General features: G+C 42.2%; 61 protein-coding genes (1 of these 61 only partly in view). 29 read left to right on the top strand and 32 right to left on the bottom strand.

All coding sequences use genetic code 11. The features are described from left to right. On the bottom strand, window positions 1-395 hold the beginning of the coding sequence (locus ACA086_RS06475) for a peptidyl-prolyl cis-trans isomerase (protein WP_371002536.1). 433 nt of this gene lie to the left of the window's left edge; only the first 395 of its 828 coding nucleotides appear in the window; it begins with the start codon at window positions 393-395; its stop codon lies beyond the left edge, outside the window. A 182-nt stretch (window positions 396-577) separates the two neighbouring features. On the opposite strand from ACA086_RS06475, the gene ACA086_RS06470 reads away from it, so the two are divergent. The 10 genes from ACA086_RS06470 to ACA086_RS06425 are packed head-to-tail and all read left to right on the top strand — an operon-like array spanning window position 578 to window position 7,758. Continuing rightward, on the top strand, window positions 578-1,021 hold the full coding sequence (locus tag ACA086_RS06470; RefSeq protein WP_371002535.1) for an SRPBCC family protein: 444 nt from the start codon (window positions 578-580) through the stop codon (window positions 1,019-1,021). Window positions 1,022-1,038: 17 nt separating this feature from the next. Then, window positions 1,039-1,287, top strand: coding sequence for a hypothetical protein (locus ACA086_RS06465; RefSeq protein WP_371002534.1), 249 nt, complete (start codon window positions 1,039-1,041; stop codon window positions 1,285-1,287). A gap of 26 nt (window positions 1,288-1,313) precedes the next feature. Next, window positions 1,314-2,471: a serine hydrolase gene (locus tag ACA086_RS06460; RefSeq protein WP_371002533.1), complete on the top strand. Its 1,158-nt coding sequence runs from the start codon at window positions 1,314-1,316 to the stop codon at window positions 2,469-2,471. Between the two features lie 2 nt (window positions 2,472-2,473). Further along, window positions 2,474-2,989, top strand: coding sequence for an SRPBCC domain-containing protein (locus tag ACA086_RS06455; RefSeq protein WP_371002532.1), 516 nt, complete (start codon window positions 2,474-2,476; stop codon window positions 2,987-2,989). A 46-nt stretch (window positions 2,990-3,035) separates the two neighbouring features. Further along, window positions 3,036-3,821 (top strand): molybdate ABC transporter substrate-binding protein, encoded by a 786-nt coding sequence (gene modA / locus ACA086_RS06450; protein WP_371002531.1) that lies wholly within the window; start codon window positions 3,036-3,038, stop codon window positions 3,819-3,821. Continuing rightward, complete coding sequence (locus tag ACA086_RS06445; RefSeq protein WP_371002530.1) at window positions 3,814-4,218, top strand: molybdopterin-binding protein; 405 nt, start codon at window positions 3,814-3,816, stop codon at window positions 4,216-4,218. Before modA ends, ACA086_RS06445 begins: the two co-directional genes overlap by 8 nt. After that, complete coding sequence (gene modB / locus ACA086_RS06440; protein ID WP_371002529.1) at window positions 4,215-4,889, top strand: molybdate ABC transporter permease subunit; 675 nt, start codon at window positions 4,215-4,217, stop codon at window positions 4,887-4,889. Before ACA086_RS06445 ends, modB begins: the two co-directional genes overlap by 4 nt. Continuing rightward, window positions 4,883-5,776 (top strand): ABC transporter ATP-binding protein, encoded by an 894-nt coding sequence (locus ACA086_RS06435; protein WP_371002528.1) that lies wholly within the window; start codon window positions 4,883-4,885, stop codon window positions 5,774-5,776. The genes modB and ACA086_RS06435 overlap by 7 nt, the downstream gene beginning before the upstream one ends. Window positions 5,777-5,782: 6 nt before the next feature. After that, window positions 5,783-6,364, top strand: a complete 582-nt coding sequence (locus ACA086_RS06430; RefSeq protein ID WP_371002527.1) for a cysteine hydrolase family protein — start codon at window positions 5,783-5,785, stop codon at window positions 6,362-6,364. Next, a complete protein-coding gene (locus ACA086_RS06425; RefSeq protein ID WP_371002526.1) occupies window positions 6,361-7,758 on the top strand; it encodes a short-chain fatty acid transporter in 1,398 nt (465 codons plus the stop codon). The genes ACA086_RS06430 and ACA086_RS06425 overlap by 4 nt, the downstream gene beginning before the upstream one ends. Before the next feature lie 65 nt (window positions 7,759-7,823). Here the strand turns inward: ACA086_RS06425 and ACA086_RS06420 are convergent, their stop codons facing one another. After that, window positions 7,824-8,342, bottom strand: a complete 519-nt coding sequence (locus ACA086_RS06420; RefSeq protein WP_371002525.1) for a fasciclin domain-containing protein — start codon at window positions 8,340-8,342, stop codon at window positions 7,824-7,826. 118 nt (window positions 8,343-8,460) lie between these two features. Between ACA086_RS06420 and ACA086_RS06415 the strand changes: the two genes are divergently transcribed. Beyond that, window positions 8,461-9,018, top strand: coding sequence for an RNA polymerase sigma factor (locus tag ACA086_RS06415; protein ID WP_371002524.1), 558 nt, complete (start codon window positions 8,461-8,463; stop codon window positions 9,016-9,018). Further along, the gene (locus tag ACA086_RS06410; protein ID WP_371002523.1) at window positions 9,011-9,793 is read left to right on the top strand and encodes an anti-sigma factor domain-containing protein; all 783 of its coding nucleotides are present in this window, start codon (window positions 9,011-9,013) and stop codon (window positions 9,791-9,793) included. Before ACA086_RS06415 ends, ACA086_RS06410 begins: the two co-directional genes overlap by 8 nt. Before the next feature lie 24 nt (window positions 9,794-9,817). On the opposite strand, the gene rimO is transcribed toward ACA086_RS06410, so the two are convergent. The 13 genes from rimO to recR form a co-directional block, all read right to left on the bottom strand. Next, window positions 9,818-11,125, bottom strand: a complete 1,308-nt coding sequence (gene rimO / locus ACA086_RS06405) for a 30S ribosomal protein S12 methylthiotransferase RimO (protein ID WP_371002522.1) — start codon at window positions 11,123-11,125, stop codon at window positions 9,818-9,820. Between the two features lie 61 nt (window positions 11,126-11,186). Further along, the gene (locus tag ACA086_RS06400; protein WP_371002521.1) at window positions 11,187-12,878 is read right to left on the bottom strand and encodes an amidase family protein; all 1,692 of its coding nucleotides are present in this window, start codon (window positions 12,876-12,878) and stop codon (window positions 11,187-11,189) included. Continuing rightward, window positions 12,854-13,717, bottom strand: coding sequence for a DUF2911 domain-containing protein (locus tag ACA086_RS06395; RefSeq protein ID WP_371002520.1), 864 nt, complete (start codon window positions 13,715-13,717; stop codon window positions 12,854-12,856). The genes ACA086_RS06400 and ACA086_RS06395 overlap by 25 nt, the downstream gene beginning before the upstream one ends. Beyond that, window positions 13,714-14,667, bottom strand: a complete 954-nt coding sequence (gene ftsY / locus ACA086_RS06390; RefSeq protein WP_371002519.1) for a signal recognition particle-docking protein FtsY — start codon at window positions 14,665-14,667, stop codon at window positions 13,714-13,716. Before ftsY ends, ACA086_RS06395 begins: the two co-directional genes overlap by 4 nt. A 91-nt stretch (window positions 14,668-14,758) precedes the next feature. Beyond that, window positions 14,759-14,908, bottom strand: a complete 150-nt coding sequence (locus tag ACA086_RS06385; RefSeq protein WP_369747276.1) for a DUF4295 domain-containing protein — start codon at window positions 14,906-14,908, stop codon at window positions 14,759-14,761. Between the two features lie 6 nt (window positions 14,909-14,914). Further along, on the bottom strand, window positions 14,915-15,097 hold the full coding sequence (rpmG, locus tag ACA086_RS06380) for a 50S ribosomal protein L33 (RefSeq protein WP_129602758.1): 183 nt from the start codon (window positions 15,095-15,097) through the stop codon (window positions 14,915-14,917). A gap of 19 nt (window positions 15,098-15,116) precedes the next feature. After that, window positions 15,117-15,353: a 50S ribosomal protein L28 gene (rpmB, locus tag ACA086_RS06375; protein WP_129602756.1), complete on the bottom strand. Its 237-nt coding sequence runs from the start codon at window positions 15,351-15,353 to the stop codon at window positions 15,117-15,119. A 72-nt stretch (window positions 15,354-15,425) separates the two neighbouring features. After that, on the bottom strand, window positions 15,426-16,673 hold the full coding sequence (locus ACA086_RS06370; protein ID WP_371002518.1) for a competence/damage-inducible protein A: 1,248 nt from the start codon (window positions 16,671-16,673) through the stop codon (window positions 15,426-15,428). Further along, window positions 16,673-17,011 carry an Hpt domain-containing protein gene (locus ACA086_RS06365; protein ID WP_371002517.1) on the bottom strand — a complete coding sequence of 113 codons (339 nt, stop codon included), beginning with the start codon at window positions 17,009-17,011 and terminating at the stop codon, window positions 16,673-16,675. Before ACA086_RS06365 ends, ACA086_RS06370 begins: the two co-directional genes overlap by 1 nt. Then, window positions 17,012-17,623 (bottom strand): fumarylacetoacetate hydrolase family protein, encoded by a 612-nt coding sequence (locus tag ACA086_RS06360; protein ID WP_371002516.1) that lies wholly within the window; start codon window positions 17,621-17,623, stop codon window positions 17,012-17,014. 11 nt (window positions 17,624-17,634) lie between these two features. Beyond that, on the bottom strand, window positions 17,635-18,408 hold the full coding sequence (locus tag ACA086_RS06355) for an exonuclease domain-containing protein (protein ID WP_371002515.1): 774 nt from the start codon (window positions 18,406-18,408) through the stop codon (window positions 17,635-17,637). Between the two features lie 48 nt (window positions 18,409-18,456). Then, window positions 18,457-19,815, bottom strand: a complete 1,359-nt coding sequence (locus ACA086_RS06350; protein WP_371002514.1) for a dihydrolipoamide acetyltransferase family protein — start codon at window positions 19,813-19,815, stop codon at window positions 18,457-18,459. A gap of 83 nt (window positions 19,816-19,898) precedes the next feature. Then, window positions 19,899-20,522, bottom strand: a complete 624-nt coding sequence (gene recR / locus ACA086_RS06345) for a recombination mediator RecR (protein WP_371002513.1) — start codon at window positions 20,520-20,522, stop codon at window positions 19,899-19,901. 58 nt (window positions 20,523-20,580) lie between these two features. Here recR and ACA086_RS06340 point away from each other — a divergent pair, with 58 nt between their 5' ends. Next, the gene (locus tag ACA086_RS06340) at window positions 20,581-22,041 is read left to right on the top strand and encodes a sodium:solute symporter (protein ID WP_371002512.1); all 1,461 of its coding nucleotides are present in this window, start codon (window positions 20,581-20,583) and stop codon (window positions 22,039-22,041) included. Window positions 22,042-22,043: 2 nt separating this feature from the next. On the opposite strand, the gene ACA086_RS06335 is transcribed toward ACA086_RS06340, so the two are convergent. Beyond that, window positions 22,044-22,406 carry a CoA-binding protein gene (locus ACA086_RS06335; RefSeq protein WP_371002511.1) on the bottom strand — a complete coding sequence of 121 codons (363 nt, stop codon included), beginning with the start codon at window positions 22,404-22,406 and terminating at the stop codon, window positions 22,044-22,046. Window positions 22,407-22,728: 322 nt separating this feature from the next. Between ACA086_RS06335 and ACA086_RS06330 the strand changes: the two genes are divergently transcribed. Next, the gene (locus ACA086_RS06330; protein ID WP_371002510.1) at window positions 22,729-25,176 is read left to right on the top strand and encodes a TonB-dependent receptor domain-containing protein; all 2,448 of its coding nucleotides are present in this window, start codon (window positions 22,729-22,731) and stop codon (window positions 25,174-25,176) included. Between the two features lie 90 nt (window positions 25,177-25,266). Here the strand turns inward: ACA086_RS06330 and ACA086_RS06325 are convergent, their stop codons facing one another. Both ACA086_RS06325 and ACA086_RS06320 read right to left on the bottom strand, forming a co-directional pair. Continuing rightward, window positions 25,267-25,815: a pyridoxamine 5'-phosphate oxidase family protein gene (locus tag ACA086_RS06325; RefSeq protein WP_371002509.1), complete on the bottom strand. Its 549-nt coding sequence runs from the start codon at window positions 25,813-25,815 to the stop codon at window positions 25,267-25,269. 19 nt (window positions 25,816-25,834) lie between these two features. Continuing rightward, window positions 25,835-26,842: a 3-oxoacyl-ACP synthase III family protein gene (locus ACA086_RS06320; protein ID WP_371002508.1), complete on the bottom strand. Its 1,008-nt coding sequence runs from the start codon at window positions 26,840-26,842 to the stop codon at window positions 25,835-25,837. 205 nt (window positions 26,843-27,047) lie between these two features. Between ACA086_RS06320 and ACA086_RS06315 the strand changes: the two genes are divergently transcribed. Then, entirely contained in the window at window positions 27,048-29,507 is a 2,460-nt protein-coding gene (locus ACA086_RS06315) for an alpha/beta hydrolase family protein (protein ID WP_371002507.1), read from the top strand. Between the two features lie 9 nt (window positions 29,508-29,516). Here the strand turns inward: ACA086_RS06315 and ACA086_RS06310 are convergent, their stop codons facing one another. Further along, on the bottom strand, window positions 29,517-30,824 hold the full coding sequence (locus ACA086_RS06310) for an ABC1 kinase family protein (protein ID WP_371002506.1): 1,308 nt from the start codon (window positions 30,822-30,824) through the stop codon (window positions 29,517-29,519). A gap of 24 nt (window positions 30,825-30,848) precedes the next feature. Further along, entirely contained in the window at window positions 30,849-31,511 is a 663-nt protein-coding gene (locus ACA086_RS06305) for a TetR family transcriptional regulator C-terminal domain-containing protein (protein ID WP_371002505.1), read from the bottom strand. Window positions 31,512-31,871: 360 nt separating this feature from the next. On the opposite strand from ACA086_RS06305, the gene htpG reads away from it, so the two are divergent. Next, window positions 31,872-33,755: a molecular chaperone HtpG gene (gene htpG, locus ACA086_RS06300; RefSeq protein WP_371002504.1), complete on the top strand. Its 1,884-nt coding sequence runs from the start codon at window positions 31,872-31,874 to the stop codon at window positions 33,753-33,755. Between the two features lie 58 nt (window positions 33,756-33,813). Next, window positions 33,814-34,167 carry a DoxX family protein gene (locus ACA086_RS06295; protein ID WP_371002503.1) on the top strand — a complete coding sequence of 118 codons (354 nt, stop codon included), beginning with the start codon at window positions 33,814-33,816 and terminating at the stop codon, window positions 34,165-34,167. Between the two features lie 28 nt (window positions 34,168-34,195). On the opposite strand, the gene ACA086_RS06290 is transcribed toward ACA086_RS06295, so the two are convergent. Both ACA086_RS06290 and ACA086_RS06285 read right to left on the bottom strand, forming a co-directional pair. After that, window positions 34,196-34,609 (bottom strand): hypothetical protein, encoded by a 414-nt coding sequence (locus ACA086_RS06290; protein WP_371002502.1) that lies wholly within the window; start codon window positions 34,607-34,609, stop codon window positions 34,196-34,198. A 1-nt stretch (window position 34,610) separates the two neighbouring features. Continuing rightward, entirely contained in the window at window positions 34,611-35,189 is a 579-nt protein-coding gene (locus ACA086_RS06285; RefSeq protein ID WP_371002501.1) for an RNA polymerase sigma factor, read from the bottom strand. A 118-nt stretch (window positions 35,190-35,307) separates the two neighbouring features. Here ACA086_RS06285 and ACA086_RS06280 point away from each other — a divergent pair, with 118 nt between their 5' ends. The 6 genes from ACA086_RS06280 to ACA086_RS06255 all read left to right on the top strand — a co-directional run bounded on the left by ACA086_RS06280 (window position 35,308) and on the right by ACA086_RS06255 (window position 40,094). After that, entirely contained in the window at window positions 35,308-35,658 is a 351-nt protein-coding gene (locus tag ACA086_RS06280) for a DUF6249 domain-containing protein (protein WP_371002500.1), read from the top strand. A 119-nt stretch (window positions 35,659-35,777) separates the two neighbouring features. Next, window positions 35,778-36,902 (top strand): helix-turn-helix domain-containing protein, encoded by a 1,125-nt coding sequence (locus ACA086_RS06275; RefSeq protein ID WP_371002499.1) that lies wholly within the window; start codon window positions 35,778-35,780, stop codon window positions 36,900-36,902. Window positions 36,903-37,069: 167 nt separating this feature from the next. Beyond that, window positions 37,070-37,303 (top strand): hypothetical protein, encoded by a 234-nt coding sequence (locus tag ACA086_RS06270; RefSeq protein ID WP_371002498.1) that lies wholly within the window; start codon window positions 37,070-37,072, stop codon window positions 37,301-37,303. 351 nt (window positions 37,304-37,654) lie between these two features. Next, a complete protein-coding gene (locus ACA086_RS06265) occupies window positions 37,655-38,632 on the top strand; it encodes a helix-turn-helix domain-containing protein (protein WP_371002497.1) in 978 nt (325 codons plus the stop codon). Window positions 38,633-38,889: 257 nt separating this feature from the next. After that, window positions 38,890-39,363 carry a hypothetical protein gene (locus tag ACA086_RS06260; RefSeq protein ID WP_371002496.1) on the top strand — a complete coding sequence of 158 codons (474 nt, stop codon included), beginning with the start codon at window positions 38,890-38,892 and terminating at the stop codon, window positions 39,361-39,363. A gap of 83 nt (window positions 39,364-39,446) precedes the next feature. Further along, window positions 39,447-40,094, top strand: a complete 648-nt coding sequence (locus ACA086_RS06255; protein ID WP_371002495.1) for an MOSC domain-containing protein — start codon at window positions 39,447-39,449, stop codon at window positions 40,092-40,094. Window positions 40,095-40,122: 28 nt separating this feature from the next. On the opposite strand, the gene ACA086_RS06250 is transcribed toward ACA086_RS06255, so the two are convergent. Next, entirely contained in the window at window positions 40,123-40,488 is a 366-nt protein-coding gene (locus ACA086_RS06250; RefSeq protein WP_371002494.1) for a hypothetical protein, read from the bottom strand. Between the two features lie 210 nt (window positions 40,489-40,698). Between ACA086_RS06250 and ACA086_RS06245 the strand changes: the two genes are divergently transcribed. From ACA086_RS06245 to ACA086_RS06235, 3 genes are read left to right on the top strand one after another with little or no spacing between them, the layout of a single operon-like run. Then, complete coding sequence (locus ACA086_RS06245) at window positions 40,699-41,571, top strand: AraC family transcriptional regulator (protein WP_371002493.1); 873 nt, start codon at window positions 40,699-40,701, stop codon at window positions 41,569-41,571. Between the two features lie 3 nt (window positions 41,572-41,574). Further along, window positions 41,575-42,171 carry an alpha-ketoglutarate-dependent dioxygenase AlkB gene (locus tag ACA086_RS06240; RefSeq protein ID WP_371002492.1) on the top strand — a complete coding sequence of 199 codons (597 nt, stop codon included), beginning with the start codon at window positions 41,575-41,577 and terminating at the stop codon, window positions 42,169-42,171. 31 nt (window positions 42,172-42,202) lie between these two features. Next, entirely contained in the window at window positions 42,203-42,481 is a 279-nt protein-coding gene (locus ACA086_RS06235) for a TIGR03643 family protein (RefSeq protein ID WP_371002491.1), read from the top strand. On the opposite strand, the gene ACA086_RS06230 is transcribed toward ACA086_RS06235, so the two are convergent. Next, window positions 42,478-43,251 carry a S1/P1 nuclease gene (locus tag ACA086_RS06230; RefSeq protein WP_371002490.1) on the bottom strand — a complete coding sequence of 258 codons (774 nt, stop codon included), beginning with the start codon at window positions 43,249-43,251 and terminating at the stop codon, window positions 42,478-42,480. The two genes, ACA086_RS06235 and ACA086_RS06230, sit on opposite strands and share 4 nt — an antisense overlap. Before the next feature lie 199 nt (window positions 43,252-43,450). On the opposite strand from ACA086_RS06230, the gene ACA086_RS06225 reads away from it, so the two are divergent. The 3 genes from ACA086_RS06225 (at window position 43,451) to ACA086_RS06215 (ending at window position 47,770) form a co-directional block, all read left to right on the top strand. Further along, window positions 43,451-45,685 (top strand): DUF5916 domain-containing protein, encoded by a 2,235-nt coding sequence (locus tag ACA086_RS06225; protein ID WP_371002489.1) that lies wholly within the window; start codon window positions 43,451-43,453, stop codon window positions 45,683-45,685. Between the two features lie 74 nt (window positions 45,686-45,759). Beyond that, entirely contained in the window at window positions 45,760-47,022 is a 1,263-nt protein-coding gene (locus tag ACA086_RS06220) for a DUF819 domain-containing protein (RefSeq protein WP_371002488.1), read from the top strand. 43 nt (window positions 47,023-47,065) lie between these two features. Continuing rightward, complete coding sequence (locus ACA086_RS06215) at window positions 47,066-47,770, top strand: DUF4369 domain-containing protein (protein ID WP_371002487.1); 705 nt, start codon at window positions 47,066-47,068, stop codon at window positions 47,768-47,770. A 6-nt stretch (window positions 47,771-47,776) separates the two neighbouring features. Here the strand turns inward: ACA086_RS06215 and ACA086_RS06210 are convergent, their stop codons facing one another. The 8 genes from ACA086_RS06210 to ACA086_RS06175 form a co-directional block, all read right to left on the bottom strand. Further along, window positions 47,777-48,046 carry a hypothetical protein gene (locus ACA086_RS06210; RefSeq protein ID WP_371002486.1) on the bottom strand — a complete coding sequence of 90 codons (270 nt, stop codon included), beginning with the start codon at window positions 48,044-48,046 and terminating at the stop codon, window positions 47,777-47,779. A gap of 65 nt (window positions 48,047-48,111) precedes the next feature. Beyond that, window positions 48,112-49,074, bottom strand: coding sequence for a type I phosphomannose isomerase catalytic subunit (locus ACA086_RS06205; RefSeq protein ID WP_371002722.1), 963 nt, complete (start codon window positions 49,072-49,074; stop codon window positions 48,112-48,114). A gap of 5 nt (window positions 49,075-49,079) precedes the next feature. After that, window positions 49,080-49,535 (bottom strand): peroxiredoxin, encoded by a 456-nt coding sequence (locus tag ACA086_RS06200; RefSeq protein WP_371002485.1) that lies wholly within the window; start codon window positions 49,533-49,535, stop codon window positions 49,080-49,082. Continuing rightward, entirely contained in the window at window positions 49,536-49,946 is a 411-nt protein-coding gene (locus ACA086_RS06195) for a 6-pyruvoyl tetrahydropterin synthase family protein (protein ID WP_371002484.1), read from the bottom strand. Continuing rightward, window positions 49,943-50,476, bottom strand: a complete 534-nt coding sequence (gene idi / locus ACA086_RS06190) for an isopentenyl-diphosphate Delta-isomerase (RefSeq protein ID WP_371002483.1) — start codon at window positions 50,474-50,476, stop codon at window positions 49,943-49,945. The genes ACA086_RS06195 and idi overlap by 4 nt, the downstream gene beginning before the upstream one ends. An 80-nt stretch (window positions 50,477-50,556) precedes the next feature. Next, a complete protein-coding gene (locus ACA086_RS06185) occupies window positions 50,557-51,525 on the bottom strand; it encodes a type IX secretion system membrane protein PorP/SprF (RefSeq protein WP_371002481.1) in 969 nt (322 codons plus the stop codon). A 3-nt stretch (window positions 51,526-51,528) separates the two neighbouring features. Continuing rightward, window positions 51,529-53,544: a gliding motility-associated C-terminal domain-containing protein gene (locus ACA086_RS06180; RefSeq protein ID WP_371002721.1), complete on the bottom strand. Its 2,016-nt coding sequence runs from the start codon at window positions 53,542-53,544 to the stop codon at window positions 51,529-51,531. Window positions 53,545-53,565: 21 nt separating this feature from the next. Then, the coding region (locus tag ACA086_RS06175; RefSeq protein ID WP_371002479.1) for a beta strand repeat-containing protein at window positions 53,566-57,333 on the bottom strand (3,768 nt) is incomplete at its 5' end.

Genomic DNA, 57,333 nt, shown 5'->3' with positions numbered 1-57,333 from the left:
AATCGAAGTTGAAGGATTTTCTCCTTCAGGATAAAATTCTCTTTTTCCTGTTCATAAAATTGCCTTAGCTGTCCATCGGTGACGGTAGTATCCTCACCGCGGAGAACGAGGGCTTCCTTATAGGCTCTTGTAAACAGGTCGATGCGGTAATTGGACACAAGTCGCTCAAAAGAGGCTATCTGTTCTTCGGTAAGGTTGATCTGAGCCTTGGAGAAGAGCAATTGTTTCACCGCCCAGTTATTGATATAATTGGTAACAAGAGAGGTACTATCCTGCTCGTTTAACTGAGAGTTTAGTAAAGATTCGATGTCTTCCCTGTAGAGGTATTCATCTCCTACTCTGGCAAGGGGAGTGCTTTCCGGTTCCGATTTAAATATGCCTTCACATGAGCTCATTAAAAATATCAAACAAAGAGGTACCAGGATCAGAACTCTACAAATATCGTTTCTCAGGGTAAAATGCATTCCGCAAAATTAAGCATTCGATTTTCCTGAACAAGTATAAGGCCTCTCATTAACAGATTTTTATTTCCTACTTCTCATAATTTATTACCTTAGGGTTTAAAGTTTCACCACCCATGAAATATATTACCGAAATCGTAATCAATGTTCCCCTGTCTGAATTTATACGAAAATTCGACAATCCGGAAAATATGAAATTCTGGCAAAAAGACCTTATTTCATATAAGGTACTGGGTGGGATACCTGGGAAAGAAGGAGCACAAATGGAACTTACCTACAAAATGGGTAAAAGAGAGATCGTGATGGTAGAGACCATCTTAAAACGCAATCTCCCCCACGAATTTCATGCTACATATGATGCCAAAGGTGTTCACAATGTGCAGAAAAACTACTTTAAAGCCGTTGATGAAAATAAAACCAAATGGATCTCAGAAACTGAATTTCAATTCAATGGCGTATTTATGAAGGCAATGGGCTTTCTCATGCCAGGAGCCTTCAAGAAGCAGTCATTAAAATATTTGAAGGACTTTAAAGCCTTTGCGGAGAAAAGCGCCACCTGAAATTAAAATATGTCAAGTTGAACAGAAAAATAAAATTGCTGTGGGATTTTCGGGGACCAGACTCCGGTGAGACAGCCAGGCATCACGCCCTGCATTTGAGTGAGTTTATCAAAAGGGAGAAATTACCTCTGCTACTAAGCGGACATCAAACAATTAATGAGATGCATGCTGTTGCCTATATGGTAGTTGAAGAATCTATGATGATCCAAATTCGCGATGCCCTCCTTCCTCACCGCGGAGAAGTCTACGAAGAGAATCCAGGCTAATTAAAACCAGAAATCATTCCGATCTGATGAGAACCCACTTTAAAAAAGTCATAAATCCCCTTCTATTCTCTTTTATTTTGACGGGTTTGTTGTCGGGATGTGCCAGTACCACTTCGGAAACGGATCCCATAAAAAAAGTGCTCTCATCCAATGACATTCGTATCCGCACAGTTATGGACAATCCCTCGCTCTATGAAGTTCAGATCCGCTTTACACGAATTATCAGGGATAATGATTCTGTCCGTTTCGAGGATTTCGATTTCGGAGTTGATTCCCAGCAATACTTCTATCCGGCAAGCACAGTGAAATTTCCAATCGCCGTATTGGCCATGGAAAAAATCAACCGCAATAAGTATTTAAATTTAGACACCCGCTTTTACGTAGAAGGGGATTCAGTGGAAACGACTTTCGGGAGGGAAATCATCAAAATTTTTGCCGTCAGTGACAATGACGCCAATAATCGCTTAGTGGAATTTCTCGGGCAGGATGCTATTAATGCGGGTTTCAGAGAGAAAAACATTGGCCCGGCCAGGATCTCACATCGACTCTCCGTCCCGGAAGCAGATGAAATAACTACCCGTCCTCTTGTTATCTATCTAAATGACAGTACTACTACCCTTTTACCGAATAGCGTAAATAGTTCACCCAAGCCCCTGAATTTGGAAGGAATAAAGAAAGGGAGGGGATACTATGAGGGAGATTCGCTGATCCAAGGAAGTTTTGATTTCAGCAAAAAAAATTATTATCCCGTAACTACCCAGCACGGAGTTCTTAAACGAATTATTTTTCCTGAAATGTATGCCGAAGGAGAGCGCTTTGATCTGAGTCCGGCACAGCGCAGCTTTCTGTTAAATGCCATGAAAGTGGTTCCCCGGGAGGCAGGATATTCAGCTGAAGATTATTACGACAGCTATGGGAAATTTTTTATGTATGGAGATAGTAAAGAGCCTATGCCGGCTCACATGAGCATTTATAATAAAGTGGGATATGCATATGGAACTCTAACCGATTGCGCTTATATCAAAGATGACAAAAACGGGGTAGAATTTATGGTGACGGCCACCATACTTGTGAATGCTGATGGGGTTTTTAACGACAACGAATATGAATACGAGGAGGTAGGTATTCCATTTCTATCTGCTTTGGGGAGTGAATTATATAGGTTGGAATTAAAAAGAAACTAAACATGTCTTCTTTAGGATTTGAAAGTTTTACAAAGAAAATTTATATCAATGCGAGTCTGGAAAAATTATACTGGTGTTGGGCAACTCAAGAGGGAATATGTTCCTGGTTTTTACGAGAAGCTGTTTACATGACTAAAACGGGAATAACTAGAGAATCAGATCAGAATATAGAACAGGGTGATCTGTATACCTGGCGATGGCATAACTGGGACGGAGAAGAAAAAGGAAAAATCCTAAGGGCAAATGGCAGGGATTTAATAGAATTTACCTTTGCCGAATTCTGTCGGGTGACAGTTGATTTGAAGTCCGAAGGGAATCAGGTTTTAGTAACCCTCACTCAGACCAATATTCCCACGGATGAAAAGAACAAAATGAATATCTATGTGGGTTGCAGTAATGGATGGACATTCTGGCTTGCCAACCTCAAAGCTTATCTGGAACACGGTATCTTGTTACACGAAACTAAAAAGGACCTCCGGGATGTTCCTCTGGCTACTTTTCAGTTTGTAAATATATGAGGCCTTACCCTTCCTCCTATCAGATCAATTTAGTCTAATACTGAGTATGAATAGTTGTTTTAAATTACGATTCCGTCTTTTTAAGGCGATTCTTTTTCCGGTAATTCTAATATTTATTCTAGGGTGTAAAGGAGTAAAAGAGGGAGATACAATTAGAATTGCTGTTGCGTCAAATCTACACTACGCCATCGATTCGATTGTAGAAAATTTTGAAAATAAACACGGTATTTCCTGCGAGGTTATCCTGGGATCTTCAGGAAAGTTGTACGCCCAGATTATGGAAGGTGCACCCTATGATTTGTTTTTGTCGGCCGATATGAAATATCCCGAATCCCTCTCAAGAGAAGGTAAAACTCTTGATCTTGAAGTATTCGCCTATGGCTCACTGGTGCTGTGGACGGCGAATCCGGCAATTAAGCCATCTATTGAAATCCTGCAAAATGAGGGAATTAAGCACCTTGCTTTGCCCAATCCAAAAATTGCTCCCTTTGGAGCAGCAGCCCTGCAGGTATTGAATCACTATGGGATTAATGACAAGGTTTCATCTAAGTTGGTCTACGGGGAAAGTGTTGCCCAGGCTAACCAGTTTATTCTCTCTGGTGCCGCTGAGATGGGTTTTACCTCTCTCGCCGTAGTTAAAAGTCCGGAATTAAGTAAGGTCGGTCAATGGATACTTATAGATGCGGATGCTTACGAAAAACTACCACACGTAATCGCTCTAATAAATCCCCAAAATTCCTCTGAAGAAGGCAGCAGGAAATTTTTTGAATATCTTTTTAGTGAGGAAGGACAGGCTATCCTCAAAAATTTTGGATATTCGGTACGTGAATAGACTAACAGGGCATATCAAAAACCTTCAGGTTGAGGGACACATCACCCTGGTTACCTTGTTACTTGAAGGTGATCTGGAGATGAAAACCATTGTTATCGACACCCCGGAATCGGCTGAATATCTGGCATTAAACCAGGAAGTAAATATTCTTTTCAAGGAAACTGAGGTTGTGATTGGTCAGGAAAACACGAAGGGGATTAGTCTTACGAATAAAATCGACTGTAAAGTACAGGCCCTGCAAAAAGGGGTTTTGTTAAGCGGGGTTGATTTAGAATGTCTTCCCGGGAACATCCGGGCTATAGTGAGTACGGAGGCCCTTTTAGATATGGGTATAGAGCCGGGTAAAAAAGTACTTGCCATGATTAAACTTAATGAGGTTATGCTATCGCCAAAATGAATTGGGAACCCTTGCGTTTGACATTTGAACTGGCCATGACCACAACCCTGGTCCTGTTGTTTGTTTCTGTTCCCCTTGCTTTCTGGCTCAGCAAAACTACCTCCCGCATAAAACCTGTAATAGAGACTCTGGTAAGCATGCCTCTTGTACTACCCCCTACGGTATTAGGCTTTTATTTTCTCCTGGCATTCAGCCCTAATAATGCTTTTGGTTCATGGATCAATGAATGGTTAGGCATACAACTCGTTTTTTCCTTTGGCGGACTAGTTGTGGCGTCTGTGATATACAGCCTGCCCTTTATGGTGCAACCCATACAGGCGGGTTTGACATCCCTGCCACCTTCACTTTCGGAAGCTGCTGCCACAATGGGAAAATCGGGAATAACACAACTTTTCAGGGTATTGCTTCCCAATATCCGAAAATCACTCCTAACGGGAATTGTTCTGGCTTTTGCGCATACAGTTGGTGAATTTGGAGTCGTTTTAATGATTGGGGGAAATATTCCAGGGGAAACAAGGGTAGCTTCAATCGCTATATACGATGAAGTGGAATCCCTTAATTATGTGGCCGCAAATAGGTATTCTTTAATTCTATTTGCCTTGACATTCGCCTTGCTTCTACTTGTATACCTTCTCAATGGAGGATATTTAAAAAGATTCTGGAAATGGTAGAAGTAAGAATCCATAAAAAACTAAGAGCAGGAACAGCTGAATTCACCTTAAATACTGATCTCACAATAGCAGAAGGTTCGCTACTAACCATTTATGGCCCATCAGGATCAGGTAAAACTTCTCTGCTGAGAAGTATAGCAGGTTTACTGCCTCCTGATAGAGGATATATAGCTTTTAAGGACAGGACCTGGTTCGACTCGGAGAAAAAAATCAACCTCCCCCCCCAAAAAAGAAATATCGGTTATGTTTTTCAGGATTATGCCCTATTTCCCAATATGACTGTCATTGAGAATCTGAAATTCGCAAAAAGCAAGTCGGCTCCTGATAATATCATCCCTGATCTTTTGGAAGTCATGGATCTTTCAGCCCTGGCGAACCAAAAACCAGAGACACTATCCGGAGGACAGAAACAGCGAGTTGCCCTTGCCAGAGCCCTGGTGCAGCAACCTGATGTTTTATTGTTAGATGAACCCCTTGCTGCCCTGGATACGGATATGCGGCAAAGTCTTCAGGATCATATTCTGGATGCCCATAATAAACTGGGGTTGACCACCATCATGGTTAGTCACGATCTGGGCGAAATCATGAAACTTTCTGATACAACTGCCACCATGAAGGAAGGACGTATTGCTCAGTTAGGGCCACCGGGAGAATTGTTTATGGAAAAACATATTAGCGGTAAATTTCAGTTTACAGGCACAGTTTTGCATCTTATACAGCAGGATGTTATCTATATTATAAGTGTTTTGATAGGAAATAATATTGTAAAAGTGGTGGCTCACCCTTCCGAAATAGAAGGCATACTCCCCGGAGATAAAGTGGTGGTGGCATCAAAAGCATTTAATCCGGTGATCTATAAGATTTCTGGTAATTCAATATCTGAATAAGGAGAGATGGAAACCAAGCAACCGCCGGCCCTGATACTGATCGACATACAAAAAGGTTTAGAGGAACTCGATTATTACGGGGGGGCCAGAAACAATCCGGATGCCGAGAAGAAGGCAGCTACTCTCCTTGCCTATTGGCGAGACCAAAAATATCCTGTATTCCATATCAAACACAACGGAACACCTCCTTCTCCCCTTACAAAAGGAAGGCCGGGAAACGAGTTTAAAGAGATTACAAAACCGGTAAAAGGAGAAAGTATCCTTGAAAAAAGTAGTAATAGCGCCTTTATAAATACTTCCTTACATAAAATGCTGAAGGACAAGCAAATTTCCGATCTGGTACTGGTGGGGCTAACGACATCTCATTGTGTTTCTTCCACAGCCCGTATGGCGGGAAATATTGGATATAACACCTTTGTCATATCCGACGCTACGGCTACATTTGATACTTTGGGTCCGGAGGGAGAACATTTTAAGGCCTCACTTGTTCATAAAATCACCCTGGCCAACCTTCATAAAGAATTTGCCACAGTACTCAAAACGAAAAAAATGCTCGAGTTAATGGTCAATAAATTAAAAAAGAAATGATCCAGAAAATAGGACAGAAATTTTCAGATATCTTCCAGAGGTTTATGCCTGATGCCTTCGTATTTGCACTTATCCTTACCATAATAACATCTGTAATTGCCCTTTTATGGGTAGGAGCTACACCTGTTCAGGTAATCAATTCCTGGTACGACGGATTCTGGATATTACTCGAATTCGGAATGCAGATGGTGTTATTGGTCATTACAGGTTATTCCATTGCTCTTTCGCCTATGGTACACAGAGGTATCGACCTGCTGGCCGGGAAGATCAAGAAACCTCAACAGGTATACTTTCTGATTGTGATTTTAGGCGCACTATTTAGTTTAATAAGTTGGGGTTGGGTAGTTATAACTGCTGTTCTGGGCAGGGAACTTGCCCTCAGGATCAAAGGAATCCACTACCCTTTCCTGATAGCCTGCGTGTATTTTTCCGGTATCATTTGGGTAAGTGGCCTTTCCAGCTCTATCCCTTTACTATTGAACACCCAGGGGAACTTCCTTATAAAAGCTGGGGTACTTGACGACACTATATCAACCAGTTCAACTCTGGGGTCGTCCCTTAATCTGGTGGTATTGTTAGTATTTCTTTTTATTGCCCCTTTTCTTATGAGCCTTCTACTCCCGAAAACAGGAAATTACCCAACCCTCGAAGGCATGATGGAATCGGAAACAGATCAAAAATCAGTGACTATCCATGAGGAAGCCCGACTCATGAAATTACCTTACAAGGCTTTTTCTGATTTCCTTAATAATAGCCGACTCTTACAATATCTCATTGCGATCCCGGGCCTGATCTATTTGTTTTCACATTTTAGTTCCAAAGGGCTGGATCTCAATCTGAATATCATGATTTTTCTCTTCCTGATGCTGGGTTTGGTCTTACACGGTACGCCAATGCGTTATGTCATTGCCATGAAAAGGGCAAGTGGGAATATTTCCGGAATTCTCTTTCAATATCCTTTTTACGCAGGGATTATGGGAATTATGATTTTCACGGGTTTAGGGGAAAAACTTGCATTATGGATGGCCTCTGTAGCATCAGTGGAGAGTATTCCTTTTTTTGCATTTTTAACCGGTGCTGTGGTTAATTTTGCCATCCCTTCTGCGGGGGGAGAATTTGCGGTTATAGGGCCAAGTATAATCACAGCAGTACAGGAAATCGGGGCAGCACTGTCTCCGGAAGAAATGGAAGCATTGTTATCAAGGGCAGCCATGTCTGTCGCCTATGGCGAAAGCCTTACTAATTTGATGCAACCCTTCTTTCTTCTCTTAGTTATCCCCATCATGGGGGCCGGAATTAAAATACAGGCCAGGGATATTATGGGCTATTTGGTGATCCCATTCATTCTGTTCTTTACAATATTTGCCGCCCTGGTAAGTTTTTGGCCTATGTAAACAGGTATAAAATGAAAAAGCACCGCGAGCGCGATGCTTTTTCTCAACAACCAACCAACCAATTATTATGGCATAACCACGTCTTTGATGATATGTATTACTCCGTTAGAAGCCATTACGTCGGTTTTGGAAATCATACTGTAATTTCCATTGGCGTCCATTAAAAAGATTCCTTTGTCTTTTTTTACAGCAGTTAACTTCCCTCCGTTTAGCGTAGTGAGTTCTGCTTTCCCATTTCCCTTATTCAGGGCATTTACTACATCAGATGCAGTAATTTTTCCCGATACCACATGGTAGGTAAGAATAGCAGCCAATTTTTCTTTGTTTTCGGGTTGTAAAAGGGAATTCAAAGCATCAGCGTCGATTTTTGCGAATCCTGAATTTACTGGTGCAAAAACGGTAAAAGGTCCGTCTCCCTGCAAGGCGCCTACCAGGTCTGCCGCTTTAAGGGCAGTAACCAGGGTTGAAAAATCATCAACAGATACGGCGATATCTACGATGTCTTGTGAATTGTTCTGTGCATTTGCATTCGTTGAACCTAACAGTAGGGCAACAGTCGAAAGAATAAATATTACTTTTTTCATGATTTGTTTTTAGTTTTAGTGATAATTAAATTTTTAGTGCACTCTTCACTATTAATTACACAGGCAGCTGACGGATGGATGAGCAAAGCAGATTTTTATCATATCTTTAACACTTGCTATGGATGAATCAAGTCAGATAAATCGCCTCAAAAACGGGGACAAGAATGCCCTCTATGCCCTTTATGACAAATATTCGGGAGCACTCTACGGTGTGGTAGTGAGGATGTGTCGTGACAAAGAATTATCGGAAGATCTGCTTCAGGAAATATTTGTCACCATCTGGGAAAAAATAGACCAATTTGATCCTGACAAAGGTAAATTTTATACCTGGGCATACAGGATTGCCAGGAACAAAACCCTGAATACTTTGAGAAAAACAGATCCCCTCATCCAAAAGGAGGATATGGGTGTATATAATGATATAGAACAGGAAGAGTCGGCTCATAATTACGAAGCCCTGAACGGTGTGATAAAGAAAATGGAGGCTCATCATCAGAAAGTGATTGAGCTGGTTTATTTTAAAGGATATACCCATCGTGAGGCACACAAACTGATGGGTGTCCCTCTGGGCACTTTTAAATCTTATGTACGCCAGGCCCTGGTTCAGCTCCGGGCGAACTACCCCCTGACTCTTTTCTTTTTATCAATGTGTTTAGATGTAATTGATCATGGATAGGAAAACAATATTAGAAAAAGGATTATTGCTCAATTATCTTCTGGGTGAGCTAAACGCGAAGGATGAAGAATTGATCGAGAGCGCATTACAGGAAGACAAAGTTCTGCGGCAGGAATTCCAAAAACTCGAATCCGATTTTGAACGTATGGCGCTGGAAAATGCTATAGCTCCACCTCAACGGGTAAAAAGTTCACTTGAGAAGACGTTAACTAAGTACGATAATGATACTCCTGTTAAGTCACTGAGTACCTCAAGCGCCTTTAATCCGGCCAGATTACTTGTAGCAGCTAGTCTGGCGGCTATTTTTGCCCTTACTTCCTTCTGGTTTTACAATCAATGGCAGACTGCTGAAGAAAATATTAGAGTAGCCAGGGAAGAAAAGGAGCAATTACAGGAATCTCTGCAAAAGTTATCCGAGGAGATACAGGAGGTGAATGCAATGTATGCTCAGCTCAATGATAAAGATGTAATACCACTTCTCCTTAAAGGGAATAAGCTTGCTCCTGATGCCAGGGCTGTTGCCTTTGTCAATCACAAAAGTAAATCTGTGGTGGTCAATCCGAAAGCCTTGCCTGCCTTGTCTGAAGAAGAAACTTATCAGATGTGGGCTGATGTGGATGGTGAAATGATCAGTATGGGACTTCTTCCCACGGATAAGGATCTTGTAGCACTGACCTATATCGATAAAGCTGAATCCTTAAATATCACCATTGAACCAAAAGGCGGGAATGATCATCCAACCGTAGAACGACTTATATCTAATATCTATTTGTAGCGATTATGAGAATATAGTGAGACACTATTTCTCTACCGGGATGCCGTAAAGGTCGAAATCAGAAGCTTCTGTGATCTGAATCTGGGCAAAGTCGCCAACCCTCAGAAAGTATTTTGAGGCGTCGATAAGTACTTCGTTATCCACATCTGGAGAATCAAATTCCGTTCGGCCCACGAAGTAATTCCCTTCCTTTCGATCAATGATACACCTAAAATTCTTTCCGATCTTTTCCTGGTTGAGTTCCCAGGAGATCTGTGCCTGCAGTTCCATGATCTCATTCGCCCTTTGTTGTTTAACCTCTTCAGGCACGTCATCTTCAAGGGCATAGGCATGAGTATTCTCCTCATGGCTATAGGTAAAGCAACCCAGGCGTTCAAAACGCATCTCCTTCACCCATGCTTTCAAGGTTTCGAAATCTGACTCCGTTTCCCCGGGATACCCTACAATAAGCGTAGTTCTGATCGCCATCCCCGGTACAGCCTCCCTGAACTCCCTGAGAAGGCGAGTTGTTTTTTCCTGGGTTGTTCCTCTGCGCATACTCTTTAAAATACGATCGGAGATATGCTGGAGTGGAATGTCGATATAGTTACATATTTTAGGCTCTTCCCGCATCACATCCAACACATCCATTGGAAAACCGGTTGGGAAAGCGTAGTGCAGGCGGATCCATTCTATCCCATCCACCCCCGCCAGCGCCCTGAGCAATTCGGCCAGATTTCGTTTTTTGTAGAGATCAAGTCCGTAATAGGTGAGATCTTGTGCTATCAGAATAAGTTCTTTAACCCCTTTTGCAGCTAAAGTCGTTGCTTCATTTACCAAGCTTTCTATCGGAGTACTACGGTGCTTTCCTCTCATCAGGGGAATAGCGCAAAATGAGCAAGGTCGGTCACAACCTTCCGCAATCTTCAGATAAGCGTAGTTTTTGGGAGTTGTCGTAAGTCGCTCCCCCAGCAATTCATGTTTATAGTCGGCTCCCAGTGCTTTGAGCAGGTTTGGCAAGTCGGTAGTACCGAAATAGGCATCCACGTCTGGAATCTCTTTCTCAAGATCTGGTTTATATCTCTCACTGAGACAACCGGTCACAAAAACCTTTTCTACTCTTCCCTCCTCTTTTTGCCTGACAAAGTCTAATATGGTATTTACACTCTCCTCTTTGGCATTTGCGATAAAGCCACAGGTGTTGATCACAACAATATTCCCATCTTCTTCATGGACCACTTCCTTGTCGTTAGCACGCAACTGTCCCATTAGTACCTCAGAATCGTATACATTCTTGGAACAGCCCAGGGTTACTACATTGATCCTGTTTTTTTTAAGAGTTTTAGTGCGCATCGTGTCAAATGAGCTGCAAAAATACAATATAGAACAGGATTCCTGTTACCTGAGGATAGCTTTATTTATAATTCTCCGGAGTCTTCCTCACTTTACTGATCTTCTCGTAGGCAGCACCAAGGCGCAGGAGTTTCGGCTCTTCAAACTGTCTCCCAATAAAAGTAAGGCTGATAGGTTCACCGCTCAACTTATACCCCATGGGCACTGTTAATGCCGGGTACTTAGCCGCAGCTGCATAGGCAGCGTGGTAGTTATTGATAGACAGGATTGCATCGAGATCATGTGCACCCATGGCGGCATTAAAAAAAGCTCTTGTATCTTCTTCCAGGGTCTTTTTAATTGACTGAAGTTCTTCTGCTGAAGTACTGTCAGAGGCGATTGCTTCGAACCTCCCCTGGCCATATGGAATTCGCGTAAGGCTGTCCTGCAAATTATAATTCATGATATCTGCAACTGTCTTTACCTTTATCACCTCAATATTTTTTATATTCTGTTCAATGTATGACGGAAGATCTTCCTTCATATCGAGGTTTAGAATGCTTAAAAACCCATCAAGAGGCACGCGGGGAGGATCAATAACTATGATTTCACTGCCTTCGCTGCGTATCAGTTCCACCGTCTGGCGGTAAATACTATCGCCTTCCATCAGATTAGAAAAAACCCCGAATCGTTTCCCTTTGAGTTCATTAGATGAAAGTCCTTGATACCATCCCTTGCCAAAATCCTTTCCCACCGAGCTTCTATCTTCAGGGTCTTTCCCCATCATCGCATCCAGTAAAATAGCGTTGTCTGTAATATTGCGCGTCATTGGGCCGGGTGTATCAAGTGTACTGGATATTGGAACAATACCCGATCTGCTCAACAAGCCAATGGTAGGTTTCAGACCCACCACAGAATTCTGACTGGAGGGCGAAAGGATAGATCCTGATGTTTCCGTTCCTACAGCGGCAACAGCGTAATGGGCTGCCATAGATGTACCACTGCCAGAGCTTGAACCTCCAGTTTCAAAAACTCTTCTCCCGTATGGATTTAAGGTCTGACCTCCATAGGCACTGTATCCCACAGGGCAACCGTCACAGAGGTAGTAGGCCCATTCACTGAGGTTTACCTTCCCTAGAATAAGCGCTCCTCTGGTCTTTAGTTGCCTGACAATGAAAGCATCAGGGGCACTATTCTCCTGAAAGATCAATGCTCCTGCTGTCGTATTCATTCCTTCTGTCCCTATGTTGTCCTTGAGTAAGACGGGCATCCCGTAAATGGGGTGGTTCCCTTCCCGGCGTTCCTTATCCCGTAAACGGGCTTCCTCCACAACCTTTTCATTCAGGGCAATTACAGTGTTTAAGGTTGTTGAATTATCGAGTTCATAAGAATATATCCTCTTGAGGTAGAACAAAACTATTTCTTCATATGTCAGCTTCCCTTCAGCTACAGCAGCTTGCAAAACGGGAATATCTTTATCAAGGATCAGGGGTTTAAGCCTTTCATAGTCTTCTTTTGTAAGTGATGAAACTTCCTCATATAGGGGCCGAAAAACATCATTCTTGTCGAGGATTTTCGACTGTATGAGCTTGTAGCGCATGCGAGAATTCTCATGATCCTGATTTGCTGCAACCTCAACAGAATCGTTATATGGAATCCAAAGGACCACATCACTTTCGGAAGATGCTTGCTGTTTGCAACTCCAGAAGCTCATTGCCAACGCTGCCAGCGCAAGAAGGCGAATTCCTTTTATTCTTTTATTAATTTCTTCCATCTCTTAATATTTTTCTGATTCATCCGAACAAATTCGTCTTTCCCTTCTGATTCAGCCAGAGAGAGTGAACGCTGTGCCGACTTTACGGCACCTTTATAATCTTCCAGAGCTGCCAGGACGAGCGACCTGACACGATAAAAGTAATAGGTATCTCCGCCAAACGCAATTGCCTTATCCAAATACGTAAGCGCTCTGGTATATTCAATGCCCTCTTCCTGCAGGTAACGTGCAGCTTCATAATAGGTCTGAGCAGTTGGAGATTGTCTGAGTTGCTCTTCTATACTCTCAAGCATTATTTCCCGGGTATTTACAGTGATGGGAATAGCAATGGAGGTATGTCCCCACTGCCATTGCATAAGCGCGCCATTATGACTGATGGAATCAAAGGAGATAAGAAAATTTTCCTGCCAGCTGTCTGTATTCTCAGGTGTAACTGAAATCCTGAATGCATCTTCAACACGATTGTAAGCCGATCGTCCATCTCCCCAGTGTGCGGTGTTCTTGTGAAAGACTACTTCCCAGGCATCTTCCTCAGGAAACGCATAAAGGGCATAAGTGCCCGGAGCTAGTTTATTACCAAGAATCCCTAGTTCAGTAGTTGTTGTGAATTTGGTAGATTCATTGGCTCCCACGCGCCAGATTCGCCCATAGGGAACCAGCCCTCCAAAAAGTTCACGTCCCTTTACGGCCGGTCTTGAATATTCCACGGTAAGAGTCGATAAACCGAGATCCTGCCTAACTGTGGCAAACGGGCTTACTTTCGGGTGTTTTATCTGAGCGGTCGCCGGGAATGACCAGAGAAGTAAAAAGAGGATTCCTGTGCTGGCTAAGATTTTCAACTAAAGAATGAGTCTACAAATTCGAATTTATTGAATACCTGCAGATCTTCAATCCTTTCTCCAACCCCGATGTATTTCACAGGGATTTGAAACTGGTCTGAGATTCCGATTACCACGCCGCCTTTAGCGGTCCCATCGAGTTTTGTTACGGCCAGGGAACTAACCTCCGTAGCTTTGGTGAACTGTTTTGCCTGTTCAAAGGCATTTTGCCCAGTTGATCCGTCGAGGACGAGTAATACCTCGTGGGGTGCATCGGGAACCACCTTCTGCATCACACGTTTTACCTTGCTTAGTTCGTTCATCAAGTTCACCTTATTGTGAAGGCGTCCGGCAGTATCAATAAGTACTACATCAGCCTCTTTAGCTTTGGCAGCATTCAGGGTATCAAAAGCCACTGAAGCAGGGTCACTTCCCATTTTTTGCTTAACTATTGGAACTTCGACCCGATCGGCCCAAACCTGAAGCTGATCTATGGCAGCTGCCCTGAAAGTATCTGCAGCACCCAGGACCACTGAATGTCCCTTCTTCTTAAATTGATAAGCCAGCTTTCCAATAGTAGTGGTCTTTCCTACTCCGTTTACGCCCACTACCATAATTACATAGGGCTTCTTATCAGCGGGCAGTACAAAATCAGTATCCTCGCCTGTATGAGTTTCAGAGAGTAAGCCGGCGATTTCTTCCCTTAAAATTGAGTTCAACTCTTCGGTCCCCAGATACTTGTCGGCTGCAACCCGCTCTTCAATTCTTTCAATAATCTTAAGCGTGGTATTTACACCTACATCCGAAGTAACCAGCACCTCTTCCAGGTTGTCGAGAACTTCATCATCAACTTTCGATTTCCCTGCTACAGCTTTACCCAATTTGGAAAAAAAACTGGTTTTGGTTTTTTCCAGTCCTTTGTCGAGGCTTTCTTTTTTCTCGGAAGAAAATATTTTTTTAAAAATACTCATGCGACGGCTATTCTATGGCAGCTTCAAATATAAGAAATAAAAAAGCCGCTATCCTGAGAGAGCGGCTTATTTCGTTTATAAGAGCTTACTATTATTTAGCCAGCCATTCGTTCACCATCTCAGGCGGCATTACAGACTCAACGAAGGTATAAGCGCCACTTTTAGGCGACTTCACCATTTTTATCGCTTTGGTCAATCTTTTTGATTTTCCCTGAAGGGTTGCTACGGTCTTCTTTGCCATGTCTTCTTACTTTATCTCTTTATGAACTGTCATTCTTTTCAGAATGGGGTTGAATTTCTTGATCTCCAGGCGGTCCGGAGTATTCTTTTTATTCTTGGTAGTAATATACCTGGAAGTTCCGGGCATTCCGGATTCTTTATGTTCTGTACATTCCAGGATTACCTGAACCCTATTTCCTTTTTTTGCCATGGTACGCTAATTTATTGGCTTACTTTAATATTCCGTTCTGACGCGCTTCTTTCAAAACGGCAGAGATTCCTTTTTTGTGAATGCTTTTAAGAGCCCTTGCCGATACTTTTAAAGTGATCCAACGATCTTCCTCAGGAATATAGAATCTCTTCTTGGAAAGATTTACGTCAAATCTCCTTCTGGTTTTATTGATCGAAAACGATACATTATTTCCGAACATCGCCCTCTTCCCGGTAATTTCGCAAACTTTAGACATGGTGCTCTACTTTACATTGTTTAAAACAGGATGCAAATTTACGTCATTTTCACGGAAGAGCAAAAATCTTTTTCAGAATTTTAAAATTTCTTCACGCAACATTTCCAGGGCTTTATGAACCCCTTTCTGTACGATCCTCACTCGATGGTTTCCCATTGAAAAATGTTCCACCCGAATACCCTTATCACTAGATATCGCTATATATACTGTTCCAATAGGAGCATCTGAATCGCCTTTGGTAGGTCCGGCATTTCCTGTAGTGGCAATCCCGATATCCGAATTCATAAGAGTACGAATATTCTCAGCCATCACGGAAGCCACCTCGGCACTTACAACCGAATGCTTTTCAATGAGTGCCTGTGGCACCTTGAGTATATCGATCTTTGTTCTGGTCGCGTAGCCTACAACTCCCCCCACAAAATATCCCGATGCGCCGGGAATAGCAGTAATTTGTTCAGCAATCTTCCCTCCGGTAAAACTCTCGGCGGTTGCTATGGTCTTATTTTTCGAAAGCAGTAATTTTCCAACCACAGCCTCCAGAACTCCATCCTCTTCTTCTCCTGAAATAAGTTCCCCTATGGTATCATAGATCCTGGCAGTAACTTCCTTAACTCCTTCTTCCAACACCTTTTTATCGGGTCCTTTGGCTGTAAGGCGAAGGCGTACTTTCCCCAAATTGGGTAAATATGCCAGTTTTATGTAAGAAGGTAAACTGTCTTCAATATCAGCAATACGTTCAGCGATTGCGCTTTCCCCCAACCCGTATGTCATCAGGGTTTTATGCAAAATAAACGGGGTATTGTATTTTTCCGCGATTTTGGGCAGCACATATTTCGACATCAATTCTTTCATTTCATAAGGCACTCCGGGGAGTGATACGAAAATCTTGTCCTTATCTTCTATCCACATCCCTGGCGCTGTCCCGTACCTGTTATGCAACACCTCCGCACGGGACGGAAGATGTGCCTGTTTTCGGTTTACTTCAGAAATGGGAGTAGATATGTATGTTTTAAATAAATACTCTATATGTTGCAGTACTTCTTCATTGAGTACCATTGTATCATTAAAGTATTCACAAAGGGTGAGCTTGGTTATGTCATCTTTTGTAGGGCCGAGACCCCCGGTTAAGATAATGAGCTGGGCCCTGCCCGAGGCTTCTTCAAGGGCCTTGAGAATATGTTCTTTTTCGTCTTGTACAGAAGTGATTTGGTAGACTGAAATACCGAATTTATTAAACTCAGTCGCGATGTAAGCAGAATTGGTGTCGACGATCTGGCCGATCAGAATTTCATCACCAATGGTAATTATTTCAGCAAGCATTATACCTCAAAATCTTTGCGCAACTCGCCAATAACCTGATGAATATCTTTCTTTAAAGCGGGAAATTTTTCTTCAATAAGATCTTTATTTTTCACATCCTTTCCCAGGGTTTCAATCTCGAGTGCTATGGCGCGGGTTTGCTCCATACCGAGGATATCCACATTGGGTTTAATTTTATGGGCTAACTGATAGACATTCTCATAGTCCCCTTCATCTATGGCTTTTTCCAGATCCTCAAGATCCTGAGGCACCTCTTCCAGGAAAACCGTAATTACAGACAGGACAAAATCATTGTCCCCATCTGCCATCTCATTTAATTTATCCAGACTATAGATCATCTACTTTATATTTATCCGAAACATTTCGGTGCCCTCCAATTTGCCGGAAAGGTAATCATTTGGACTTACTTTGCCAACACCTGCAGGTGTGCCCGTGAAGATAATATCACCCTTTTTTAAAGTAAAATAATGAGAGATATAGCTGATAAGTTCATCAACCGACCACAACATATCTGAAGTATTTCCCTCCTGCACCACTTCCCCGTTTTTTGACAGGTCGAAATTCAGTTGTTCCAGATCCTCAAACTGGTTTTTAGGCAACCACTTTCCAATGACAGCTGCACCATCAAAACCCTTGGCTTTTTCCCAGGGCAGGCCTTTTTCTTTGAGCTTTGCCTGCAGATCGCGGGCAGTAAAATCAATTCCCAGACCGATCTCATCGTAGTATTTATGAGCAAATCGGGTGTCAATATGTTTTCCTACTTTTTTTATTTTCACCAAGACCTCAACTTCATAGTGAACCTCCCTGGTAAACTCGGGAATATAAAATGCCTGCTCCTTAGGCAATACGGCCGAGTCGGGTTTAATGAAAACCACCGGATCAGCCGGACGTTCATTAGACAGTTCCTTAATGTGATCAGCATAATTTCGTCCGATGCAAATAATCTTCATCTTGCTGCCTACTAGAGTTTATTGTTAAGCTTTCTTAGTTTGATCTGAGTAAGTACCTTTTTGGTATAGAGGGGAAAATCTGCATTCAGGATCCAACCAAAATAACCCGGCTCTTCTTCCAGCACCACACTCACCTTCTTTCCCTTGTGTTTTCCAAAGGTGAAAATTTCCTCCTCATCCTCGTCAAAGCCAATAAATCCGGCAAAATCTGCATTCTGGCGATAGGTCGAAAAATCTGCCAGTTTTTTAATATTATTTTCCAGATCGGGGTAGCGGTCTAACTGAGCCAGGAGAACCTCGTAAGTAGCCTCGGTATCAGCCTTTGCCCCATGGGCTCCCACCAGTTCCTTGTCACAATAGAATTTATATGCAGCCGAGAGTGTACGCTGTTCCATTTTGTGAAAAATCGTTTGAACATCAACAGAAACCATGTTCTTCATGTCAAAATCAACACCGGCCCGTAACATCTCCTCTGCCAGTAGTGGAATATCAAAGCGATCTGAATTAAATCCGGCCAGATCACTCTCCTTTATAAACTGATATATCTCCTTGGACAACTCGGCAAAAGTGGGCTCGTTCGCCACCATTTCATTAGAAATACCATGGATGGCGACCACATTTTCAGGAATTTCACATTCTGGATTCACCAGCCAGGTACGCTGTTCTTTCTCCCCATTAGGTATGACTTTGAGAATGGATATCTCTACTATTCTGTCCTTTGCTACATTAGTACCAGTGGTCTCGAGGTCGAAAAAGCAGATAGGCTTGCTGAGGTTTAATTTCATTTCCTTGATTTTGCGTGTTGCAGATTCTTACTCCCGTTACGGAAAAAATCAGATTTCCCGTTCAGTATCCCAATCTTCCAGATAATCTGCCACGGCTTTGACAAACATACCTCCCAGCGCGCCATTCACCACCCTGTGATCATAGCTGTGGGAGAGGAACATTTTACTTCTGATACCAATAAAGTCGCCTTCCGAAGTCTCGATAACAGAAGGAACTTTTCGGATAGCTCCTAAGGCCAGTATGCCTACCTGGGGCTGATTAATAATGGGGGTGCCGAAGACACTGCCAAAAGTTCCCACATTGGTCACGGTATAGGTACCGTCTTTGATTTCGTCGGGTTTTAGGTTATTGGTCCTGGACCGGTGGGCAAGATCGTTCACAACCTTTGCCATGCCAACCAGGTTGAGCTGATCCGCATTTTTTATGACTGGAACAATCAGGTTTCCATCGGGAAGGGCTGCCGCCATTCCAATATTGATATTTTTCTTTTTGATCACATTATCCCCGCTAACCGAGATATTGACCATGGGAAACTTTTTCAGGGCTTTGGCCACGGCTTCCATAAATATCGGGGTAAAGGTTAGTTTCTCGCCTTCACGTTTCTCAAATGACTCTTTTACTTTGTTACGCCAGTTAACCACTTTGGTGACATCAACCTCAATAAAGCTTTGAACATGAGCAGAAGTTGAAATACTGTCGGTCATATGTTGAGCGATAAGTTTACCCATGCGCGTCATCGGTATCACTTCATCAGCTCCACTCGCCTGGGCCGTGCTTACCTTATGAGGTATATCGGCCGATATGGGTGCTTCTATTTTAGTCTCGGCTTTAGGTTCTATGGGTTGTTCAACAGCCTTGGTTTTTTCTTCATTCCCATTTTTCCTTTTTTCAATATACGAGAGGATATCGTTTTTCGTTACTCGTCCTTCAAGACCGGAACCCTCTATGGAATCGAGCTCCTCAAGAGAGATAGATTCCTGCTTGGCAATATTCTTCACAAGAGGAGAATAAAATCGTTCTGAAGATGAATAGTCTGCTGTTGGCGCAGCCACCGTTTCTTTAGCCTGTATTAAGGGTTGTTCAACGGCTGCAGTTACTTCTTCGGGCACAGCTTCTTCCTCTTTTTTTATTTCCACATCCGGGGAGGAATCCAATGCTGAATCTCCTTCGGTTTCAATTATAGCAACGGTCTGCCCTACTTTTATAACGTCGTCTATCTCAAACAGCTTTTCCACCAATACTCCTTCCACCTCGCTTGGAACCTCCGAGTCTACCTTATCTGTAGCGATTTCAAATACGGCCTCATCCATGTCTATGGTGTCGCCGACTTCCTTAAGCCATGAAGTAAGGGTAGCTTCCGCTACACTTTCCCCCATTTGTGGTAGTTTTAATTCGAATTTTGACATATTCTTATAAAGGGACTTGTTTAGTATAGTATTTTTGCAAAAATACTAAAATTTTGCTCTATTTATTAAGTTTTCGATATTCCTTAGCCATTCGCCTTCAAGGAAGTTTCGAATGGGATTCGTTGCACAATACTTCTTCCCAGCGTAATTTCATCAGCAAATTCTAATTCATCTCCCACTGCAATTCCCCTTGCGATGGTGGAGGTTGTAAGCTCCTGGTCCTGTATTTGCTTGTAAATATAAAAGTTAGTAGTGTCTCCTTCCATCGTTGAGCTCATAGCAAAAATCAGCTCACGTACCTCCCCACTTTTTACTTTTTCCACCAGGGATTGTATACTAAGATCCTGGGGACCTATTCCTTCCATGGGAGAGATTTTACCTCCCAGTACGTGGTATAATCCGTTATACTGACTCGTATTTTCAATCGCCATCACGTCCCGGATATCTTCCACCACACAAACCAGACCCTGATCTCTTTTAGGGTTGGCGCAAATTTCACAAAGAGCCACATCAGATATATTATGGCAGTTACTGCAGAATTTTATTTCCTTCCGAAGGTTTTCCAGCGCTTTGGCCAATCTCTCAGTCTGTCCCTGGGGTTGTTTCAACAAGTGCAAAACCAACCGCAGTGCCGTACGCTTTCCAACACCCGGCAATTGGGACATTTCATAAACGGCATTTTCAAGAAGTTTAGAAGAAAATTCCATACCGGCAAAATTACGTACTATTTTTACTTTTTGTACTTTGCACAGGAAATTAATTTGAATGACAGCCACCCATATTCTGCTGCTGATCGGGGCGTATTTCCTGGTCCTGATCCTGATTTCCTACCTTACCGGACGCAATGATTCCAATGCCGATTTTTTCAAAGCCGGCAGGAAATCTCCCTGGTTTGTGGTTGCCTTTGGCATGATAGGGGCTTCACTCTCTGGTGTTACATTTATCTCGGTTCCGGGCTGGGTAGCGTCATCAGAATTCAGCTATATGCAGGTGGTCTTTGGCTACCTGGTCGGCTATTTTGTCATTGCATATATTCTCCTGCCTATCTACTATCGGCTCAACGTAACCTCTATTTACGAGTATCTGCAAGGTCGTTTTGGTATCGTTAGCTATAAGGTTGGGGCCGTTTCTTTCTTTATCTCAAGGGTGCTGGGTGCATCCTTCCGGCTTTTCCTGGTTGCTATTGTATTACAACAATTTGTCTTTGACGCCTGGAATGTCCCTTTTGAACTTACGGTAGTCCTTTCCATCTTATTGATCTGGATCTATACCTTCAGAGGAGGAATCAAGACGATTGTTTGGACCGATACCCTGCAAACACTTTTCATGCTCTTATCCGTGGGTCTGTCGATCTATTTCATCAATGAGAAACTAGGCTGGGGTTTTGTTGAATTTTTAGAGTCGGAGGAGTTAAAAGAATACAGCCAGGTCTTTTTTACAGACGACTTCTTTCAGAAAAATCATTTTGTAAAATCATTCCTCGGAGGGATGTTTATTACTATATGCATGACAGGTCTGGACCAGGATATGATGCAAAAAAACCTCACTTGCAAAAATCTCGGGGATGCACAGAAAAATATGGTTTCCTTTAGCCTGATCCTGATCGTTGTAAACCTTGTTTTTCTTCTCCTGGGCGCCCTGCTATTCATTTACGCTGAACGATTTGATGTTGCTCTTCCCCTGATGGACGGAGAGCCAAAATCTGACCTTCTTTTTCCTGAGATCGCACTTAATAGCGGATTGGGGATGGTGGTAGCCACCACCTTTATTCTGGGACTTATCGCTGCGGCCTACAGCAGTGCCGATAGCGCGCTCACTTCTCTGACCACATCCTTTTGCGTAGATTTTCTGGGGATTGAGAAAAGGGAAGTTTCCCAACAAAAACGACTTCGTAAAAAAGTGCATGTGGGAATGAGTCTGCTTTTAATTCTGGTAGTGATCAGTTTTAAATATGTACTTGATCGGAATGTTATAGACGGACTCCTCACGGTAGCCACTTTTACTTACGGCCCTTTGCTGGGCCTGTTTGCATTCGGCATTTTTACAAAATACCAAATTATGGACAGACTGGTGTGGGTTGTTGCTCTTTCCTGCGTCTTAATAGTTATGGGTCTTTCCTACCTTCCAGCGGAGTATCTTGGCGGATATGAAATTGGTTACGAACTCCTTCCATTTAACGGCCTTATTACATTCCTAGGTTTATGGTTGATCCGCAAACGAATCTAACCTTAGTTGTATTGCCCCATGGACAATAGTACAAGGGTACATGCTACTTCCACCTCTATACCCGCTTCTCTGAGAAGTTGGTAAAACTCCGGGTTTTCTGTACCCGGATTAAAGATGACACGCCTGGGGTTCAGGTCGATAATAGTCTGATAAAACTGCCGCTGCCTTTTGGGGTTCATATAAAGGGTAACGGTGTCTACCTCTTTAAAACCATCACAAGATGTCCTGATTTGAACCCCTGATACCGTCCCTGCCCTTAATCCAAAGCCCAGCACTTCTTCCGAAGCCTCCACCAGCCTTTTTATGGCAACATAGCTGTAGCGATATGGTTTTAGTGATGCGCCGAATACCAAGGTTTTCTTCATCTGATGAGCCTGGTGTTAAAGTGTGTTAAGAAGTGTAACGTATCGATAAGGCACTCGTCTTTTACATATACAAAATTCATTGCGACGCTGTATTTTTAAAGTTAATGGTTAGTGTTTAGTGCAGCATAACAATGATAGAAACCCCGGTGTAGCCACCGGGGTTTTGTTTTTTTATACCCTGGCGATTTCATCACTTCTAATCATCCAAAGCTAAAAATAATAGTGTTAAAACACTTTTTCCGGGTAACATTATTGTATTTCATGCGTCTTTTAAGTAATCATCATCAATCAATCAATCAATCAATCAATCAAAAAAGTAGTCATGAGAAAATTTCGCGTGTTTCTGGCCGCGATGGTCTGTACAATCCATTTGGCCTATGGTACCAACAATTTATCCGATTTAAAGGAAGGGTCTATTCTGGGAAAAGTTGTGGATCAGGACTTGCAACAACCCGTTGCCTATGCCACCATCATTGTTAAAACCCTTGACAAGACAACAGTAAAAGGGGGAATTACATCCGAAGACGGAACTTTTCATATTGAAAAATTACCCGATGGGGAATTCATCATAGAGGTACAGTTCATCGGATACAAAACTCACGTCCAAAAGATAATCTTAGACAAAGGACACCGAAAACTCGAACTGGGAACGATCGCCATTGCAGAAGAAGCAGAAAACCTGTCTGAGGTAGAAGTTGTAGCTGACAGGACTACCATAGAGCAACGTATTGACAGAAAAGTCGTAAATGTTGGAAAAGACCTGACTACAGCTGGTGCAACGGCTTCCGACATCATGAATAATATTCCCTCTGTAAACATTGATCAGCAAACGGGAGAGCTGAGCCTCAGGGGAAACTCTAATGTAAGGGTTATGGTAGATGGTAAATTGTCTAATGTTCCCGTTGCACAACTCCTGAGACAAATCCCATCCTCCTCTATCAAGTCGATTGAACTCATTACCAACCCATCAGCCAAGTATAATCCTGAAGGGATGAGTGGTATAATCAATATCATCCTTCATAAAAATGCGAATATCGGATTCAATGGTAATCTCAATACCGGCCTTACCGTTGGCATTGAGGCCAAATTCAATTCCTCTCTCGACCTGAACTATCGAAATGGGAAGTTTAACCTTTATGCCAATGCCGGTACGAACATTGCCAAGTATGTGAATGACGGGCATGTCTACCGCGTAGTAGAAAATTCAGAACAATTCTTTGATTTTACCAACAACAACAAGTCGTATTTGTTTAAGGTGGGTGTAGACTTCTATCTCAATGAGAAGAACACCCTGTCATTTTTTACCAACCAGAATATCTTTAACGGCCAAGGAAGGGGACTCACTAATGTTTTTTACTACGATAATCCAAACCTAAATAACAGTCAGGTATTCGCCCCGGACAACGAAAATCTAAGTGAACAATACAATTTTGACTACAAGCTTGATTTCAAAAAAGAAGGGCATAATATTGAACTTGAAATCGACCACAATCGTTTTGAGGATGATGAAGAATCAGACTTTATTATCAGCGGCAATTCTTCCATTCCAAATTATATGGACTTTGTAGACACCCGCAGAACACAGACGATCGTAAACCTGGATTACGTTAATCCTCTCGATTCCATTTCGAAGATTGAAGCAGGCCTTGAATCCCGAAATTTTGAAACACAGGTAGATTACAGCTCCACAGGCCTTACTTTCAATGCCAGTGGGGATTTACGACCAACCCCTTCAACAGATTTTGTATATGGGATGGATATTTATTCAGCTTATGCCACCTTCGGGCAGAATTACAATAAATGGTCTTATCAAATAGGGCTCAGAGTTGAAGATGTAACTGTAAAAGCAGACACCAATAATATAAGAGCCTTCGACGATAAATATACCCAGCTCTATCCCTCGGTATTCCTGACTTATACGCCTAATGAAAAAGATCAGCTTCAATTGAGCAGCAGCAGGCGGGTAGACCGACCGGGACTAACACAGGTCAATCCCATCCGGGAATGGGCAACTCCCTTGATTTCCTCCTTTGGGAATCCGAGTCTTGTACCACAATTCACTTCCTCCCTCGAACTGAATTATACCAGAAGACTAAAAAACGGCAGTATTACCTCAGGTGTTTTTTACAGAACCATCCGGGACGAAATAAACAGGGCGGTTTATGTAGACAGGCTAGATCTGAACAAATTGATACTGACCTTCGACAATTTCGATAATACTTCAGCCTATGGGATGGAGGTTTCTTCGAACTACAAACCGGTAAAATGGTGGAATATAAATGGAAGTTTTGACCTTTATTCACAAACACAACGAGGAATAACAGAAAGTCTCCTGGAGTCAAATTCCGAAGCCACCATTGATGATATCATCACCGAAAATGTAGAAGTTGAAAATGTAGCCTGGAACTTGAGATTTAATAATAGTTTTACGCTTACAAAGCAACTGACATTGCAGTTGTTTGGATTTTATCGCGGCCAGAATCAAAATATTCAGTTTACGGTTAAACCTATGTACTTTGTGAATTTTGGAGCACGATACGGATTTGCCCAGGGGAAAGGTACCCTGAGCCTTAATTTCAATGACATTTTTAATACTATGCGCTTTGCATTCGACGGGGAAAGACCTTTTTTACAAAATGGTGCTTTCAATTGGGAGAGTCAGAATGTTTATGCCGGAATTTCCTACCGCTTTGGAAGTGGTAAAAACAGAGCATCAAAGAGAAAGCAAAGGGACAACAATACAAAACAAGGCAGTGGGGGAATTCTATAAGGAAACCTGAGATTCTGTATGTTGGGCGCCGGGTTGATTCGTCTCAACTTCAGAATTTGTTGATAAGCCCGACACCAATGTCGGGCTTATCTAATTATAATCCGGCAAACCAGTTGGTCTCCCGTCTAAACTAAGGGTATTTTTCTTTTTTCTGTATTCCAGTAATCCCTGCTCTCCAAGATCTTTTGCCCAGTCGAGCAACTCCTCCCGATGTCCTTTGTATTCCATTAAAGGCACTCCCATTCCGCAGGAGGACTGAACAAGTTCTACGTCCATTTCAAAGATTTGTCGTGATCCGGGGATGTCGGGAAATAATTCTTTCATCTTATCAAACTGAGGATCCCCGGGATGAAATACCGAGGCCTTGCCGTATAATCGGAGAATTTTAGGTGCACCCTGGAAAGCGCAAAACATAATGGTCATCCTATCTGATTCCATCACATGTGCAGCAGTTTCGTTGCCACTTCCCGTGAGATTCAGCCATACAACTTTGTTCTCACTTAATATCCTGAAAGTATCAATCCCCTTTGGGGACAGATTGATATGACCTTCTCTAGTTGCAGTAGACACGAAGAATACAACTTGTGAGGCGATAAATTCCCGTTGAGCGGAACTTATAGATTTAAATTGTCTCCCCATAGCTTAATCGTATTTCAGACTACCATCTGATGATAACACTTCCCCATGTAAATCCGCTGCCAAATGCGGCCAGCACCACCAGGTCGCCTTCCTTTATTTTTCCCTTCTCCCAGGCCTCCGTAAGGGCAATAGGGATGGAAGCAGCGGTTGTATTGCCGTAGCTCATGATATTGTTATAAACCTGATCATCAGAAAGTCCGAACTTATTCTGAATAAACTGTGAGATACGAAGATTGGCCTGGTGAGGGATAAGCATATCTATTTCATCTACCTTCAGATTGTTCTTTTTTAAACCTTCCATGATCACTTCTGAAAAGCGAACAACAGCATTTTTAAATACAAACTGACCGTTCATATAGGGGTAATAAGAAACATCATCAGGATCATTGTCTTCCAGAATATCGGTTACCCACCGATGTCCGATTCCCGGTGCTAGTAATGAGAGCTCCTCGGCGTGTTGTCCTTCAGAGTGAAGGTGAGTAGAAAGAATTCCCTTTTTTGGATCTTCTTCCCTCGTGAGTATTGCCGCACCGGCACCATCACCGAAAATGACAGAAACACCACGACCTCTGGTAGAAAAATCGAGACCTCCCGAATGCAATTCTGAACCGATCACCAGGATATTTTTATACATTCCGCTTTTTATGTACTGGTCTGCTACGGAAACAGCATAAACAAATCCGGAACATTGGTTTCTCACATCCAAAGCCCCTACTGTTTTTAAATCAAGGTCGCGCTGCACCAACACACCCGGTCCTGGGAAATAATAGTCCGGACTCAGCGTGGCAAAAACTATAAAGTCGATTTCATCCTTATCGATTCCTGCTCTTTCAATAGCAATTTTGGCGGCCTTCACGCCCATGGAGGTAGTGGTATCCTTTCCTTTGACTACATGCCTTCTTTCTTTGATTCCGGTACGTTCCTGAATCCAGGCATCATTGGTATCCATAAGCTTGGAAAGATCGTCATTAGTTACTACTTGATCGGGTACATAGAAGCCCAGGCCCGATATTCTAGAATTGTACATATAGGAAGCGTTTAGCAGTGACGAGGATCAGAAGTCCTGTCCTTAGTTTCGTTTAGATGTCCTAAAATACCGATTCTCCTAAATCTGGCCTAAAGAATGTGAAAAAGATTATGCATGCCGGTTATGACTAATAGCATTTGATCTCTAATTAACTTGCAATTTTCCCTCTCTTTGTGCTAACTTACCCTTCCACAAAACACACATTATGAAACTCAGGATAATTTCTTCAGGCTTTTTTGTTCTATTTCTCACACTTTTAATACCAAATGTTGGTCACTTACAGGAAAAATTAACCTATCAGCAGCCCTCCCAGGAAATATTGGAACTGGTGGATGCCCCCCTGGCACCCAGGGTGATCATGACAGATAACGGCAAGCATATGCTCCTACTTTACAGGAATGCCTACAAGAGTATTACCGAGCTTTCTGAGCCGGAAATGCGGCTGGCCGGACTGAGGATCAACCCGGCGACCAATATTGGCAGCAGGACCAATTACTACAACAATATTATGGTCAAATCACCTTCTGAAAGAGACGGGCGGCAGGTTGCGGGCTTACCGGAAAATCCAAGGCTAGCCAACTTCAGTTTCTCCCCCGATGAGTCGATGGTAGCTGTAACCAATACCACCCCCCAGGGTGTGGAGGTCTGGGTGCTCGATCTCGTAAAAGCCGAGGTTAAGAAGATAACGGAGGCCAGTGTGAATGCCAATTTAGGTGATGTAATCAATTGGTTTAAAGACAGTTCATCGCTTTTAGTTAAAATGCTACCCGATTCAAGAAAGGAATTGATCGATCAGATTCAGGCGGTACCTGAAGGTCCTACGATTTCAACCAATGATGGGAAAAAGGCTCAGAATCGCACCTACCAGGATTTACTTTCAAATCCAAACGACGAGTTTAACTTCCAGCAACTTGCACAATCTGAGCTTTACATAGTTTCCCTGGACGGAAGCAAGTCGCTTTGGAAACCTGCAGCAATGTATCGCAATATCAGCTTTTCACCTAATGGTGAATATGTTATGGTGGTCACTGTGGAACAGCCATTTTCTTATCTTGTTCCATATTATCGCTTCCCATCTACCACCACCATCTATTCTAAAGATGGGGATCTGGTAAATACCATACTTGAGGTTCCTTTAATTGAGGATCTGCCAAAGGGATTTATGGCAGAACGCAAAGGGATGCGCGACCTTAGCTGGCGGGCAGACAGGGAAGCCACCCTGATTTATGTGGAAGCCCTTGACGAGGGAGACCCTGAAATAGAAGTTCCATTCAGGGATGCGGTATACATGTTAGAGGCACCCTTTAATGGAAAAGGATCCCTTCTTTTAAAAACCATCAACAGGTTTAATTATATAAGCTGGGGTAATGATGAAATTGCAGTCGCAAGAGATTATTGGTGGAATACCAGAAATACCAAATTGTATGTCTTTAATCCTTCCGATCCGAAAGAGGAACCAACCATCCTGGTCGACAGGAATTATCAGGACGTCTATAGTGATCCCGGCTCATTTGTTATGAAACGAAACAAAACCGGGAATATGGTATTGAGCCTCGACTCAGAAAACAATGCTTTTCTGCTGGGGGATGGCTATACCGATAAGGGGCAGTTTCCTTTCGTAGATCAGATCAATATGAACACCCTGAAGAAGGAGAGGCGTTATGAATCCAGACTTGAAGATAAGAAAGAAGATCTTCTCGATTACAAAGTTGCGGAAGATGAATTGCTGGTCAGGATTGAATCGAAAAATATCTATCCTAACTACTATTACAAACACTTAAAGAAAAAAAAGGGACCTACTCAGCTCACTTTCTTTGAAAACCCCTTCAAGAGTATTCAGGACGTGCATAAGGAAGTAATCACGTATACGCGCGAAGATGGACTGGAACTCAGTGGAACATTGTATTTACCGGTTGGCTACAAGAAGGATTCGGGTGAGAAGATGCCCATGATTCTCTGGGCCTACCCACGGGAATACAAAGACAGGAATAGTGCTTCTCAAAATACCAAGAACCCAAATGAATTTACCTATCCCTATTGGGGTTCACCGGTCTATTGGGTCACAAAAGGCTATGTTGTCCTCGATGGCGCAGCCTTCCCTATAATTGGAGAAGGTGATGAGCAGCCCAACGATTCTTTTAGAACCCAATTAGTAGCAAATGCAAAAGCAGCTATAGATGCGGTTGACGCTATGGGCTATATAGACCCTAACAGGGTAGCTGTTGGTGGCCATAGTTATGGCGCATTTATGGTGGCCAACCTGCTTTCGCATTCAGATTTGTTTGCTGCCGGAATTGCGCGAAGCGGGGCATACAACAGAACACTCACGCCCTTTGGCTTTCAAAGTGAAGAACGCAATTATTGGGAAGCTCCCGAAGTATATTATACAATGTCACCGTTTATGCATGCCGATAAAATGAAAAGTCCCCTGCTGCTGGTTCACGGAGTTGCAGACAACAATTCAGGGACCTATCCCATGCAGAGTGAACGCTATTTCAATGCCCTAAAGGGGCTTGGTGCTACGGTGCGTCTTGTAATGCTACCTAAGGAAAGTCATGGCTACCGGGCAAAGGAAAGTATAATGCACCTTTTGTGGGAACAGGATCAGTGGTTAGAAAAATACGTAAAGAATCGTAAAACCGAAAGTGAGACAGGGACCAGGTGATTTCTGTCTCTAGATATATTTCTTGTAATTGTTTACCTCTACCCTGGCTCTGAGGTCATGTAAGAGGTTGTATAGGCCAAAAAAGGTCCTGTTAATATAAAGAAAATGTCTAGACCCTCTGTTGCCGTTCATCTTTCGGAGGTGTTCGTCTTTGGAATAACGCTGACTAAGGTCGGCAATGCGTTCCCAGAAATCATCCGATCCAAAATCGAAATAGTCTTCGTGGAAGGGCATAGTGAAAAGGGTCAGTAATTCTTTAAAAAGGGCCTTGAAAAATTTTCTTTCTTCAGGACTGTCAGCAGGAGTAAGGATTTCCAGGGCTTCAAGTTTTTGTTCGAAAAGATGGTCATTTTCAATAACATGCCGTTGTGCAAGTTCAAAATAGGGAATGTAGAACTCGTCCGGAACCTCTTTGATACAGCCAAAATCGATGGCTATCAGGCGATGATCCTCGCTGATCAGAAAATTTCCGGGATGGGGATCGGCATGGACTTTTCTCAGTCCGTGCATCTGATACATATAAAAATCCCACAGAGTTTGGCCCAAATAATTTCCAGTTTTCTCAGAGAAGGAAGTTTTAGTAAAATCACTCAGATGAGTTCCCTCCATCCAGTCCATAGTAAGGATTCGCTCGCTCGATAAACTCTCATAATACTGAGGAAAATCCAGGTTAGGAAGGTGATTGCAGGCCTTTGAAATTTCCTTACTCTGACTTAGTTCAAGCACATAATTGGTCTCTTCCAGTAATTTATCTTCAACTTCCCTGAAGTATTTTTCAGAATCTTTACCCTGCAGGTTGAACATGCGTGTTGCAATGGGCTTTACCAGGGCCAGGTCTGATGAGATACTTTGGGCAACACCGGGGTATTGAATCTTTACAGCCAATTGTTTCCCATCCTTTTCTGCCCTGTGCACCTGCCCTATACTGGCGGCATTAATAGATTCAGGATCAAAGGAATCAAATATTTCTTCGGGGTAATTCCCCAGATATTTCTTAAATGTTTTTCTTACCAGGGGGGCAGATAAGGGGGGCACTGAGAACTGCGACAATGAAAATCGCTCCACATAAGCTCTGGGAAGGAGATTTTTCTCCATACTGAGCATTTGAGCAACTTTTAATGCGCTCCCTTTCAGGCTCTTTAAACCATCATAAATATCAGTAGCATTGTTTTCGTTTAGCTCATCCTTTGAGACATCCCCATGAACCAATTTTTTACTGTAGTATTTTACGTAGTTGCCCCCTACTTTTACCCCGGTTTTAACCAATTTGCCGGCTCTTTCTATTTTTCCCGTAGGAATTTTGTCAAGTGTTTTCATAATGGGGTTTTAGAGGATAAAAGCCTAATGAGCCATGTTTTCTTTGTAGAGAAATTTTCCAAAGTCGACTATACTATCCAAAGGGGTGTTGTCAAAAACATCAAAAACTGTTTGAACCGACTTTTCTATGGCAACATCCGTTTTCTCAAAGCCTGGGGAAGAATCCTCACTCCAGAATTTCAGAAGAAATAAAAACTGCAGCCATGCGCCTTCGGAAAATAAGGCAGGATTATGCCTGGAAAATTTCGAGGATTTTTCTGCATTTCCATCTTCGATCAGATCTTTTGCAAATTCCTTTATTTGGGTTCTCAGGCCTTTTAATTGTTCCATATTCCTTAGCATAAAACCATTCTCATTCAAGGAAAACAGTATATAACTCCTGTTGAGGGTGAAAACTTCAAAAATGGTAAAGAAAAAAGACAGCATTTTGTCCTTGTTGCTGTACTGTCCAAATTCTTTATTCTTTTTCAACACCTCCATTGTATTGTCATAAAAAGTATTCCAGATGCTTGTCTGAAGATTTTTTAAAGAGCCGAAGTGCTCGTAGAACGATTCTTCGCTTTCTTCGATCGACTTACAAAACTTATACACCGAGGACGGCCTTTTCTCCTGTTCCAGCACATATGTCATATAGGCTGAAACGATCATTTTGCGAATGTCGGTTTCTTTCAATTTTTTTGAAGGCATATATCGAGTTTTTTGTTATAGATAATTTACAATTTTTTAAACGTTAAACTTGTTAAGGATATGAGAATATTCTAAAATCTAAGAAAGCGTGCCCTTTTGAGAAGACACGCTTTCTAACAACCTAACCAATTAATAAACAAACTGATTACTAAAATCAATTTTACTTTTTCATAGCAACGATTTCTTAGTAATCATGTTCAAATATAAATAATGTTTATATTATTTTACTATTTTTTAAACAAAAAGATTTGTTAAAGTTTCAGAATTTACTAAAAAGAAAGAATTAAATGTCAGTTTGTCACCTATGACAGCAATGGTACTTTTTTTGTTCATTGCAACGGGAATTAAAAAATAATAAAGATGGCAACAGGTAAAATCAATGTTTCTGTAGAGAATATTTTTCCTCTTATTAAAAAGTTCCTTTACAGTGATCATGAGATCTTCCTTAGAGAACTTATATCAAATGCAACGGATGCAACCCTAAAACTTAAACATCTTACATCCATAGGAGAAGCTAAGGTGGAATACGGCAATCCGATTATCGAGGTGAAAATCGATAAAAAAGCAAAAAAGCTTCACATTATTGACCAGGGGATAGGAATGACCCAGGAGGAAGTGAAAAAGTATATTAATGAGGTAGCATTCTCGGGGGCTGAGGAGTTTTTAGACAAATACAAAGATGCGGATAAGGACGCCGGTATCATTGGGCATTTCGGACTTGGATTTTACTCCTCCTTTATGGTCGCCAAAAAGGTGGAAATCCTGACGAAGAGTTATAAGGACGAACCCGCGGCACATTGGAGCTGTGATGGAACCCCTGAATTTACCCTTAAAAAAGGTAGTAAAGATTCAAGAGGTACAGAGATTATCCTCCATCTGGCTGATGACTCTGAAGAATTTCTTGAAGAAGCACGTATCAGGGAATTGTTGACCAAATACAACAAATTTATGCCTATCCCTATCAAATTTGGCACTCGTACCGAGACATTGCCAAAACCTGAAGGGGCAAAAGAAGAAGATGAAGCACCTACCCGGGAAGTAGATGATATTATAAATAATCCCAACCCGGCCTGGACTAAAAAACCGGCAGACCTGAAGGATGAGGACTATAAATCATTCTACCGGGAACTTTATCCCATGCAGTTTGAGGAACCCTTGTTCAACATCCACCTTAATGTGGATTACCCTTTTAACCTGACAGGTATTCTGTACTTCCCAAAACTGACCAATGATCTAAACATACAAAAGGACAGGATTCAGCTTTACCAGAACCAGGTTTTTGTAACAGATAATGTTGAAGGTATCGTCCCTGAATTTCTCACAATGCTACGAGGGGTAATCGATTCGCCAGATATTCCCCTGAACGTGTCACGTTCCTATCTGCAAGCCGATGGGGCTGTTAAAAAGATAGCTTCCTATATCTCAAGGAAAGTAGCCGACAAACTCAATTCCCTGTTTAAAGACAACCGGGAGGACTTTGAGGCCAAATGGAATGACATAAAGATTGTGATTGAGTACGGGATGCTTTCAGAAGAGAAATTCTTTGAAAAAGCCGATGCCTTTGCCTTATACCCAACTGTTGAAGGGGCATATTACACTTTTGAAGAACTGAAAGAGAAACTTTCTCCGGCACATACCGACAAGGATGGCAAACTCGTAGTGCTTTACGCTTCCGACAAAGAAGCTCAACATGGCTATATAGAAGCTGCCAGGTCACAGGGCTACGAAGTACTTTTGCTCGATTCCCCAATTGTAGGACATCTGCTTCAAAAACTGGAGACCTCTAAGGAAAACCTCTCCTTTGCCAGAGTTGATGCAGATCACCTCGACAATTTGATCAAAAAAGAAGATACCAAGATCAGTAAACTCTCAGAGGAGGAAAAGGAAAATTTAAAAACCCAGATAGAAGAAGTACTCGGGGAAAAAGGATATACGGTTCAACTCGAAACCATGGACAGTCAGGCCGCGCCATTCATCATCACGGAACCCGAATTTATGCGTCGGATGAAGGAGATGCAACAGACAGGAGGAGGAATGTTTGGAATGGGAAATATGCCCGATATGTTCAATCTGGTCGTAAATACCAATCACGAACTGGTTTCAGAGATTTTAAATACCAAAACAGCTAAGAAAAGGGCCCGACTTATCAATCAGTCCCTTGATCTGGCAAGACTATCCAAAGGACTGCTGAAAGGGGAAGCCCTCACCAATTTCATCAAACGCAGCTATGAGATGGTAAAATAATTGACAGCTATTAAATAAAAAAGACCGCTTTAATCAGCGGTCTTTTTATTTTTACAGAATGGACGAACCCTGGCACCTCTACGCAATGGCCGCTATGTATTTTGTGGCCGGACTCATGCATTTTGTAAAACCAAAGGCTTATATGCGGATCATGCCGTCTTACCTGCCTTACCACAGGGAATTGGTTTACCTCAGCGGTGCTGCAGAGATCGCCCTGGCCATTGCACTTTGCATCCCAGAGACAAAAGCATTGGCCATAGCAGGAATAATCCTGATGCTGATTGTCTTTCTGCTTGTACATTTTTATATGTTAAGAGGGGAAAAAGAAGGAGCCGGTATACCCAAGTGGATACTCCTCCTCCGGATTCCACTGCAATTTGGCCTCATGTATTGGGCATTTTGGTACCTGTAGTGCCGGAATTGCTCTATGGATAAACTTTTCAGATTGCCATCCTTCTTTTAAGCCAGCTGTTTTTAAACCATAATACCTGAAGCGTAAAACTTAAGATCAGGGCTAAGAAAGAGTACACCAGAATCCCGGAACTGCCAATTTGTGGAAGATAGGACTCTACTGAGGAAAATACCTCCATGAATTCTGAAACAGCTAAATCGGGCATATATGAACCCCATCCATCTGAAAGAAATCCCGAAACAAGCAATATTGTAACAAGGGATATCACCAAAATCCAACCGGTCCTCGAAAGCAAAGGCACGTATTTGGGACTGACTTGAGAAGGTGATGCCTCAAGTCGTTTCAATACTCCTCTGGTAAATCCATCTGAGGGTTGCTCAAGGGGTAACTCTGAGAATAATTCCCTCAATCGGTCGTCTATCTGTTTTTCCTCGTTGTGCATTTCAGTTACTATTAATTGTTTTAATATCAACCACCAGAAGGCTTTCCAATTGTTTCCGGCTTCGAAATAATCTCACTTTTATGGCATTTTGACTCATATCCATGATCTCGGAAATTTCACGGATCGTCAGCTGCTCGTAATAATACAGCGTAACCAAAGTAGCGTCAATTTCAGGCAGTCGGTCAATGGTCGCTTTTAACAACTCCTTGCGTTCTTTCCTGTCTATTGCCTCCAGGATACCATCCGCAGCCTTTAATTTCCTCACCCCATCATCCTCAATAGAGTTTAAAATAGGCTGTCGCTTGTTTTGTTTAATCCTGTCGAGGCTTTTGCGATATGCTATTCTGTACAACCAACTAGAGAATTTTGCGTCTCCCTTAAAGGTTTTCAGGGCTTCAAAGGCTTTAACAAAAGTATCCTGAGCAATTTCTTCTGCATCCTCTTTGTTCTTCAGTAATCTGCACGCCAAGGTAAAAATCAGATACTTATACCTGTCCACCAGCACACCGTAGGCCACATGGTCGCCGGCAAGCGATCGGCTTATTAATTCCTTATCCTCAGGTAATAGCATATGTTCCATTAGACGGCCTGCAAGGGTTGGTGGTTACATCAGACTAAAAAAAATACACCTTTTTCGTAACCCGGCCAAGAAATAGTCCGTCTTACCTAAAAACAATGTTTAACAAATCACACATAACATGGGAGGAGAAGTAATAATTTTTATCAGTATTTTTTTGATGGTCTTTGGCATCAGCTATCTTTATTTAACAACTCGTAACAAGGAAAGACTCGCCCTGATCGAAAAAGGCGCAGAAGCGAGTATTTTTGTCAAGGGTAAAAGGGAAGCGACCGCCCCTTTCTGGAAGGTCCTCTTATTAAATATTTCGCTCTTGTTGATGGGTATCGGACTAGCCATCTTTATCGCCTCATTGATGGTAGAAATGGGATTAGATGAGGATGTTGCTTATCCGGGTACAATCTTCTTAATGGCAGGTTTAGGCTTATACATTGGCTTTACCCTTACCAAGAAACTCGACAAAGAGGAGTAACCAGAATACAACACTAACTTTATACTGAAAAACCAGGGTTCTATCCTTGGTTTTTTTTGTTTTTTTCCTTCCCTTTACGGTATTCTGTGAATAACAGGTCAAATGCCTCTCCTTTCTTTATGATAGACAATCTAAACATTAATTTTCAAGTCCTTTTAGATGCTATAGGGCTAGTTCAGGGGGTAAGTATAGGGATTTTACTTATGATCATGGGCCTACGCAAATTCAGAAATTCCTTTTTTCTGGGACTTTTCCTGCTTTTGTATGCTTTAGAATTAGCTACCTGGATTTCAGTAAACAGCAAAATCTCAGACATATATCCCGATTTATTTCTCCTGCCTTTTAATTTTTCCTGGATTCTTTTTCCATTATTCTATATCTATACCCAACAGGTTTCTGTCTTTTCAAATAAAAAGATCAAATACTGGTTACTCTTTCCGGGTATTATTTCTGTTATAGCTCAAATAGTTATTTTCTGGCTCCCCTTTGAAACCAAGGTTGAAATTAGGGAGAGTTTATGGCATACAGTTATTTTCTGGGTGTTGGGCAACTACTATTCATGGATTGTAGGGATTTGGAATTTACGCTTACTTTACAAGCATCGGGTTGAAGTCCTGAACACTTACTCGTATATCTCTTTCAAGGAGTTGATATGGGCTCGCTACTTCCTGATTTATCTATTAATAACTTCCGTATTCGGGCATATTATTGCCTACGGATTCCCAACTCTAGTAGAGGACAACACTATATTTTCCGTAATGGACCTGATTGCTATCTATTGGGTCTCATACTTCGGTATCACTCAGCGAAATGTACGCTCCCTGATCACAAGTATTCAACCCGGAAAGAATTCAGAAGATTCGAGTGCTGAAAAGAAGATTCACCCTGATTTGATTCCTGAAAGACTGGAGGAAGTCATGCTCGCCATAGCCAGATACATGAATGATTCGGAAATTTATATGAATCCGGATATGACAATTATGGACCTGGCTGATGGAATAGGTGAACATCCCAAACGTGTTTCAGAGGCCATTAATACTATAGAAAAACTAAATTTTAATTCTTTTATAAATCAATATCGCATTGAGAAGGCGTTAGCCATACTTGACACTGAGGATAAGCTTAACTGGAGCATGGAGGGTATTGGCATAGAAGTAGGCTTTAAAAGTAAGAGTGCTTTTTATTCGGCCTTTAAAAAATTCACCGGAACCACCCCAACTCGCTTTAAAAATACAGGGTCCTGAAAAGATTAGTAAACCAGATTTAAATATCGGACTACATTATTCTCTGACACTCTCAATTTCCTCTAATCATTAAAATAACAGTTCTAAATTCAGAAATCAGAACTAAAATCTGGTCCGAAAACTTAGAATCTCCCCTTTTTAAGTGCATTTTTATAAAAAAGGGAAGGATGTACCCAAAAAACAAGAGTTTAATACTGTTTATTTTATTTCTATGGTTTGTCTTTGCCGCCTGGGAAATGGATGCACAAGCCGCAGAACAAACCTTGCCCAATACCTACATCCGCTTAGATCTACTTATGCTTCCTTTTTTAATAATCCTCACAGGATATGCCATTTACATTTTGGTTCGAAATCACAATTTTGATAATTCCCGGGATACCGATCCCAATCAGGAATTTTAAATCAAGTTTTGTTCCTTTTACATCCTCATAGTTATCCTTTCTTTTCAATGTCCTTCACTATAAACGCCATATGTAGTTAACTACTTCACCGCATTTTCTGAAAATTCCTACTTATTTCATTGATTTTATTTCAACGAAACTTTTTATTTGTTGAATTCCTTTCTAAATTGAGGCCTTAAATTCCGGGCAGACCCATTGAACGCAATTATTGATATTAGTTACAACCTTCAATCCCTAATGGATGTCCTGGGTCTTATACAAGGAATCTCATTCGGCGTTCTGCTCCTGCTTTTAAATTACAGACATTTCAGAAATACGTATTTACTCGGTATATTTTTAATCCTGTTTTCATTGAAATTACTAGTGTTTATCCCTGCTGGGTTAAATATTGATAAGGAGCATCCTGAATTGTTCCTTTTACCCTTCGATTTTTCCTGGCTCCTTTTTCCCATCTTTTTTATCTACACCCAGAAGATATCAATATTCTCAGATCAGAAAGTAAAATACTGGGTGTTGTATCCGGGAATTATTTCCTTTGTTTTACAGGCTGTTATTTATTTCCTCCCCAATGATACTAAATTTGAGATAGCCCAGAGTTTTTGGCATGAATTGCTATTTACGATCCTGGGAATAATTTATTCATGGGGGATAGGAATTTGGAATTTACAGCTGATCAACCAGCACCGCCAGGAAGTTGAAAATACATTTTCGGATTTGGAAAACAAGGTGTTAGGTTGGGCACGGATCTTTCTGATTTACCTTCTAACTACTTCTGTTTTAGTGCATGTCCTATTTTATATATCTCCGGATAATTACTATTTCAAAATTATATTTTCCATTTTCGACCTGATTGCCATTTACTGGGTAAGTCTCAATGGGATCATTCAACAAAATGTCCTCTTACTTATTAGGGATAAAAAAGACGCCCCAGAAACCACTTTTTTAGAAAATAACTATGAGATGGCGGTAACGGATGATAATGACAATTTAAAAGCCGTCATGGTGAAGATCGACACATACATGCAGAATACCGAAGCGTTTTTAATGAGTGAACTCACTATTATTGACCTGGCAGATCAGTTGAAAATGCATCCAAAAAAAATTTCCGCAAGCATCAATACTATCTTTAAACAAAATTTTAATACGTACGTGAATTACCTTCGAATAAAGAAAGCGGAAGACCTGCTTTCAAAAAGATCTACCGATTATCTTAGTATCGAAGGGGTTGGAAAAGAAGTAGGGTTTCATAGTAAAAGTGCTTTTTACGCTGCTTTTAAACGGGTTACTGGTACTACCCCAAAAAATTACAAAGAGAGTATTTCTCATTAATATTTCCCTTCACTTCATTCTAAAAACCTGTTGGAAACCAAGCTGGCAGAAAGATAAATCCGGGTACTGATTCCTGATTTCGGACTAATAAATACGATATAACGCCTTATTTGTACGGATTTCCGAAATCCATACTCCTTCCCCGAGGTTTTGACTTGCTCCCGAGAAATATTTAACAAAACTTAGAGTTAGGAAAGTATTGAGAAAGGGTATAACTAGTACCCTATTTCTTAAAAACAGTTTCAATAAAAAGTACTATGACTACAAAAGAAAATCAAAAAGCTAAAATCCTCAAGTATGTTGCGATCAATGATGCCGGCAACTTCAATACGTGGAATCCTGCGCATATCGAGGAACTAAAACGAAAAGAATTTAGTACTGATCTCGGGCAGCGGGTTCTCTTTGAAAATGAATATCTTCGAATTTGGGAGGTAGTCTTATTACCAAAGGAACGCCTTCCATTTAGAAAAATCGAATTCGACTATTACTGGGTAGCGGGTTCAGAAGGGATGGTGATCTCAAGGTTTTCTGATGGCAAAATAGTATTGATGCATTTGGAAAAAGGAGATTCTGAATTTTTACTGCACGAGAATAATTACGGTATTTACGATATGGAAAATATTGGTGACGACATTCTCTTTTTCCAGCTTACCGAATTTAAAGGGGAAGAAATCTTCGTTAAAGAAAGAATTCAGGAAACGATCAAACGGAACTCCTTAGGCGACAATTGATTTATTCTTTTTCACTGTTTTATAATCAATATTATTTTCTTTGATGATTCTGTTGCTGCCTCATGGTTTCCTATCTTTAAGGTATGAATGTCATCTCGACCAATATCGGCACTCCTACCACTATACACTGGCAAGAAAGGGAAGAACAAACCGGGATCTTTAAACATCCCGTGGGGGGTCCCATTTGGCTGGAGACTTCTCAGGTTAGTAAGGATACTGTTTCAGATCGGAAGCATCACGGAGGGGTATATAAAGCCTGCTACCTCTTTTCTTCAGATAACTACAAGTATTGGAGAGAATTGTATCCGCAATTATCATGGAACTGGGGCATGTTTGGAGAAAATATCACCCTTGAGGGGATGTCAGAATCCGAACTCAACATTGGCTCTAAATACCAATTGGGAAATGCGATTGTACAGATCACCATTCCCAGGGAACCCTGCTATAAACTCGGAATACGTTTTAACGATCAAAAAATAATTGACCAGTTTATCGCCCATGGCCATCCCGGTACCTATGTCAGGGTCTTAAAAGAAGGAGGGGTGAAAAAAGGTGATACATTGTCCTTAATTGAGGAGGTAAGTAACTCGATCAGTATTGCCGATTTGTACGCTTTGCTCTATGCCAAAGAACCCAAACAGGAGATTCTCAACACAGCTCTCAGTTGTGAATACCTTCCTGAGCGAACACGTAAAAAATTATCCAGAAAACAAAAAAAGAGGCCTGTTTAGGCCCCTTCTTCGCTGAATTAAACTAAACTTACTTCACTACGTAATACTCAGCATACGTATCTTTCCCATCTTTAAGAACCACCTTATAGCTGTCTTTTTCAGCCTTTTCAAAGTTGAATGCTTTTTCAACAACCAACCTGGATTTTAAGGTTTCACTGTAAACGATCCTGTTTTCACTATCTACTACCCTTATCTGGATATCACTCATTTCCTTGTTGAAAAAGTTCAGGTATAATTTGTCGCCTGCTTTTCTGAAATAAGGTTCGCTCTTTTCTAAAGAGGATATGACTACGCCATTTCGCTCAGCTGATGTAGCAGGAGAAAAATTGTTAGCATAGGTACTGGACGTTGCCAATAACAAGGCAATTGCGGAAATACTTTTTAATGTTTTCATAATTTCTTTTTTTAGTTTACTAATTAATCTCACTGCAAACTTACCCCAGGAATATTCCGCTCACTACAGCACATTTTTCCATTATGTGTTCTATTTTAACCCTTGTTATCGTTAATAAATCGTTAAATGGTAATATTACACATATTTAAGTTAATTTTGCATAGTCTTTTGCAAGACCACGGACCTAACTTTGTTCGTATATAGATGACTATGATAAAGCAGAAACCTACTTTTGAAGCCATAGAACCCAATTTTGGTAATTCCTTTACTTACCAAAAATTTGACGAAGACAGGCTGAACAAGAATAACGTCTGGCACTACCACCCCGAGATAGAACTGGTCTACGTGAACGGCGGGGCAGGAAAGCGGCAGATTGGAAGTCATGTCTCATATTATACCAATGGAGATCTCATACTGATTGGAAGCAATCTTCCGCATTGTGGCCTAACCGATAAACTCACCGGTAACAAAAAAGAAACGGTTATCCAGATGAAACAGGATTTCCTGGGAAATGACTTTTTCAATATCCCGGAAATGAAGAAGATCCAGTCACTTTTCGACCTTGCGGCTGGGGGGATAGCATTTTCAGGTAAAACCAAACGAAAAATTGGGGAGAAGATGGAAGTACTGGAATATCAAACCGATTTCCAAAGGCTGCTATCCATTCTTAATATCCTCAATGAACTTGGAGGGTCACAGGATTACAAAGTGCTGAATGCAGCCGGATTTTCCCTTAAAACTGAGGTAAAGGACAATGACAGGATCAATGTAGTATTTAACCATGTGAAGCAAAATTTCAAGGAGGATATTTCCCTGGATGAAATAGCAGACTTGGTAAGCATGACAGTACCTTCCTTTTGCAGGTATTTCAAGAAAATCACCAATAAGACCTTTGTGCAGTTTGTCAATGAATGCCGACTCGTACATGCCTCCAAATTGCTGGCAGAACAACCTATGAGTATCACTGAAGTATGTTTTGAGAGTGGCTTTAATAACTTTTCCCACTTCAATAAGTCTTTTAAGGCATTTACAGGACAAAATCCCTCAGAATACAGGAATCAGTTGAAAAAAATCATGACCTAAAAGGTGAAGAAGAGAAGTCCTCTTAAAATAGACCTGCCCCAGAGTGATATTGTCTACTTCCGCAATTTCCTCTCCAAAGATCATGCTCTTCAACTTATGGAAAGCTTAGGTGCAACTGTAAAATGGCAGCAGGATGACATCCGTGTTTTTGGAAAGACCTATCCTCAACCCAGGTTAACTGCTCTTTACGGCAACAACGGCCAGCCTTATTCTTATTCCAACATCACCATGCATCCTTTGGAATTTACACAGGAACTAAAGGAATTAAAAGCCCAGATTGAACAACTGATTCCTCCGACCAGGTTCACCAGCTGCCTGCTTAATCTATACCGCAATGGGAAAGACAGTAATGGCTGGCATGCCGATAACGAACCCTCCCTGGGAAGGAACCCGGTGATTGCTTCTGTTTCACTTGGAGAAGAACGTGTATTTCACTTAAAACACAAGGACAAGCCAGAATTGAAGCATAAAATGATTCTCGAAAACGGCAGCCTCCTTATTATGAAAGGAAGAACTCAACATCACTGGCTTCATCAGCTTCCAAAAACCAGCAGGGATATCAGCGAACGTATCAACCTCACCTTCAGGGTAATAAAATAAGATCAGAATTTCCCCTTATCTTTGCCGGGCTATGAAAAAAGATTTTACAGTAAGAGAGCTAGACCGTATAATAGAAATGGCCTGGGAAGACCGTACCCCCTTTGAAGCGATAGAATTTCAATTTGGGATATCCGAACAGGATACCATTGAGATCATGAGACGGGAAATGAAGCCTAGTAGTTTCAGGATGTGGAGGAAACGGGTACAAGGACGATCCACCAAACATGCCAAACTCCGCTCTGATGATACTAATAGATTTAAGAGTAGTCGTCAGCGTAACATTTCCGGAAATAAAATAACAAAACGCTAGTCGAAGAGTTCGTTTAAGACCGCTGCAAGTCTTACTCCTCCTTTTAGTAATTGTTCTTCCACGGTTGCCCAATACAAATAGTTATATCTGTAGCCCAGGCTATCACCCGATTCAACGGTGGCATATATAGCATTGGCCAACTTATGCGATTCCTCTACCCAGGTAAAAACATCACCTTCCTGCATCATTTTTCGCTGTTTTTTTGAAAGATCCAGCAAGTTGTCGGCTAGTTCGGTGTAGCTCATACCAAAATTGTCGATCAAATCCGAGTCCCACACCCTATGCAGATTACTCTCATTTCCAAACCACTCCACTTTAATATCATTTCCTCCCCGGTTTTCAGCCCATCCCGCATGTAGAGGTTGATGAAGATCCCCTACAAAATGGACCAGCATCTTAAGGAAAAATGTCCTTTCTGCTTTTGGGGTTAGTTTATTTTTTAGCTTTTCAATACAAGTCTGTATAGCCATGACGATATCTCCTTCCTCACTTACAGCATCGTCGCCATACGATTTTCCGGCCGCATAATTCACATAGTGCCAGGGATAGTATTTTCGGTACAAGCTGTCTGATTTGATATCGTCTGCAAAGTTGGATACTGCCGCCAGAGAGCGGCCATTAAGAATCATTTGCACCTGCTTCCTCGCTTTCCTGCTGAGGTGTTTTTCGGCTACCTCCCCCACCACTCTATGGCCTGTCTTACCCCAGACAGGAGGATGAGCGTATGAAAAATGTGCAAATACAATTAAGACAAGTAATAATTTCTTCATGTAAACATTTTTTGTAAAAATAGAGAATGGGAATTAAAGGCAGTGTTAAATCTTGCTTTCTGAAGCCTCAAAATAAACGACTTGCTCAGAATATAAAAATCCCCAGAAACATTTTTCTCTTACCCCGAGATAACCCGCCAGATATTGTACATTTAATTTTGGGATTTCTTTAACGCTTAAAACTGTTAAATTTGCCAGAATGTTAAACACAACGGGCATAAATATTAGGAAGGTCTTCATGGCCTCCTTTTTGTTGTTAGGTATCCTGACGAGTCAGTCGCAGAATGATTTCAGCAACAAACAAAAGTCGTTTCAGGTAAAATATATAAATGATTTTATCAAACTTGATGGTATCCTTGACGAACCTATCTGGAGTGAAGCGGACAGCGCAAAAGATTTTTGGGAATACTTTCCTGTAGATTCCATCCTTGCCAGAGAGCAAACCGATATAAAAATGCTCTACGATGATAAGAATCTTTACATAGGGATTAAGGTATACACCAAAGGTAAAGACTATGCCATAGAGTCCCTGAAACGTGATTTCAGGGCCGGAAACAGCGACAATATAACCTTGCTTTTTGACACCTTCAATGACGGAAACAATGCCTTTCTGTTTGGGACAAATCCTTATGGGGTTAGGCGCGAAGGGCTGGTTTCAGGAGGTGGTCTTGATCTGAGAGGTTTTACCATTTCCTGGGATGTTAAGTGGAAGGGAGAATCTAAAATCTACGATAATTATTACACCTCGGAAATGGTTATTCCCCTAACCTCATTTAAATTCCGAGAAGGGGAAAGAAAATGGCGTTTTAATAGCTATCGATTTGACACCCAGAGCAATGAAAATAGTACCTGGGTGCGCATTCCACAGAATCAGAACATCTTCGGTCTTACCTTTATGGGGGATATGATTTTTGAAAAACCCCTGGGTAAATCCAGAACACCTTTTGCCATAATCCCATACATCAACTACCTGAATGCCCGGGATTTTGAAAACCAATCCTCTATAAATAATTTTAAAGTTGGTGGTGATGCCAAGGTATCCATAGGGAATAGCCTGAATCTCGATGTCACGATTAATCCCGATTTTTCTCAGGTAGAGGTAGATAATCAGATAACCAACCTGACGCGTTTTGAAATAGGCCTTCCCGAAAGACGACAATTTTTTATCGACAACATTGACCTCTTTGCAGACTTTGGTGACTCCCGGGATAGCAACCCCTTTTTTTCCAGACGTATTGGTATTGCCCGGGACACAGCTGATAACACCATTGAAAATAGCATCATAGGGGGGGTACGGCTCAGCGGTAAATTGAACAAACGACTGCGAATTGGTTTCCTCAACCTTCAAACTGAGGCTGATGAGTCCAACGAAATTGCCTCGAACAATAATATGATGCTGGCAATTCAGCAGCAGGTATTCTCACGTTCTAACATTGGCTTATTCTTTATTAATCGTCAGGCTACAAAAGACTACGACTTTCTGGCCGAAGAAGATCGGTTTAACCGGGTTGTGGGAGTTGACTACAACCTGATATCAGAAGATAATTTATGGAGCGGAAGATTATTTCTCCACAAATCCTTTGAGCCGGAGGGGAGAGATGAAGATTTTTCCTCAGGAATGCAGTTGGAATATAACTCCCGCTTCTGGAACTTTTTTAGTAAAGCTGTTTTTGTTGGGGAAGATTATCAATCTGATCTCGGCTTTATTCGTCGCACTGATATTTTCAAGAGTATATTAAGCATGCGAAGGATCTTCTGGCCTAAGGAGGGTATTATTCAAACCCACAGTATAAGATTCTTTCCGAATTTTATCTGGAGTCCGACCCGAGATTTTCAGAACACAGATTATACTACCCGGCTTGACTGGGAGGTAAGGTTTAACGATTTATCTGAAGTACAAGCATCATTTTCGCATCAGTATACTTATTTATTAGACGAATTTGACCCAACCCGAAGTGATGACGCCTTGGCGCTGCCAGGCGAGCAGGGTTACTACTACAATTCTGTCAATTTTCGATACCGATCAGACAGGCGACGTATTCTTTCATATTCAATAGAACCTACCATCGGACGGTTTTTCAATGGGGATCGTTTTTCGTTGGAAGGAGGGTTGAATCTTCGATTGCAGCCAAAAGCGATCGTCTCCATGAATTTTCGATATGACCAGATACAGTTACCGGAACCTTACGGTAGTGCGAATATCTGGCTGATAAGTCCAAGGTTTGATCTTACCTTTAGCAAATCGATCTTCTGGTCGACCTTAATTCAGTACAGCAACCAGCGTGATAATCTGGGTATCAATTCGAGATTACAATGGCGTTTTGCTCCACTATCAGACCTTTTCCTTGTATACAACGACAACTATTTTGTCAATTCTTTTATGCCAAAATTGAGGTCCATTAATCTCAAGTTAACCTATTGGTTAAATATATAGGTGAGGTTTGTTGTAGTTGAGCTGCCTTTGGTAATTTAACTATATTTGGCTGCAAAACGTCTAGCAAACCACTAATGAATCAACTACCCTTTACCGATGATACCGTTATCCTGGGCCTGCTTTGCCTTTGCCTGGGATTTGTTTTTTACACTTCATCATTCAAATCCGGTTTTTGGTATAAATTTTACAGAGTGGTACCCACCCTGTTGATGTGTTATATGCTGCCGGCAGTTTTGACAAGCTTCGGACTGATTTCGGAAGAGTCTTCCAACCTGTATTATATTGCAAGCCGGTACTTGCTTCCGGCCGCTCTGATACTTATGACCCTCAGTATAGATCTCAAAGCCATTATGAATCTGGGTTCGAAGGCACTGATCATGTTTTTTACCGGGACAATTGGTATAGTGATAGGCGGGCCGATTGCTATTCTTATCGTCTCCATCTTCTCCCCGGAAACTGTGGGTGGAGCAGGTTTTGATGCCGTATGGCGTGGTCTGGCAACGATTGCGGGAAGCTGGATTGGCGGTGGTGCCAACCAGGCTGCCATGCTGGAAGTCTTTCAGTTTAACCCGGCTAATTTCGGAGGGATGATCCTTATCGATATCGTGGTAGCAAATATCTGGATGGCTATAATCCTGTTGGGAGTAGGCAAAACTGAACGCATAGACCGATGGTTAAAAGCAGATACGAGCTCTATAGATAATCTCAGAGCCAAGGTGACGGCATACACCGCTAAAATTGCAAGAATTCCAACATTAAAAGACTATATAATTCTCACCAGTCTGGCCTTTACGGGTGTGGGAATTGCTCATTTTCTGGGGTTTCATTTTACAGATTTTCTTCAATCTAACTTTGAGATTATCCGCAATAAAGAAAAAGCCCTCTCATCACTGGGGTCGGAGTTCCTTTGGATGGTTGTTTTCGCTACCACCGTGGGTATTCTGTTGTCTTTTACCAAAGCTAAACTTTATGAAGGAGCCGGCGCCAGTAAAATAGGCGGCCTGTTTATTTATATTCTGGTCGCTACCATAGGAATGAAAATGGACCTTGGCAAAGTACTTGAAAATCCCGGCCTTATACTTATAGGCCTTATTTGGATCTCTATACATGCCGGCTTGCTGATCCTGGTTGCAAAACTCATCAAAGCACCTTTTTTCTTCCTTGCCGTTGGGAGTCAGGCCAATGTTGGGGGAGCCGCTTCTGCCCCGGTGGTTGCAGCAGAATTTCATCCTTCTCTTACCTCTGTAGGGATTCTTCTGGCCGTACTTGGATATGTAGTAGGTACTGCCGGCGCCTATATTTGCGGCCTGTTGATGGAAGTTGCTTCCAAAGTTTAGATTTCCATAAAGATTGCGGATATTAGCACCAAAATAAAAAGGCATGAAATACCTCTACTTTTTCCTGATTTTGGGACTTCTAATAATTTCCTGCGGTAGTCCCCATGCGAATAAGATGGAAGTTTCTGGCACGGTAAAAGGGCTCAAGAAAGGTACGCTCTACCTCCAAAAAGTGGAAGATTCCGTGTTAGCAACCCTTGATTCCCTGGAAATGAGGGGGAATGGCGACTTTACTTTTGAAACTACCCTGGAGAGTCCGGAGATTTATTATCTCTATCTCCAAAAAGCTGATAATAACGATATCAACGACAGGATCACCTTTTTTGGAGAACCCGGAAAAATCACAATTAATACTATTTGGAACGCTTTTGATTCCAAAGCTGTGATTGAGGGCTCAGAAACCCAGAAGAAGTTAGAGGAATACCAGGAAGTTATGAGTCGGTTTAACGCTGAAAGTCTGGGACAGATGCAGGCTGCCAGCGACTCCACTTTTTTTAATGATCCCGTAGCCCTGGATTCACTTCAAAAAGCTAATGAAAGGAATTTAAAGCGTAGTTATCTGTACGCTATCAATTATGCAATGAGCAATTCAAATTCTCACATTGCTCCTTTTATTGCACTATCGGAAGTTGCCGATGCCAATGTAAAGTATTTGGATTCATTGTATATCTCCCTTAGTCCGGAAGTGGCTCAGGGCAAATACGGAAAGGCATTAAAATCTCACCTGGAAAGCAGGAAAACAGAATAAGCTCCCTTATCCCAGTTTATTAAGTTTCTTGACAAGATCGGTTGCTTCCTTTTCCAATTCCTGACGTACCGCTTTCAGATGTGCTTTCCTGTTCTCCACATCTTTCTGGTTTACTTTAGCGATCAGGTCATCAAATGTAGCTATTGCCTTGTCAATGATCTCGCTCCCTTCTTTGGAACCGGTACTATTGTTCGATTCCTCCAGGATATAAACTGCTTCTATGATATCTCCAAGGACGTAGTTGATGTCTTTCTTTAAATCGCGAATATTTGCCATTTGAAATTATTTTATGCAAAAATAACCTTTAGAGCGCGTCCTTCAACAAAAAAGCTCCTTTTCTTTTAAAGGGTCACCTCCAGAAGTTTACACCCGGAAGTCTGTATTTGGATGGTTTCGGAGTTCGCAGGAAGAAGAATTGTCTCACCTCTTTTGATAGTAACTGATCCTGCCTCGTTAGAAATCTCCGCTTTCCCTTCCACGCACATGTAAATGGTAAAGGAATCCCTGCTGCCGACCTCCTGTTTCATATCTGTTGTAAGCTGAAGGAAATTGGTTTTGAAGTAAGGACAGGACACCATGGGATTTACCTTATCGATAGCTCTGTCGTAACTCACCTTAAAATCACTCTTTTGCTCAAAATCTATGGCATCCAGGGCGAGATCAGTATGTAATTCCCTCAGATTTCCCTCCTTATCCCGGCGGTCGAAGTCGTACACCCTATAGGTAATATCCGAAGTTTGCTGAATTTCAGCCAGAAGCACCCCGGCTCCAATGGCATGGATCTTCCCTGTATTGATGAAAAAAGTATCCCCTGCTGTAACCTTTTCATAATTCATATACTCCAGGAGGGTCTTTTTCTCAAGACTTTCAACATATTTTTCCCTGGTCATGGGCTGATTAAAGCCAACGATCAGGTTGGCGTCCTTATCGGCGTCCATGACATACCACATCTCGGTCTTGCCAAAAGAATTGTGTCTTGATTTGGCCAGTTCATCGTGGGGATGTAATTGGATGGACAGATCCTGTTTTGCATCTATAAACTTGATCAGAATAGGAAATTCCTTTCCAAAACGTTCAATAACTGATTTTCCGAGTAAATCGGGACCCCAGTGCTCAATCAGGGCGTTGAGGGAGCTTCCTTTGTATTCTCCATTAGCCACTTCAGAGACATCGCCCTGTACTCCTGAAAGTTCCCAGCTTTCACCTGTAATATCACTTCTACTTGGTTTGTTGAGCTGTTCTGAGAGTTTAGTTCCACCCCATAATCTTTCCTTTAAGATGGGTTGAAATTTTAAGGGATATATCTTTGTCATGCGATCGATTTTAATGCTTTTAACGCCTTCTTCATATGCCCGGAGGCACCTATGTTGTTAAAGGACATTATGACACGTCCTTCTTTGTCTACAACGTAAGTTTCCCTACCTGGCAGCAGATTGAACATTGCCTTTTCTACCTTAAAAAGTCGGCGAACTTTGTTCTTTGTATCTGCAAGAAGTATAAAAGGTAGTTTATAGGTTGCGGCAAATTTACGATGGGAAGATTCAGAATCGGCACTGATCCCGATTACTTCCGCTCCCCTGTCGGTAAATTCCTCATAACTGTCTCTGAATGAACAGGCTTCTTTGGTACATCCGGGGGTGTAATCCTTTGGATAGAAAAATATCACCAGGGGTTTCTTTCCTATATAGTCATTGCTGTTAAAGGTCTTTCCATGCTGATCTTTCAGGGAAAACTCAGGGATAATTTTACCAACTTCAAGGCCCATTTACTCGCCTGTGTATGTTACAAAATTCCTTGGAGTTTCGTATAGAACTACTTCAAGAGTATCAGAATCTTTGATGTGCGGCCTGAGTTTGTTCCATATGACAACAGCTATATTCTCTGCTGTAGGATTGAGTTCTTTAAACTCTGGCACCTCCAGATTCAGATTTTTATGGTCGAAGGCATCTTCTACTTCAGCCTTGATCAGGTCTTTCAGGATCTTTACATCAATCACAAATCCCGTTACAGGATCGATCTCCCCTGTTACACTAACGATAAGTTCGTAGTTGTGACCATGAAAATTAGGATTATTACATTTCCCGAAAACTTCGTTATTTCTGTCATCAGTCCATTGTGGCCTGTATAATCTGTGAGCAGCATTGAAATGTGCTTTCCGACTTACTTTTACTTTCATTTCTGAAGGGTATTTTTAATAAGATGGTCATAAAATCTCTCAAAGATAATTTTAAACCAGGCGGTGTAGGATTCCGGCGAGGCCTGTATATCGTTGCGGATAGCATCTGGCGTCATCCATTTCCAGGCTTCAACTTCTTCGGGATTGATCTCTGGATCCCCCTCGTAGTAACCCACCATTACGTGGTCGAGCTCGTGTTCGGTAAGTCCGTTGTCGAAGGGGGCCTTATAGATAAAGCTAAATAGTTCTTTGAGTTCGGTTTGGAAACCCATTTCTTCCTGAAGTCGTCTTTTACCTGCCTGCAGATTAGTTTCGCCCAATCGCTGGTGACTACAGCAGGTATTGGTCCAGAGTAAAGGAGAGTGATACTTTTTTGCCGCCCTTTGCTGCAGCATGGTCTCCCCTTTTGAATTCATGACAAAAACAGAAAACGCCCTGTGCAGGACGGCTTTTTCATGGGCTTCCATCTTTGGCATGGTCCCAATCTCTTCATCTTTCTGGTTAACCAGGATTACTCTTTCTTCTTCCACTGCGTAAAAATAACACCTTTCCCCTGGTTAATTGGTTAAGTGTATCTTAAATCTTATAGCAGAACCGAGGCCAAAATACTTTAGAAGAATCGGGGAGATTTCAGGTTATCTTTTACTTTAATAAAGTCGTACCTGAGAATCACTTCAAAGGAACCGTCATTAAAGCGGGCTGTGCCCAGTTCGGTAATTTCTCTGTCATAGGCAATACCGATGAGGAATTCCGGGGACAATTGAAAACCGGCCATAGCACTAACCGCAGCATCCCATCGATATGCTGCACCCATAATGAATTTATCATTATACATAAAATTTACAGAACCGTCTACCTGCAGTGGGGCACCTTGAACGACCTTGGCCAGGATTGTTGGTTTAAATTTCCAGAGCGGATTCATTTGGAAAACGTAGCCGGTAATTAGGTATAAATTTATCTGTTCTGCAGCAGTAGAAAGGGAAGATTCGTCAAAATGAGAGGTCTCCAGAAAGCGTGGAGCCGATAACCCCAGATAGTATTTATCGGTATGGTAATAGACTCCGGCTCCTATATTGGGAGAAAGTTTGTTCTGGATATCCTGCTGCAAGGTGGGATCTGGTCCGCCCGGATTGGTGTAATCCTGATTCAATTCTGAAAAACGGATATCGAGCAAATGCACACTTCCTTTAAGTCCGAAACTCAGCCTTTTTTCTGCGGCCAGTTGAATGGTATATGAAAAGTCAAGATCAAAGTAGGTTTCCGAAGTGGGGCCTATCTGATCATTGACAATTGACAATCCCATACCTACGCCACGATATCCAACAGGAGTATGAAAATTGAAGGTTTGTGTTTTGGGAGCACCTTCAAGTCCTACCCATTGTGCCCGATACAGGGCTGCAACACTCAATTGGCCTCTGGAACCAGCATAACCGGGGTTAACACTAACAGTATTGTACATATACTGGGTGTATTGCGCATCCTGTTGGGCACTTAGGTTGGTGAGTGTGCATAGCAGAAAAAGTAATACCCCCTTTTGCAGAGTACTAATGAATTTTATGTAGGTAAGTGAAGGTCTCATGGTTTATCGGTTAAGGTAGATATAGCCGGTCAATGATTTCATTGCCCCGGTATTATCCTCAAAATCGAGGATGTAGAAATAGGTTCCCACAGGGAGTTTATTCTCCTTGTCGATGGTTACCCTGCCTTCGGAGGTACCGTCAAAGACGTTCCCCTGAGTGTCATATGCCTTGGTTACGTAGACCTGAACTCCCCATCTGTTGTATATTCTGATAGTGTTATTAGGATAATCTTCCAGTCCCCTGATTGCCAGTACATCATGGATGCCATCCCCGTTAGGGGTGACTACATTAAATACTTCTATATCGGCTTCAATAGCATTAGGTTCGAGGTAGTCAGGAGTACCATTATTATTAGCATCATCATTGGCATAATTCCCGTCACCATTGTTGTCCTCATCAACCGTAGGTATACGATCATTGTCATCATCTGTATCCCTGTAATCTGATTCTTCATCACCATCATTATTAGGCAGATCCCTGAAAGGAATATCTATTTCATCGTTTACATCCGTATCAATAGAAGAGCTACCTTCATACCCGTCATCAAGTCCGTCGTTATCCTTATCGGAACCGATAAAAGTAACATCCGGAATACCGTCTTGGTCGTGGTCATGGGCTTCAATATTATCAGGAACACCATCATCATCACTATCATCATCAACATAATCCGGCAGGCCGTCACCGTCGGTATCAATTGGGATTAAACCAAGACCGCCTCCATTTTCGTAGGCATCATCAAGGCCATTGTCGTTATCGTCCTGTCCGCTTGGGGGAATGTACCCATCTGTGGTTTGTGCTTCCACATTATCCGGAATTCCATCGTCATCACTATCGATATCGAGATAGTCCGGAATACCGTCTCCATCAGTATCTGTCGGATTTGTAAAAGGATCATTATCTCCGTCTAGATTGAGGTCTTCAAAGGCATCAACAATTCCATCATCATCAGAATCGAGATCCACGTCGGGTTCGTTGATATAAACATAGATAGTGGCCGAATCACAATTCCCCGACATATCACAAACGGTGTAAATAAAATCATCGGCACCCAAAAAGCCAGGATTTGGAACATAGGTAAATATATCATCCGTTGGGTCATTTGGAGTACCATTATCATCCCTGGTAAGGGTACCATTGGATGGATTGGTAGATGAGATCGTTCCGGTAGCAGGCAGGTCATTGTCATTCATGGTCCAGATGTCGATATCCACTGGTGTATCAAGAATGGTTGCCACTGCGTCGTCTTCGGTATCAATGTACGGTGTAACGTCTATAGTTACAGTTGCCGTACTACAGTCACCAAAGGAATTACAAACCGTATAGGTAAATGAATCCGGGCCGTTGTAGTCTATAATCGGCGTGTATTGTACAATGTCGTCTGAAGGATCATTAGGAGTACCATTATCATCGATCACCAGAGTACCATTGGCGGGATCGGTTGTTGTAAGTGTTCCGGTAGAAGGTAAACCGCTGTCATTGTCATAAATTGGAATCAGGGTTGAAGTATCCTCCACAAGTGAAATAAAATCGTCAACCAAAGTAGCTGCCTGTTGCAGACAAACTACGGTAAATGATGGTAAATCCATTGAATTTCCCACTTTGGTCAGAGTTGCAGTATATCTTGTAACCGTGGGAGTTGAAGTTACCACCGGCCTGAGCTGATCCCCGCTAACCGCAGGAGTCCAGCTAACCGTAGCACTACCCGAAACATTGGCTGATATGTCGAGAGTAACTTGATTATCAGGGGCTTCACAATCTGTTAAAATAAAATATCCGGTAGCATTAGACCCACATAAAGTCCCATCGTAGGTAGCGTAATAAATTCCGGGGATTGAGGTTTCATAGAAAAAATCTGTTGATAAGACAGTGGTCGGATCTGAAGCTTCATACCACCGAAAATTAGTTTCATCCCCGCTATTAGGCGCCTGTAATAAAAACTGGGCGTTAGATGCGAGAATCCCCAGCAATATAAAAATACTGCTGAGGATGAATACTCTATTTTTGGTTATGGTCTTCAACACCCTATTGTATTGGTTATGTTATTTTACTACGAATACGACATTAATTAGTGAATTGTAGTCTGTGGGCTGACCTATGATCTCGTAACTAAGGACACCATTGGCGTCAATTGACATGGTAGCTGTGTTGAATACTGTTGGATCTGCATAAGTAACGTAATAATACAATTCGGTAGCTCCGTATGTCGGTACTGCTGCAGGCGCTCCTGCACTGGCCACAGTTGGGGTTCCAAATTGTGCAGTATACTGGGCATACAGGTCGATTGAGAAGCTGCCATTGGTAGAGGCATCCACTGCAATTGACGGAGGATAAAAGATCCTGGCAGCTTTTGAGGTGATAGGGGCTATTGCATTGATTACCTCCTGGACGTTGGTTTCATTTGTAGGGGAACCTACGCCCCCTTCATCTACGTCAATCGGAGTTCTCAAAGGAACTTCATCGTCATACTGATCATCTGTGCTTGCTGCGGCTACCTCATCGATAGCTGCCTGCACATCTACTGCGGTAAGTCCGGATGTTGTATTGTCATAGGTCACCTCAGCGGCGGTCTGGTCATCTGTTCCCGAATCATCCAGAGCCGAAAGGTCAACGGTGGTTGATGTACCATTCTCAATATCGATCTGAAGGATGTTGGCTCCACTAAGGGTGGCACCCGTTAAGTTCTGATCATCTGTTCCCACAAGGGAGGACAAGTCTATGACTTCTGATGTACCATTTTCGATACCGATAGTCAGGTTGGTTCCAGCCAGTCCTGATCCGGAGATATTCTGATCGTCTGTACTTCCTGCGGCCAGTTCAGCAAGGGCGCCTTCTACTTCTGTAGAAGTGAAGTTTCCACCTGCATCGGTGATGTTTACTTCGCTGGCGATCTGATCGTCTGTACCTACCAGGGCAGAGAGATCGACTGTTTCGTTGGTTCCATTCTCAATACCTATAGTCAGGATATTTCCTGCAAGGCCGGATCCACTAATATTTTGATCATCTGTTCCTAAAAGGGCAGAGAGATCAACTGTTTCATTGGTTCCGTTCTCAATACCTATGGTCAGGATGTTACCTGCAAGGCCAGATCCACTGATGTTCTGATCGTCTGTACTTCCGGCGGCCAGTTCAGCAAGGGCGCCTTCCACTTCTGTAGAAGTAAAGTTTCCACCTGCATCTGTGATATTTACTTCGCTGGCGATCTGATCGTCTGTACCTACCAGGGCAGAGAGATCCACTGTTTCGTTGGTTCCATTCTCAATACCTATGGTCAGAATGTTTCCAGCAAGGCCAGATCCACTAATATTTTGATCATCTGTTCCCACTAGAGAAGAAAGATCGACTACTTCAGAAGTACCATTTTCGATACCGATAGTCAGGTTGGTTCCTGCAAGGCCAGATCCGGAGATATTCTGATCGTCTGTACTTCCTGCGGCCAGTTCAGCCAGGGCACCTTCTACTTCCGTGGAGGTGAAGTTTCCGCCTGCATCGGTGATATTTACTTCACTGGCAGTCTGGTCATCTGTTCCTGAATCATCCAAAGAGGAAAGGTCAACAGTGGTTGATGCTCCATTCTCAATATCGATCTGAAGGACGTTGGCTCCACTGAGAGTGGCACCCGTTAAGTTCTGATCATCCGAACTTCCTGCGGCTAGTTCTGCCAGGGCTCCTTCCACTTCTGTAGAAGTAAAGTTTCCGCCTGCGTCAGTGATATTTATTTCACTGGCAATCTGGTCATCTGTACCTACAAGGGCAGAGAGATCAACTGTTTCGTTGGTTCCATTTTCTATACCTATGGTCAGGATGTTGCCTGCAAGGCCAGATCCACTAATATTTTGATCATCTGTTCCTACAAGGGATGAAAGATCAACTACCTCAGAAGTACCATTTTCGATACCAATAGTCAGGTTAGTACCGGCCAGTCCGGAACCGGAGATATTCTGATCGTCTGTACTCCCTGCGGCCACTTCATCGATAGCGGCTTGAACGTCTACAGCGGTTAGTCCGGAAGTTGTATTGTCATAGGTCACCTCAGCGGCGGTCTGGTCATCTGTTCCTGAATTATCCAAAGAGGAAAGGTCAACAGTAGTAGATGTACCATTCTCAATATCGATCTGAAGTACGTTGGCTCCATTGAGAGTGGCACCCGTTAAGTTCTGATCATCCGAACTTCCAGCGGCGAGTTCTGCCAGGGCTCCTTCCACTTCTGTAGAAGTAAAGTTTCCGCCTGCATCGGTGATGTTTACTTCATTTGCAATCTGATCGTCCGTTCCTACAAGGGCAGAGAGATCAACTGTTTCATTGGTTCCGTTTTCAATTCCAATAGTAAGGATGTTGCCTGCAAGGCCAGATCCACTGATATTCTGATCATCCGTACTTCCTGCGGCCACCTCATCTATAGCAGCCTGCACATCTACAGCCGTAAGTCCGGAGGTTGTATTGTCATAAGTCACTTCAGCAGCGGTTTGATCATCTGTTCCTGAATCATCCAGAGAAGAAAGGTCAACAGTAGTTGATGTTCCATTCTCAATATCGATCTGAAGTACATTGGCACCACTTAAAGAAGCACCTGTTAAGTTCTGATCATCTGTACCTACAAGGGCAGAGAGATCAACTGTTTCGTTGGTTCCGTTTTCAATACCTATGGTCAGAATGTTGCCTGCAAGACCAGATCCACTAATATTCTGATCGTCTGTGCTGCCTGCGGCCAGTTCAGCCAGGGCGCCTTCTACTTCCGTAGAGGTAAAGTTTCCACCAGCATCTGTAATGTTTACTTCATTGGCAATCTGATCGTCTGTACCTACAAGGGCAGAGAGATCAACTGTTTCGTTAGTTCCGTTTTCAATACCTATGGTCAGAATGTTGCCTGCAAGGCCAGATCCACTGATATTCTGATCATCCGTACTTCCTGCGGCCACCTCATCTATAGCAGCCTGTACATCTACAGCCGTAAGTCCTGATGTTGTATTGTCATAAGTCACTTCAGCAGCGGTTTGATCATCTGTTCCTGAATTATCCAAAGAGGAAAGGTCAACAGTAGTAGATGTGCCATTCTCAATATCGATCTGAAGTATGTTGGCTCCACTGAGAGTGGCACCCGTTAAGTTCTGATCATCTGTACCTACAAGAGCAGAGAGATCTACTGTTTCATTCGTTCCATTTTCAATACCAATGGTCAGGATGTTACCTGCAAGGCCGGATCCACTGATGTTCTGATCATCCGTACTTCCTGCGGCCAGTTCAGCCAGGGCACCTTCTACTTCCGTAGAGGTAAAGTTTCCGCCTGCATCGGTGATATTAACTTCACTGGCAATCTGATCGTCTGTACCAACAAGGGCAGAGAGATCTACTGTTTCATTGGTTCCGTTCTCAATACCTATGGTCAGGATGTTACCTGCAAGGCCAGATCCACTGATGTTCTGATCGTCTGTACTTCCTGCGGCTAGTTCAGCAAGGGCACCTTCTACTTCTGTAGAAGTAAAGTTTCCGCCTGCGTCAGTGATATTTACTTCACTGGCGATCTGATCGTCGGTTCCTACAAGGGCAGAGAGATCGACAGTTTCGTTCGTTCCATTTTCTATACCTATGGTCAGGATGTTACCTGCTAATCCTGATCCACTGATGTTCTGATCGTCTGTGCTTCCTGCAGCAACTTCATCGATAGCTGCCTGTACATCAACGGCAGTTAGGCCGGATGTTGTATTGTCATAAGTCACTTCGGTTGCGGTCTGATCATCAGTTCCCACTAAAGAAGATAGATCAACTACCTCTGAAGCTCCGTTTTCGATCCCAATGGTCAGGTTTGTTCC

The sequence above is a fragment of the Muriicola sp. E247 genome (genome assembly GCF_041358175.1).
Taxonomy (GTDB): domain Bacteria; phylum Bacteroidota; class Bacteroidia; order Flavobacteriales; family Flavobacteriaceae; genus Muriicola.
Note: the sequence above shows the minus strand (reverse complement) of the source record. Positions and strands in the feature narration are given on the sequence as shown.

What these genes read in the sequence shown, in the direction of transcription:
- ACA086_RS06195 (WP_371002484.1), bottom strand. Translation starts at nt 49,946, where the DNA reads ATGAAAGTAAAAGTAAGTCGGAAAGCACATTTCAATGCTGCTCACAGA.
- ACA086_RS06415 (WP_371002524.1), top strand. Translation starts at nt 8,461, where the DNA reads ATGGATGAATCAAGTCAGATAAATCGCCTCAAAAACGGGGACAAGAAT.
- modB (WP_371002529.1), top strand. Translation starts at nt 4,215, where the DNA reads ATGAATTGGGAACCCTTGCGTTTGACATTTGAACTGGCCATGACCACA.
- recR (WP_371002513.1), bottom strand. Translation starts at nt 20,522, where the DNA reads ATGGAATTTTCTTCTAAACTTCTTGAAAATGCCGTTTATGAAATGTCC.
- ACA086_RS06250 (WP_371002494.1), bottom strand. Translation starts at nt 40,488, where the DNA reads ATGAAAACATTAAAAAGTATTTCCGCAATTGCCTTGTTATTGGCAACG.
- ACA086_RS06420 (WP_371002525.1), bottom strand. Translation starts at nt 8,342, where the DNA reads ATGAAAAAAGTAATATTTATTCTTTCGACTGTTGCCCTACTGTTAGGT.
- ACA086_RS06400 (WP_371002521.1), bottom strand. Translation starts at nt 12,878, where the DNA reads ATGGAAGAAATTAATAAAAGAATAAAAGGAATTCGCCTTCTTGCGCTG.
- ACA086_RS06320 (WP_371002508.1), bottom strand. Translation starts at nt 26,842, where the DNA reads ATGTACAATTCTAGAATATCGGGCCTGGGCTTCTATGTACCCGATCAA.
- ACA086_RS06340 (WP_371002512.1), top strand. Translation starts at nt 20,581, where the DNA reads ATGACAGCCACCCATATTCTGCTGCTGATCGGGGCGTATTTCCTGGTC.
- ACA086_RS06230 (WP_371002490.1), bottom strand. Translation starts at nt 43,251, where the DNA reads ATGAAGAAATTATTACTTGTCTTAATTGTATTTGCACATTTTTCATAC.
- rpmG (WP_129602758.1), bottom strand. Translation starts at nt 15,097, where the DNA reads ATGGCAAAAAAAGGAAATAGGGTTCAGGTAATCCTGGAATGTACAGAA.
- ACA086_RS06435 (WP_371002528.1), top strand. Translation starts at nt 4,883, where the DNA reads ATGGTAGAAGTAAGAATCCATAAAAAACTAAGAGCAGGAACAGCTGAA.
- ACA086_RS06385 (WP_369747276.1), bottom strand. Translation starts at nt 14,908, where the DNA reads ATGGCAAAGAAGACCGTAGCAACCCTTCAGGGAAAATCAAAAAGATTG.
- rimO (WP_371002522.1), bottom strand. Translation starts at nt 11,125, where the DNA reads ATGCGCACTAAAACTCTTAAAAAAAACAGGATCAATGTAGTAACCCTG.
- ACA086_RS06220 (WP_371002488.1), top strand. Translation starts at nt 45,760, where the DNA reads ATGAATCAACTACCCTTTACCGATGATACCGTTATCCTGGGCCTGCTT.
- ACA086_RS06460 (WP_371002533.1), top strand. Translation starts at nt 1,314, where the DNA reads ATGAGAACCCACTTTAAAAAAGTCATAAATCCCCTTCTATTCTCTTTT.
- ACA086_RS06235 (WP_371002491.1), top strand. Translation starts at nt 42,203, where the DNA reads ATGAAAAAAGATTTTACAGTAAGAGAGCTAGACCGTATAATAGAAATG.
- ACA086_RS06255 (WP_371002495.1), top strand. Translation starts at nt 39,447, where the DNA reads ATGAATGTCATCTCGACCAATATCGGCACTCCTACCACTATACACTGG.
- ftsY (WP_371002519.1), bottom strand. Translation starts at nt 14,667, where the DNA reads ATGAGTATTTTTAAAAAAATATTTTCTTCCGAGAAAAAAGAAAGCCTC.
- ACA086_RS06260 (WP_371002496.1), top strand. Translation starts at nt 38,890, where the DNA reads ATGACTACAAAAGAAAATCAAAAAGCTAAAATCCTCAAGTATGTTGCG.
- ACA086_RS06335 (WP_371002511.1), bottom strand. Translation starts at nt 22,406, where the DNA reads ATGAAGAAAACCTTGGTATTCGGCGCATCACTAAAACCATATCGCTAC.
- ACA086_RS06455 (WP_371002532.1), top strand. Translation starts at nt 2,474, where the DNA reads ATGTCTTCTTTAGGATTTGAAAGTTTTACAAAGAAAATTTATATCAAT.
- ACA086_RS06295 (WP_371002503.1), top strand. Translation starts at nt 33,814, where the DNA reads ATGGACGAACCCTGGCACCTCTACGCAATGGCCGCTATGTATTTTGTG.
- ACA086_RS06315 (WP_371002507.1), top strand. Translation starts at nt 27,048, where the DNA reads ATGAAACTCAGGATAATTTCTTCAGGCTTTTTTGTTCTATTTCTCACA.
- rpmB (WP_129602756.1), bottom strand. Translation starts at nt 15,353, where the DNA reads ATGTCTAAAGTTTGCGAAATTACCGGGAAGAGGGCGATGTTCGGAAAT.
- ACA086_RS06290 (WP_371002502.1), bottom strand. Translation starts at nt 34,609, where the DNA reads ATGCACAACGAGGAAAAACAGATAGACGACCGATTGAGGGAATTATTC.
- ACA086_RS06280 (WP_371002500.1), top strand. Translation starts at nt 35,308, where the DNA reads ATGGGAGGAGAAGTAATAATTTTTATCAGTATTTTTTTGATGGTCTTT.
- ACA086_RS06200 (WP_371002485.1), bottom strand. Translation starts at nt 49,535, where the DNA reads ATGGGCCTTGAAGTTGGTAAAATTATCCCTGAGTTTTCCCTGAAAGAT.
- ACA086_RS06225 (WP_371002489.1), top strand. Translation starts at nt 43,451, where the DNA reads ATGTTAAACACAACGGGCATAAATATTAGGAAGGTCTTCATGGCCTCC.
- ACA086_RS06430 (WP_371002527.1), top strand. Translation starts at nt 5,783, where the DNA reads ATGGAAACCAAGCAACCGCCGGCCCTGATACTGATCGACATACAAAAA.
- ACA086_RS06410 (WP_371002523.1), top strand. Translation starts at nt 9,011, where the DNA reads ATGGATAGGAAAACAATATTAGAAAAAGGATTATTGCTCAATTATCTT.
- ACA086_RS06370 (WP_371002518.1), bottom strand. Translation starts at nt 16,673, where the DNA reads ATGCTTGCTGAAATAATTACCATTGGTGATGAAATTCTGATCGGCCAG.
- htpG (WP_371002504.1), top strand. Translation starts at nt 31,872, where the DNA reads ATGGCAACAGGTAAAATCAATGTTTCTGTAGAGAATATTTTTCCTCTT.
- ACA086_RS06470 (WP_371002535.1), top strand. Translation starts at nt 578, where the DNA reads ATGAAATATATTACCGAAATCGTAATCAATGTTCCCCTGTCTGAATTT.
- ACA086_RS06215 (WP_371002487.1), top strand. Translation starts at nt 47,066, where the DNA reads ATGAAATACCTCTACTTTTTCCTGATTTTGGGACTTCTAATAATTTCC.
- ACA086_RS06305 (WP_371002505.1), bottom strand. Translation starts at nt 31,511, where the DNA reads ATGCCTTCAAAAAAATTGAAAGAAACCGACATTCGCAAAATGATCGTT.
- ACA086_RS06355 (WP_371002515.1), bottom strand. Translation starts at nt 18,408, where the DNA reads ATGAAATTAAACCTCAGCAAGCCTATCTGCTTTTTCGACCTCGAGACC.
- ACA086_RS06330 (WP_371002510.1), top strand. Translation starts at nt 22,729, where the DNA reads ATGAGAAAATTTCGCGTGTTTCTGGCCGCGATGGTCTGTACAATCCAT.
- ACA086_RS06425 (WP_371002526.1), top strand. Translation starts at nt 6,361, where the DNA reads ATGATCCAGAAAATAGGACAGAAATTTTCAGATATCTTCCAGAGGTTT.
- modA (WP_371002531.1), top strand. Translation starts at nt 3,036, where the DNA reads ATGAATAGTTGTTTTAAATTACGATTCCGTCTTTTTAAGGCGATTCTT.
- ACA086_RS06270 (WP_371002498.1), top strand. Translation starts at nt 37,070, where the DNA reads ATGTACCCAAAAAACAAGAGTTTAATACTGTTTATTTTATTTCTATGG.
- ACA086_RS06325 (WP_371002509.1), bottom strand. Translation starts at nt 25,815, where the DNA reads ATGGGGAGACAATTTAAATCTATAAGTTCCGCTCAACGGGAATTTATC.
- ACA086_RS06275 (WP_371002499.1), top strand. Translation starts at nt 35,778, where the DNA reads ATGATAGACAATCTAAACATTAATTTTCAAGTCCTTTTAGATGCTATA.
- ACA086_RS06185 (WP_371002481.1), bottom strand. Translation starts at nt 51,525, where the DNA reads ATGAGACCTTCACTTACCTACATAAAATTCATTAGTACTCTGCAAAAG.
- ACA086_RS06350 (WP_371002514.1), bottom strand. Translation starts at nt 19,815, where the DNA reads ATGTCAAAATTCGAATTAAAACTACCACAAATGGGGGAAAGTGTAGCG.
- ACA086_RS06360 (WP_371002516.1), bottom strand. Translation starts at nt 17,623, where the DNA reads ATGAAGATTATTTGCATCGGACGAAATTATGCTGATCACATTAAGGAA.
- ACA086_RS06365 (WP_371002517.1), bottom strand. Translation starts at nt 17,011, where the DNA reads ATGATCTATAGTCTGGATAAATTAAATGAGATGGCAGATGGGGACAAT.
- ACA086_RS06285 (WP_371002501.1), bottom strand. Translation starts at nt 35,189, where the DNA reads ATGGAACATATGCTATTACCTGAGGATAAGGAATTAATAAGCCGATCG.
- ACA086_RS06210 (WP_371002486.1), bottom strand. Translation starts at nt 48,046, where the DNA reads ATGGCAAATATTCGCGATTTAAAGAAAGACATCAACTACGTCCTTGGA.
- ACA086_RS06310 (WP_371002506.1), bottom strand. Translation starts at nt 30,824, where the DNA reads ATGAAAACACTTGACAAAATTCCTACGGGAAAAATAGAAAGAGCCGGC.
- ACA086_RS06245 (WP_371002493.1), top strand. Translation starts at nt 40,699, where the DNA reads ATGATAAAGCAGAAACCTACTTTTGAAGCCATAGAACCCAATTTTGGT.